This window comes from Phytohabitans maris (genome assembly GCF_031085175.1).
Classification (GTDB): domain Bacteria; phylum Actinomycetota; class Actinomycetes; order Mycobacteriales; family Micromonosporaceae; genus Phytohabitans; species Phytohabitans maris.
Window position 1 is genome coordinate 114763 of sequence record NZ_JAVHUY010000016.1, and the last position, 56911, is coordinate 171673.

51 protein-coding genes and 3 pseudogenes (2 of these 54 running past the window's edge) are annotated in these 56911 nt (G+C 72.5%); 29 read left to right on the forward strand and 25 right to left on the reverse strand.

Annotated elements, in window-relative coordinates; translation table 11 throughout:
* Nucleotides 1-518, reverse strand: the 5' portion of a protein-coding gene (locus RB614_RS18670; RefSeq protein ID WP_308713811.1) for a DUF3000 domain-containing protein. 49 nt of this gene lie to the left of the window's left edge; 518 of the gene's 567 nt are visible here — the first part of the coding sequence; it begins with the start codon at nt 516-518; the stop codon falls past the left edge of the window.
* Between the two features lie 194 nt (nt 519-712).
* On the opposite strand from RB614_RS18670, the gene hemE reads away from it, so the two are divergent.
* Nucleotides 713-1783, forward strand: coding sequence for a uroporphyrinogen decarboxylase (gene hemE / locus RB614_RS18675; RefSeq protein WP_308713812.1), 1071 nt, complete (start codon nt 713-715; stop codon nt 1781-1783).
* Here hemE and RB614_RS18680 read toward each other — a convergent pair.
* Nucleotides 1757-2518, reverse strand: a complete 762-nt coding sequence (locus RB614_RS18680) for an SDR family NAD(P)-dependent oxidoreductase (RefSeq protein ID WP_308713813.1) — start codon at nt 2516-2518, stop codon at nt 1757-1759. The genes hemE and RB614_RS18680 overlap by 27 nt on opposite strands.
* Between RB614_RS18680 and hemG the strand changes: the two genes are divergently transcribed.
* A complete protein-coding gene (hemG, locus tag RB614_RS18685) occupies nt 2517-3887 on the forward strand; it encodes a protoporphyrinogen oxidase (protein ID WP_428983044.1) in 1371 nt (456 codons plus the stop codon). The genes RB614_RS18680 and hemG overlap by 2 nt on opposite strands.
* Nucleotides 3884-4591, forward strand: coding sequence for a hydrogen peroxide-dependent heme synthase (hemQ, locus tag RB614_RS18690; protein ID WP_308713815.1), 708 nt, complete (start codon nt 3884-3886; stop codon nt 4589-4591). Before hemG ends, hemQ begins: the two co-directional genes overlap by 4 nt.
* Nucleotides 4592-4657: 66 nt before the next feature.
* On the opposite strand, the gene RB614_RS18695 is transcribed toward hemQ, so the two are convergent.
* The gene (locus tag RB614_RS18695) at nt 4658-5095 is read right to left on the reverse strand and encodes a GNAT family N-acetyltransferase (RefSeq protein ID WP_308713816.1); all 438 of its coding nucleotides are present in this window, start codon (nt 5093-5095) and stop codon (nt 4658-4660) included.
* 112 nt (nt 5096-5207) lie between these two features.
* Between RB614_RS18695 and RB614_RS18700 the strand changes: the two genes are divergently transcribed.
* From RB614_RS18700 to RB614_RS18755, 16 genes and pseudogenes are all read left to right on the forward strand, one after another.
* The gene (locus tag RB614_RS18700; RefSeq protein ID WP_308713817.1) at nt 5208-5483 is read left to right on the forward strand and encodes an isoamylase early set domain-containing protein; all 276 of its coding nucleotides are present in this window, start codon (nt 5208-5210) and stop codon (nt 5481-5483) included.
* 282 nt (nt 5484-5765) lie between these two features.
* Complete coding sequence (locus RB614_RS18705) at nt 5766-6098, forward strand: WXG100 family type VII secretion target (RefSeq protein WP_308713818.1); 333 nt, start codon at nt 5766-5768, stop codon at nt 6096-6098.
* A 32-nt stretch (nt 6099-6130) separates the two neighbouring features.
* Entirely contained in the window at nt 6131-6424 is a 294-nt protein-coding gene (locus RB614_RS18710; protein WP_308713819.1) for a WXG100 family type VII secretion target, read from the forward strand.
* A 128-nt stretch (nt 6425-6552) separates the two neighbouring features.
* Nucleotides 6553-7656 carry an HNH endonuclease gene (locus RB614_RS18715; RefSeq protein WP_308713820.1) on the forward strand — a complete coding sequence of 368 codons (1104 nt, stop codon included), beginning with the start codon at nt 6553-6555 and terminating at the stop codon, nt 7654-7656.
* On the forward strand, nt 7653-8522 hold the full coding sequence (locus RB614_RS18720) for an SseB family protein (protein WP_308713821.1): 870 nt from the start codon (nt 7653-7655) through the stop codon (nt 8520-8522). Before RB614_RS18715 ends, RB614_RS18720 begins: the two co-directional genes overlap by 4 nt.
* A 68-nt stretch (nt 8523-8590) precedes the next feature.
* Nucleotides 8591-9013, forward strand: coding sequence for a YbaB/EbfC family nucleoid-associated protein (locus RB614_RS18725; RefSeq protein WP_308713822.1), 423 nt, complete (start codon nt 8591-8593; stop codon nt 9011-9013).
* Complete coding sequence (locus RB614_RS18730; protein WP_308713824.1) at nt 8997-9266, forward strand: hypothetical protein; 270 nt, start codon at nt 8997-8999, stop codon at nt 9264-9266. The genes RB614_RS18725 and RB614_RS18730 overlap by 17 nt, the downstream gene beginning before the upstream one ends.
* 62 nt (nt 9267-9328) lie before the next feature.
* Nucleotides 9329-9472 carry a hypothetical protein gene (locus RB614_RS18735; protein ID WP_308713825.1) on the forward strand — a complete coding sequence of 48 codons (144 nt, stop codon included), beginning with the start codon at nt 9329-9331 and terminating at the stop codon, nt 9470-9472.
* Nucleotides 9473-9602: 130 nt separating this feature from the next.
* Nucleotides 9603-13112 (forward strand): annotated as a pseudogene (locus RB614_RS44595) (toxin glutamine deamidase domain-containing protein); the annotation flags it as partial.
* A 175-nt stretch (nt 13113-13287) separates the two neighbouring features.
* Nucleotides 13288-13602 carry a hypothetical protein gene (locus RB614_RS44600; RefSeq protein ID WP_487379829.1) on the forward strand — a complete coding sequence of 105 codons (315 nt, stop codon included), beginning with the start codon at nt 13288-13290 and terminating at the stop codon, nt 13600-13602.
* Nucleotides 13603-15026: 1424 nt separating this feature from the next.
* Nucleotides 15027-15434, forward strand: a pseudogene (locus tag RB614_RS44605) (toxin glutamine deamidase domain-containing protein); the annotation flags it as partial.
* Nucleotides 15435-15561: 127 nt separating this feature from the next.
* Nucleotides 15562-15873 (forward strand): hypothetical protein, encoded by a 312-nt coding sequence (locus RB614_RS44610; protein ID WP_487379830.1) that lies wholly within the window; start codon nt 15562-15564, stop codon nt 15871-15873.
* A 1295-nt stretch (nt 15874-17168) separates the two neighbouring features.
* A pseudogene (locus RB614_RS44615) lies at nt 17169-17633 on the forward strand (ADP-ribosyltransferase); the annotation flags it as partial.
* A 65-nt stretch (nt 17634-17698) separates the two neighbouring features.
* The gene (locus RB614_RS18745; protein WP_308713827.1) at nt 17699-18568 is read left to right on the forward strand and encodes a hypothetical protein; all 870 of its coding nucleotides are present in this window, start codon (nt 17699-17701) and stop codon (nt 18566-18568) included.
* The gene (locus RB614_RS18750; RefSeq protein ID WP_308713828.1) at nt 18565-19542 is read left to right on the forward strand and encodes an ADP-ribosyltransferase; all 978 of its coding nucleotides are present in this window, start codon (nt 18565-18567) and stop codon (nt 19540-19542) included. The genes RB614_RS18745 and RB614_RS18750 overlap by 4 nt, the downstream gene beginning before the upstream one ends.
* Before the next feature lie 116 nt (nt 19543-19658).
* Nucleotides 19659-20897: a S8 family serine peptidase gene (locus RB614_RS18755; protein ID WP_308713829.1), complete on the forward strand. Its 1239-nt coding sequence runs from the start codon at nt 19659-19661 to the stop codon at nt 20895-20897.
* A 12-nt stretch (nt 20898-20909) separates the two neighbouring features.
* Here the strand turns inward: RB614_RS18755 and eccB are convergent, their stop codons facing one another.
* Complete coding sequence (gene eccB / locus RB614_RS18760) at nt 20910-22301, reverse strand: type VII secretion protein EccB (protein WP_308713830.1); 1392 nt, start codon at nt 22299-22301, stop codon at nt 20910-20912.
* Nucleotides 22302-22307: 6 nt separating this feature from the next.
* A complete protein-coding gene (gene eccD / locus RB614_RS18765; protein WP_308713831.1) occupies nt 22308-23714 on the reverse strand; it encodes a type VII secretion integral membrane protein EccD in 1407 nt (468 codons plus the stop codon).
* A 104-nt stretch (nt 23715-23818) separates the two neighbouring features.
* On the opposite strand from eccD, the gene eccCa reads away from it, so the two are divergent.
* Nucleotides 23819-27784: a type VII secretion protein EccCa gene (gene eccCa, locus RB614_RS18770; RefSeq protein ID WP_308713832.1), complete on the forward strand. Its 3966-nt coding sequence runs from the start codon at nt 23819-23821 to the stop codon at nt 27782-27784.
* Nucleotides 27785-28319: 535 nt separating this feature from the next.
* Here eccCa and RB614_RS18775 read toward each other — a convergent pair.
* The 3 genes from RB614_RS18775 to RB614_RS18785 form a co-directional block, all read right to left on the reverse strand.
* On the reverse strand, nt 28320-29498 hold the full coding sequence (locus RB614_RS18775; RefSeq protein WP_308713833.1) for a hypothetical protein: 1179 nt from the start codon (nt 29496-29498) through the stop codon (nt 28320-28322).
* Nucleotides 29495-30769: a type VII secretion protein EccE gene (locus RB614_RS18780; RefSeq protein WP_308713834.1), complete on the reverse strand. Its 1275-nt coding sequence runs from the start codon at nt 30767-30769 to the stop codon at nt 29495-29497. Before RB614_RS18780 ends, RB614_RS18775 begins: the two co-directional genes overlap by 4 nt.
* A 276-nt stretch (nt 30770-31045) precedes the next feature.
* Complete coding sequence (locus RB614_RS18785) at nt 31046-32725, reverse strand: right-handed parallel beta-helix repeat-containing protein (protein WP_308713835.1); 1680 nt, start codon at nt 32723-32725, stop codon at nt 31046-31048.
* 127 nt (nt 32726-32852) lie between these two features.
* On the opposite strand from RB614_RS18785, the gene RB614_RS18790 reads away from it, so the two are divergent.
* Together RB614_RS18790 and RB614_RS18795 are read left to right on the forward strand one after the other, a co-directional pair.
* Entirely contained in the window at nt 32853-33008 is a 156-nt protein-coding gene (locus RB614_RS18790; protein ID WP_308713836.1) for a type II toxin-antitoxin system Phd/YefM family antitoxin, read from the forward strand.
* A gap of 3 nt (nt 33009-33011) precedes the next feature.
* Nucleotides 33012-33278, forward strand: a complete 267-nt coding sequence (locus tag RB614_RS18795; protein ID WP_308713838.1) for a type II toxin-antitoxin system RelE family toxin — start codon at nt 33012-33014, stop codon at nt 33276-33278.
* 8 nt (nt 33279-33286) lie between these two features.
* On the opposite strand, the gene msrB is transcribed toward RB614_RS18795, so the two are convergent.
* Nucleotides 33287-33706 carry a peptide-methionine (R)-S-oxide reductase MsrB gene (gene msrB / locus RB614_RS18800; protein ID WP_308713839.1) on the reverse strand — a complete coding sequence of 140 codons (420 nt, stop codon included), beginning with the start codon at nt 33704-33706 and terminating at the stop codon, nt 33287-33289.
* Between the two features lie 79 nt (nt 33707-33785).
* Here msrB and RB614_RS18805 point away from each other — a divergent pair, with 79 nt between their 5' ends.
* On the forward strand, nt 33786-34247 hold the full coding sequence (locus RB614_RS18805) for a hypothetical protein (protein ID WP_308713840.1): 462 nt from the start codon (nt 33786-33788) through the stop codon (nt 34245-34247).
* 27 nt (nt 34248-34274) lie between these two features.
* Entirely contained in the window at nt 34275-35306 is a 1032-nt protein-coding gene (gene ligD / locus RB614_RS18810) for a non-homologous end-joining DNA ligase (protein WP_308713841.1), read from the forward strand.
* A 77-nt stretch (nt 35307-35383) separates the two neighbouring features.
* On the opposite strand, the gene RB614_RS18815 is transcribed toward ligD, so the two are convergent.
* Nucleotides 35384-35572 (reverse strand): hypothetical protein, encoded by a 189-nt coding sequence (locus RB614_RS18815; RefSeq protein ID WP_308713842.1) that lies wholly within the window; start codon nt 35570-35572, stop codon nt 35384-35386.
* Between the two features lie 95 nt (nt 35573-35667).
* Here RB614_RS18815 and RB614_RS18820 point away from each other — a divergent pair, with 95 nt between their 5' ends.
* Nucleotides 35668-36234 carry a CGNR zinc finger domain-containing protein gene (locus RB614_RS18820; RefSeq protein WP_308713843.1) on the forward strand — a complete coding sequence of 189 codons (567 nt, stop codon included), beginning with the start codon at nt 35668-35670 and terminating at the stop codon, nt 36232-36234.
* A gap of 415 nt (nt 36235-36649) precedes the next feature.
* On the opposite strand, the gene RB614_RS18825 is transcribed toward RB614_RS18820, so the two are convergent.
* Nucleotides 36650-37045, reverse strand: a complete 396-nt coding sequence (locus RB614_RS18825) for a GNAT family N-acetyltransferase (RefSeq protein WP_308713891.1) — start codon at nt 37043-37045, stop codon at nt 36650-36652.
* A gap of 144 nt (nt 37046-37189) precedes the next feature.
* On the opposite strand from RB614_RS18825, the gene RB614_RS18830 reads away from it, so the two are divergent.
* Nucleotides 37190-37624, forward strand: coding sequence for a potassium channel family protein (locus RB614_RS18830; RefSeq protein ID WP_308713844.1), 435 nt, complete (start codon nt 37190-37192; stop codon nt 37622-37624).
* Here RB614_RS18830 and RB614_RS18835 read toward each other — a convergent pair.
* The 9 genes from RB614_RS18835 to RB614_RS18875 all read right to left on the reverse strand — a co-directional run bounded on the left by RB614_RS18835 (nt 37578) and on the right by RB614_RS18875 (nt 47100).
* Nucleotides 37578-39137, reverse strand: a complete 1560-nt coding sequence (locus tag RB614_RS18835; protein WP_308713845.1) for an alpha/beta hydrolase — start codon at nt 39135-39137, stop codon at nt 37578-37580. The two genes, RB614_RS18830 and RB614_RS18835, sit on opposite strands and share 47 nt — an antisense overlap.
* A 78-nt stretch (nt 39138-39215) precedes the next feature.
* Nucleotides 39216-39998: a DUF1775 domain-containing protein gene (locus RB614_RS18840; RefSeq protein ID WP_308713846.1), complete on the reverse strand. Its 783-nt coding sequence runs from the start codon at nt 39996-39998 to the stop codon at nt 39216-39218.
* 98 nt (nt 39999-40096) lie between these two features.
* Nucleotides 40097-40945 carry a Pecanex-like protein 1 gene (locus RB614_RS18845; protein WP_308713847.1) on the reverse strand — a complete coding sequence of 283 codons (849 nt, stop codon included), beginning with the start codon at nt 40943-40945 and terminating at the stop codon, nt 40097-40099.
* A 433-nt stretch (nt 40946-41378) separates the two neighbouring features.
* Nucleotides 41379-42266 (reverse strand): DNA-3-methyladenine glycosylase family protein, encoded by an 888-nt coding sequence (locus RB614_RS18850; protein ID WP_308713892.1) that lies wholly within the window; start codon nt 42264-42266, stop codon nt 41379-41381.
* Between the two features lie 358 nt (nt 42267-42624).
* Nucleotides 42625-43380, reverse strand: coding sequence for a DUF4142 domain-containing protein (locus RB614_RS18855; protein WP_308713848.1), 756 nt, complete (start codon nt 43378-43380; stop codon nt 42625-42627).
* 348 nt (nt 43381-43728) lie between these two features.
* Complete coding sequence (locus RB614_RS18860) at nt 43729-44391, reverse strand: COG4315 family predicted lipoprotein (RefSeq protein ID WP_308713849.1); 663 nt, start codon at nt 44389-44391, stop codon at nt 43729-43731.
* Nucleotides 44392-44665: 274 nt separating this feature from the next.
* Nucleotides 44666-45466, reverse strand: coding sequence for an anti-sigma factor family protein (locus RB614_RS18865; RefSeq protein WP_308713850.1), 801 nt, complete (start codon nt 45464-45466; stop codon nt 44666-44668).
* Nucleotides 45463-46152, reverse strand: coding sequence for a sigma-70 family RNA polymerase sigma factor (locus tag RB614_RS18870; protein WP_308713851.1), 690 nt, complete (start codon nt 46150-46152; stop codon nt 45463-45465). The genes RB614_RS18865 and RB614_RS18870 overlap by 4 nt, the downstream gene beginning before the upstream one ends.
* A gap of 93 nt (nt 46153-46245) precedes the next feature.
* Entirely contained in the window at nt 46246-47100 is an 855-nt protein-coding gene (locus RB614_RS18875; RefSeq protein ID WP_308713852.1) for a spermidine synthase, read from the reverse strand.
* A 216-nt stretch (nt 47101-47316) separates the two neighbouring features.
* Here RB614_RS18875 and RB614_RS18880 point away from each other — a divergent pair, with 216 nt between their 5' ends.
* Nucleotides 47317-48150, forward strand: a complete 834-nt coding sequence (locus RB614_RS18880; RefSeq protein WP_308713853.1) for a transposase family protein — start codon at nt 47317-47319, stop codon at nt 48148-48150.
* 154 nt (nt 48151-48304) lie between these two features.
* Here the strand turns inward: RB614_RS18880 and RB614_RS18885 are convergent, their stop codons facing one another.
* The 5 genes from RB614_RS18885 to RB614_RS18905 all read right to left on the reverse strand — a co-directional run bounded on the left by RB614_RS18885 (nt 48305) and on the right by RB614_RS18905 (nt 55512).
* Nucleotides 48305-49252, reverse strand: a complete 948-nt coding sequence (locus tag RB614_RS18885) for a hypothetical protein (protein ID WP_308713854.1) — start codon at nt 49250-49252, stop codon at nt 48305-48307.
* On the reverse strand, nt 49249-51738 hold the full coding sequence (locus RB614_RS18890; protein ID WP_308713855.1) for an AAA family ATPase: 2490 nt from the start codon (nt 51736-51738) through the stop codon (nt 49249-49251). Before RB614_RS18890 ends, RB614_RS18885 begins: the two co-directional genes overlap by 4 nt.
* 31 nt (nt 51739-51769) lie before the next feature.
* Entirely contained in the window at nt 51770-52915 is a 1146-nt protein-coding gene (locus tag RB614_RS18895; RefSeq protein WP_308713856.1) for an exonuclease SbcCD subunit D, read from the reverse strand.
* A complete protein-coding gene (locus RB614_RS18900; RefSeq protein ID WP_308713893.1) occupies nt 52915-54663 on the reverse strand; it encodes an ATP-binding protein in 1749 nt (582 codons plus the stop codon). Before RB614_RS18900 ends, RB614_RS18895 begins: the two co-directional genes overlap by 1 nt.
* Before the next feature lie 108 nt (nt 54664-54771).
* Nucleotides 54772-55512, reverse strand: coding sequence for a pyrimidine reductase family protein (locus RB614_RS18905; protein ID WP_308713857.1), 741 nt, complete (start codon nt 55510-55512; stop codon nt 54772-54774).
* A gap of 166 nt (nt 55513-55678) precedes the next feature.
* Here RB614_RS18905 and RB614_RS18910 point away from each other — a divergent pair, with 166 nt between their 5' ends.
* Both RB614_RS18910 and RB614_RS18915 read left to right on the forward strand, forming a co-directional pair.
* Nucleotides 55679-56224, forward strand: coding sequence for a plasmid pRiA4b ORF-3 family protein (locus RB614_RS18910; protein WP_308713858.1), 546 nt, complete (start codon nt 55679-55681; stop codon nt 56222-56224).
* A gap of 376 nt (nt 56225-56600) precedes the next feature.
* Nucleotides 56601-56911, forward strand: partial view of an ABC transporter substrate-binding protein gene (locus RB614_RS18915; RefSeq protein ID WP_308713859.1) — the start only. Its footprint extends 988 nt past the window's final position; only the first 311 of its 1299 coding nucleotides appear in the window; the start codon lies at nt 56601-56603; the stop codon falls past the right edge of the window.

Consider the following 56911-nt stretch of genomic DNA (forward strand, 5'->3'; position numbering starts at 1 on the left):
AGGCCGGCGGTCGAGGCCAGCACCGCGCACCAGGCCAGCAGGTGGGCGCCGAGGTCGTCGCCGGTCGGCGTCCACGAGGCGCGGATCTCGATGTCGGCCGCGGCTGGCGGGCCGGCCAGGTCGCCGAAGCGGGTGGAGATCGTCTGGGTCACCGTGCCGGCGACCGCGGTGTGCGTGGCCTCCTCCGCCTCCAGCGCGTCGGTGAGCCAGGTCCAGCCGACCGCGGGCAGCAGCGGGTCGGCCGCGAGGTCCGGCTCCAGCTCGGCCGTCACGTACGTGACCAGGCGCAGCGTGCCGTCCCAGGCCTCGTGACCGTCCGGGTCGTGCAGCAGGATCAGCCGGCCGGTGGCGACCTCCTCGCCGTCCTTCATGACGACGCCGCTCACCGCGTAGGAGTACGGCGCGATCCGCTGCGGCGCGGGCACCTCCTCCAGCTGGATCTCCGCGCGCGGCGTAGCGGCCTTCAGACCGGCCACCGCCCGCGTGAAGATCTCCGGATGCCCGTTCGGAGACACCATGTCCCGCAGCCTAGGCCGCGTTCGGCCACTGCGGGGGACCGCCGCGCCGACAGCGGGTGACGGTGCCAGCTCAGGGCCCCGCGATCCAGGCCGTATCCGCGGTGATAGATCTCCAATCGCCCCCATACGCCCTAGATCGCCACGGGTGAGGGCGCGAGGTGTCGCAGCCGCCGGGCGTGGGAGCATGGGACGCGATGACGACGACCATGGAGGGCAGTGCGGCCCGCCACGAGCGGCCCGCCGCGGACTCCGTTTTCGTGCGGGCCTGCCGCGGGCTGCCGGTTCCGTACACACCCGTGTGGTTCATGCGACAGGCAGGGCGCTCGCTGCCGGAGTACCGGAAGGTGCGCGCCGGGATCCCGATGCTGGAGGCCTGCCGCCGCCCCGACCTGGTGGCGGAGATCACTCTCCAGCCGGTACGGCGCCACGGCGTCGACGCGGCGATCCTGTTCAGCGACATCGTCGTACCGGTCGCGGCGGCCGGGATCGACCTGGACATCGAGCCGGGCACCGGGCCGGTGGTCGCCGAGCCGATCCGCACCGAGGCCGACCTGGACCGGCTGCGGCGGCTCACCCCGGCAGACGTGTCCTATGTGGATGAGGCGGTGCGGCTGCTCGTCCCCGAGATGGGCGCCATCCCGCTGATCGGCTTCGCCGGAGCGCCGTTCACGCTCGCCAGCTACCTCGTCGAGGGCGGGCCGTCGCGGACGCACGCGAAGACCAAGGCGATGATGTGGGGCCAGCCGGAGCTCTGGCACGCGCTCTGCGGCCGCCTCGCCGAGATCACCCTGGAGTTCCTCCGCGTGCAGGTGGCGGCCGGCGTCTCGGCGGTACAGCTCTTCGACTCCTGGGCCGGCACGCTTTCCGACGCCGACTACCGGCGCTTCGTGCTGCCGCACTCGGCGCACGTGCTGAAGGGGCTGCGGGGCGCGGGCGTGCCCCGGATCCACTTCGGCCTGGGCACCGCCCAGCTGCTCACCGCCATGGGCGAGGCCGGCGCGGACGTGGTCGGCGTCGACTGGCGTACCCCGCTGGACACCGCGACCGCCCTGGTCGGGCCGGACCGGGCGGTGCAGGGCAACCTCGACCCGTGCGTGCTCTTCGCGCCGTGGCCGGTGGTCGAGCGCGAGGTGCGCCGCGTGCTGGCCGAGGGGCGGGCCGCCCCCGGCCACGTCTTCAACCTCGGCCACGGCGTGCTGCCGGAGACCGACCCGGAGGTGCTGACCCGGGTGGTCGCGCTAGTGCACGAGGCGAGCGCGCGCTGACAGGCGCAGCGCCTGCCAGGAGCCGTCGGCGTTCCAGCCGCCGTCGACCGAGAGCGCCTCGCCGTTGACGAAGCCGCTCCTGGCCGGGTCGGCCAGGAACGCCACCGCCTGCGCGATGTCGTCGGGCGTGGCGAAGCGCCCCTGCGGTACGTGGTCGGTGATGTCGCCGTCCCCGTACGCCCCCTCGGCCTGGGACGCCTCGTCCATCTCGGTCTTCACCCAGCCGGGGCAGACCGCGTTGACCCGTACGCCGCGCCCGCCCCACTCGGCCGCGAGCGTGCGGGTGAGCCCGACCAGCCCGTGCTTGCTCGCGTTGTAGGCCGCGCGGTCCACCACGCCGCGCAGCCCGGCGACCGAGGCGATGTTGACGATCGTGCCCGCGCCGGCCGCCAGCATCAGCCGCCCGAACTCGCGGCACAGCAGGAACGGTCCGGTCAGGTTGACGTCGATCACCCGCCGCCAGTCGTCGAGCGTGGTCTCCTCCAGCGGCGTGATGAACGCGATACCCGCGTTGTTGACCACCACGTCGACCCGCCCGAACCGCTCGTCCACCGCCGCCGCGAACGCGATCACGTCGGCCTCCGCGCTCACGTCGCCCACCACGGCGAGGTCCGCCGCGACCGGCTGCTGGTCCATCACCGCCAGCGCGTACCCCTCGGCCCCCAACACCTCGGCCACCCGGCGACCGATGCCCTGTGCGGCACCAGTCACCACCGCCACCCGCTCACCCGTCATGGTCGGCAGCTTAGTTACCGTGGGGGCCGTGAGCAGAGCTCCGAACGTCGCGGTCGTGGGCGGTGGGATAGCCGGGTTGGCCGCCGCCCTCCGGCTGCGGGACCGCGCGCCTTCCGGCACGACCATCACGGTGTACGAGCAGTCGGGCTCGGTCGGCGGCAAGCTGAGCACGGGTTCGGCGGCCGGCTCGGCGGTGGAGCAGGGGGCGGAGGCGTTCCTGCTCCGCGACGCCGACGGTGGCGACTCGGCCGCGGTGGCGCTGGCCCGCCGGGTGGGGCTCGGCGACGCGCTGGTGCACCCGGCGGTCGGGCAGGCCGCGCTGGCGCTCCACGGCACGCTCGCGCCGATGCCCGGCGGCACCCTCCTCGGCGTACCCGCTGATCTGGAGAAAGTGGCCGCGGTCGCGCGGCCGGACGCGGAGCGGGACCGCGACGGCGGCCGCCCGCTGCTGGGTCCGGAGGAGGACGTCACGGTCGGCGCGCTGGTCCGGCGGCGGCTGGGTGACGAGGTGGTCGACCGGCTCGTCGATCCGCTGCTCGGCGGGGTGTACGCGGGGCGGGCCGACGGGCTGTCGCTGGTCGCCACGATGCCCGGGCTGGCCCGGGCGGCGCGGGTGGAGCACACGCTGACCGGCGCGGTGCGAGCCGCGATGGCCGCCGCGCCCCGGCCGGCGGGCGGGCCGGTCTTCGCCACGGTCGCCGGGGGCGTGAGCCGGCTCGCGGCGGCGGTGGCCGAGGCGTCCGGCGCGGAGATCCGGCTGGGCACGCCGGTGCGCGAGCTGGCCCGGGTGCCCGGCGGGTGGCGGGTCGGGCCGGACACGGTGGACGCGGTGGTGCTGGCGCTGCCGGCCCGGCGGGCGGCGCGGCTGCTCGGTGTGGAGCCACTGCTCGACTACGCGAGCGTGGCGCTGGTGACGCTCGCCCTGCCCGCCCCGGAGCTGCCCACCCTCTCCGGATTCCTGGTGCCGGCGGGCGAGGGCACGCTGGTCAAGGCTGCCACGTTCTTCTCCACCAAGTGGGCCCACCTGCGCCGCGACGACGGGGTGGCGCTGGTGCGCGCGTCGGTCGGGCGGTACGGCGAGGAGCACCAGCTGCACACCGGCGATCCCGAGCTGGTCCGCACCGTCCACACCGAACTGTCCACATTGATCGGTGCCCGGCTGCCCGAGCCGGTGGACGCGCGGGTACGGCGGTGGGGCGGCGCGCTGCCGCAGTACCCGGTGGGGCACGTGGAGCGGGTGGCCGCCCTGCGCGCGACCCTGCCCCCGACGGTGGCTCTCGCCGGCGCCGGATACGACGGCGTCGGCATTCCGATCTGCGTGCGATCCGGCGAGACGGCGGCCGACGAGGTATTGAAAGGACTGTCATGACCTCGGAACCACAGAGCAACGCGGCGCGTATCAAGGAGCTCAACGCCACGATCCGGTACACGATGTGGTCGGTCTTCCGGGCGACCGGGCCGCTGCCGGCGCTGCGCGACCCGCTCTCCGGCGAGGTGGAGTCGCTCTTCGAGCAGCTGGCCGCGAAGGACGTCGTCGTGCGCGGCACCTATGACGTGTCCGGGCTGCGTGCCGACGCCGACCTGATGGTGTGGTGGCACGCGGCGTCGGCGGACGCGCTGCAGGAGGCGTACGGCCTGCTGCGCCGCACCGCCCTCGGCCGCCACCTCGCCCCGGTGTGGTCGCAGATGGCGCTGCACCGGCCGGCGGAGTTCAACAAGAGTCACCTCCCGGCGTTCCTGGCCGGCGAGGAGCCGAAGGCGTATGTGTGCGTGTATCCGTTCGTGCGTTCCTACGAGTGGTACCTGCTGCCCGACGAGGAGCGCCGCGAGATGCTCGCCGAGCACGGGCGGCAGGCGCGCGGCTTCCCGGACGTACGTGCGAACACGGTGGCTTCGTTCGCGCTCGGCGACTACGAGTGGATGCTGGCTTTCGAGGCGGACGAGCTGTATCGCATCGTCGACCTGATGCGCGAGCTGCGCGCGTCGCGGGCCCGCCGCCACGTCCGCGAGGAGGTCCCCTTCTACACCGGCCGGCGCCGCTCGGTGCCCGAGCTCGTCGCCGCCCTGCCCTGACCCCGCTCCGGTGGCCGTGATCGAAGCTCCCTTCACGTCGTTCTAGCGACCTGGAGGGAGCTTCGATCACGGGGTGGCGGTACGTGCCATCGGCACGTGCGGGATGCCGTCGTCCAGAAACTCCGCACCGGTGACCGCGTAGCCGTACCGCTCGTAGAAGCGCACCAGGTGTGCCTGCGCGTCGAGCACGCTCGGCCGCCCGCCGATCTCGTCGAGGGCCGCGGCCATGAGGCGGCTGGCCGCACCGGTGCCGCGCTCGGCCGCGGTCACCACGACCCGGCCGATCCGCGCGACGCCACCGGGGTCGCCGAGGATCCGCAGATACGCCACCGGCGCGCCGTCGCGGGAAAGCCACACGTGGCGGGTCGCCGGCTCGGTGTCCCGCCCGTCGAGCTCCGGGTAGGCGCATTTCTGCTCCACCACGAACACGTCGACGCGGAGCCGGAGCAGCTCGTACAGCGTGCGGGCGTCGAGGTCGGCGAAGGGTGCGACGTGCAGCTCCATGCCGCGATCCTCGCACGTCAGCGGGAAAAGACGGTGTGTCGCTTCCACCCGGCGGCCGGGGCTCGGGCAAAGCTCGATGGAGCCCCAACATCTCGTGCCTCGGAGGAGCAAGGTGATCAAGAGAAACAAACTCTTCGGTACCAAGACGCGGGTGACGTTCTGCCTGCCGAAGGACGCACCTGTCGGTACGGTCAGCGTGGTCGGCTGCTTCAACGAGTGGGAGCCGGGCCGGCACGAGCTGGTGCCGCGCAAGGACGGCACCCGCACCGTCACCGTCAAGCTGGAGCCCGGCCGCTACCGCTTCCGCTACCTCGCCACGGGTGGCGTCTGGCTCGACGACGAGGAAGCCGACCGGATCGACCACGAAGGTGGGGAGCTCGTCCTCTGATTTTTCCTGAACCGGACCGGAGCGTCCCTCGTATTGGTTGAGTCATCCCCATGTCCGGGCTGGCAACGTGAGGGACGCTCTGATCACGGTTGGGATCAATGGCGGCAAAACCGGCGCATGTCGGCCCCGGGGTGGTCCGAGTGGACAAATGGCGTTACCTTCGGGTCGCGAGTATTCGGCGTATGGGCATCCATGCGTCCCAAGGGGAGGCTCCCCTGGGCGGGGGGCACGACAGAGGAGCGGGGTGAGTCTGCCTTGACAGGAACTCCAGGGGTCGGCAATGTGCACGCGACCCAGGCGCAGCTGAACCAGATGGCTACGCGCTGCCAGGACGTGCGTGAGCGCTTGGCGACGGGCATGGCGCAGTTGCTCGACCGGGTGACGGATCTCGGCGGCAGCGGCATGAGCGGTTCGGCCAACTCCGCGTTGCAGAACGTGTCGGCCGACCTCAACAACGGCCTGACGAAGATTCTGAACGCGCTGGACGAGCTGTCCGGCAAGATCAGCGACGCCTCGACGAAGTTCGGTGTGCAGGACGACGACGCGGCCTCCACCATCCGCAACGCGGCCGGTGCGACCGGCGACGGCGCCGTCATCTCGGCCCTTCGCGGCTGACGTCCACCCCTAGTTCGAGAGGCGAAAATCCAATGGGTGACCTTCCAATCACTTACAACTTCGGCGCCATCGCCGACGTGGCGACCGCGATCGGCACCTACTCCGGCAACATGGACGTCGAGCTCGGCGACCTGTACAACGACTTCAAGAAGCTCTTCGCCGCCGACTGGCAGGGCGCCGCGGGCCAGGCGTGCGACGCCGCCCAGCAGCAGTGGAACCAGGGCGCCGACGAGATCAAGGGCGCGCTGCTCCGGCTCGGCCAGGCACTGGGCGCTTCTTCGGAGCGGATGCAGGAAGTCGACAACTCGATCTCTGCCGGCTTCTGACCCCGTCCGGCTCGGACGCCGATGGGTCCCGGCGGTGGCCTTGCCTCCGCCGGGACCGGTGTCTGAGCCCCGTGCCGGGGCAGCGCGGGCTGCTGGATACCCCGCAGGGTTGATTCGGGGAAGGCGCGATGGTGAGTCCGGCGGACGGTGAACTGGCGCCCGGGGCGCGCTTCGCGATGAGCGTGATCCATCCGGGCTCGCCGACCTTGCAGGTGCGCTTCCGGCAGGGCGTGCTCGTGACGCCGTACGGCTTTCCGGACTGGCCGCTCTGCGCCCGCGCGGTGGTGCGGATGCCGCCGCCCGATCCGGCGCTGACGCTGGAGGAGCAGCGGGTCCTCGACGTGCTGGCGGCCAACGCGGCGATGGCCCGGGTGGCCGGCGACCCGGACGGCGATCCACTGTGGCCGGTCACCGCGGCGGCGGGCACGGTCGGCGGTGGCCGGGAGGGTGCGGTGCCGACGCCGTCCGGCTGGTGCTGGGCGCACGTGGGCACGCCGGACGCCGCCCGGCTGCTGGCGCTGGTGCCGATCGAGCTGCACGGCTCCTACCGCCACGCGGGTGGGATGCGCCTGCTGCCGGCGACCGGTCGCGGGTTGCGCGCCGACCCGGAGCCGCTGCCCGTGGGGCCGGCGGCCGGCGAGGAGGTACCCGGTGAACTGCTCGACCTGCTGGAGAGCGCGCTCGGGTGGCCGCTGCCGCCGGCGTACCGGCGCTTTGTCGGCGAGACGAACGGTGCCGGCCCGGCGGCGCCCGCGGTGCTCCCGCCTTACGGCCTCGTGGCCGACCAGCCGCTCTTCGGCCTCGCCCGGGAAGACCGGCACCAGGACCTGTCCTATGTGGGCGAGTGGGTGCGCGACCGGCTGACCGTCGACTTCCTGCCGATCGGGTACGTGCAGGGCGGCCTGCTGGCGGTCAAGGTCTCCGGCGACGACCTCGACTCGATCTGGTACCTGGACGACGACGACCCGCGCGACCGCGAGGCGTACGGGCCGGAGGAGATCCGCGCCCACCTGCTGCACCGCTGCGCGGACAGCGTCGACGATCTCTGGACCCGGCTGGTGCGGCCGCCCGCGGCGCTGGTCGACCTGGCCGCGCGGTCCGTGGGCCAGGTGGCCCAGGTGCGCGACGAGATGGTCGGCGCCGGGCTGCCGGCGCGGCTGAAAGCGCCCTGGCAACCGCCGGCCAAGGGCGGCAGCGACCCGGTCGCCACGATGTTCGAGGCGAGCTCGTGACCGACGAGACGGGCGGCTGGGCGCCGGCGAACGACGTGGAACGGGATCTCCAGCGGGCGACCGGCGACGGCGACATCGACGCGGTAATGAGCATCCTCGCCGTGGCGCCGCTCGTGGTGCCCGGCTACCGGGACGAGCCGGAGGCCCAGCCGGGCCGGCAGCGGCTGCTCACCCGCGAGCGCGACGGCGTGCCGTACTTGCTGGTCTTCACCTCGCCGGAGGCGATGCACCGGGCGGTGCCGGCCGACGGCTGGCGGGCGACGACCCTGACCGAGGTGGTCTGCGGTACGCCCGACGGGTGGGGGCTGGCGGTCAACCCGGTCACCCCGATCGGGGTTCTGGTCAAGCCCGAAGACGTGCCCGAGCTCGTGCCCACCGAGCGGACGATGCGCGGCTTCACCCCGGCCGGCGAGGTGGAGCGGCTGCTGCGCGACGCGCTCGTCGCCCCGGACGCCGAGGTGCTGCTCGACGTGCTGGTCACCGCCCAGGTGATCGTGCCGACCCAGGCGCTGGAGATGGATGGCGTGCTGGCGGTGCCGGTCTTCACGTCGGCCGAGCGCCACGAGGAGTGTCTCGGCGGGCGTGATCTGGACGTTCCGGTGGTGACGATCGATTTCATCTCGGTGCTGCGGCAGTGGCCGGGCGACGAGTACCGGCTCGCGGTCAACCCCGGTTCGCCGATCGGCGTCACGCTGCCGGGGGAGCGGGTGCGGCACCTGGTGGCGTACGCGGAGCAGTTGGTGCGGCGGCGCCTCGGCGACGGGCCTCCGCCACCACCGCCGGTCGCGCCCTTCACCGGCCGCGAACCACCGCCGATCCACCTGCCGCCGAACGGTATCGGTGGGGCGCTGCGCGGTGAGGGCTGATACCCGATCTATGCGAGGATCATCTATTGTCGGAGCAGGCCCGATGGGCATAGGGGGAGGTGGGAGGCATGGAGCGACCGCAATGGTCGGCAATTCGCGGCGTGATTGACGACCTCCAGCAGACCATCGAAAACGCGGCGCAGACGCGGCAGCAGATCATGGAGATCACCGGCACGGCGTGGTCCGACGACCGGCTGGTCAAGGCGGTGGTCGGCCCGCGCGGGCAGCTCATCGAGCTGGAGATCGACCCCCGCGTCTACCGCACGCCAAACTCCAAAGCGCTGGCCGCGTCGATCATGTCGACCGTGCGCGCGGCGGTCGAAGACGCCAACAAGCAGACGAAGGAAATCGTTGACAAGGTCATGCCCAAGGATCGTGGACTTGGTCTGATCGGAAAAACTGATTTCGACGTATTGATGGAAAGTCACGACGCCGATCTGCCAAAGGCGCTGAAGAAGAACGAGGAGGACGGCCATGGGGTCCTACCTTGACATCCAGGACGACCCCAACGAGGTGAGCGGCACCGGCGCGATCCTGCGCGCGATCGGGACCTCCTTCCAGGGGCAGGCGCGGGGCATCCTCGCCGACATCAACGCGGTCAACGCCGAGCGCCCGTGGGGCAGCGGGCTCGACCGCGCCGGCGAGGGCCTGATCAGGCCCGCCGACAAGACGGTCCTGGCCATGACCGAGTACCAGGGCGTCGACGCCGAAAGCCGCACCAAGATCAACCAGACAAACGTCTAGTGCGGTGGCCACTGACCTTTGCCGGCTTACCCGGTGAACGTCGGTGGCCACCGCACTGGTCGGTGGCCGCCGCGCTCGGCACCACCGACCGGCCCGGGCGTACTCCGGGCGCGCGTGCCGGCGTGACGGTGGAGGGGGCGGGGCGAGTGGACTGGGACCGCCGCTACCCGGCCCGTGGCGTCGAGCGCCCGTACCGGGTGGGCTGAGCCGGCCGGGGGGAGGGGCCAGGTGAGCGGTAACGTCGCGGAAGACGCCGCCGATGCCGCCCTGGAGTCGGTGCGGCAGTGCTTCATCCAGATCAACGAGTGGATCCCGGTCCTCGGCGACTTCCTCGAAATGATCGCGCAGTGGCCGGAAGCCCGCCACGACCGCCTCTTCGACCTCGCCGACTCGTACCAGTCAGCCGCCGAGCTCTACGCCTCGCACCTGGAGGAGATCCGCGACTACATCCGCGACCTCTCGGTGTGGCAGGGCGACGGTGCCGCCCAGGCCGTCCAGCAGAGCATCCAGGGCTACCTGGACGAGACCGCGAGCCTGGGCGAGGCGCTCGGCTCGATGCAGCAACTCGTACACGGCAAGGCGCTCGAGATCGAGAGCATGAAGTGGATGGCCGTCATCACGCTCGTGATGATGGTGATCGCGCTGATCCAGGCGATCATCACGATCTGGACCGGCATCGGCGCCGCCGCGGGTGCGGCCGCGATCGCGGCCGGCCGCGCGACCATCTACACCATCGCCCGGGAGCTGCTGCGCAAGCTGTGGCAGGAGACCGTCAAGGCGGGCATCCGGCGTTTCGTCCAGAGTGGAGTCCGCGGCGTCGGAGCGGCGGCGCTGCGCGGCGGCCTCGCGTACGCCGGCTTCATGGGCGCAATGAAGGGCGGGATCATGCTGATCCAGGCCCTGGAGGGACACGACCCGTTCACCGAGGGCTGGGCCGGCCGGTTCGGCATGGAGCTCGTCGACAGCTTCATCGCGGGCTCGATCGGCGGCCCGCTGATGTTCGGCATCCACAGCCGGGTCACCGAGGCCGCGGCGTTCGGCCTCGGCCAGGTCGGCGACAACTTCCTCCAGATCGGCCGGGACCGGCTGATCGACCAGCTGGGCCTGACCGACTGGGCCCAGCGCAACGGCGTCTACAGTGGAATGACCCTGGACGACGTCTGGGACTCGGTCACCCCGGCCGCGCTCCTCGGCGAGATCCTGAGCGAGCCAGGCGGGCGCCACCGGCCGAACGTGGTGACGCCGGCGCTCCACCAGGGCGTGGGCAACCTCTTCGGCGGCAACCAGGCTGATCTGGCCGGCCAGACGGGATTGCCGAGCCCGACTGGTCTGGCGGGGCAGACGGGCTCTCAGGGCTCGTCTTCGAGTTCGTCTTCCGGCGCTTCGTCTGGTTCCTCTTCCAGTCCTTCGTCCGGTTCTTCGTCTTCTTCGTCCGGTTCTTCGTCCGGCTCTGGGCGGGGTGGGTCTTCTTCTTCGTCCTCTGGTGGGTCTTCCTCGTCGGGTGGGCAGCGCTCGGGCGGCTCGTCGTCAACGAACGCGGAGGGGACTCCCCAGACCGGCACGCAGGTGCCGGCGACTCCCGACCCGGCGTCCCCTGGTGATGGGGCGTCCGCAACCCCGGACGGTGGGACGCCGGCTCCGCCGGATGCCGGCACGCCTTCCCCGCCGGATGGTGGGGCTCCGCCCTCTCCGGACGGCGGGACGTCATCCCCGGACAATGGGACGCGCTCTCCGGACAGCGGGACGCCCGCGAGGCTGGATGGTGGTTCGCCTGCCTTGCCGGATGGTGGCACGCCGGCGTCGCGTGACGCCGGCGCGCCTTCCTCGGCGGACGGCGGGAGGAGGGCGACGCCGGACGCCGGGACGCCTGACGCTGGACGTACCGTCACGCCCGGCGGTGGGACGCCGGCGCCGACCACGGGGGACGGCACGACGCAGACCGCGAGCGGCGAGGGTGGGCAGTCGTCCGCCACCCCCACCCCGGCGGCCGACAGCTCCATGGCCTCAGACGGCTCCACGCCAGACAGCTCCACTTCGGACGGTGCCGAGCCCGATGGCACGGCTCCGCCCGATGGCGGCCGTGACGGCACGGCCGTCACTCCGCCCGACACCTCCTCGATCGGGCGCTCGGACGGCGCGCTGGGTCGCTCGGACGGCGCGCAGGGCCGCGCCGATGGTGCCCAGAGTCGGTCCGATGCTGCCCAGAGTCGCTCCGACGGCGCGGGCCGCCCGGACGACGGGCAACCCGCCGGCGACGGTGCGGGGGAAGAGCCCAAGTGGTACCACTGGCGCAAGCGGATCGAGCAGCAGGTTACCGCCGACTACGCGCGGGGCGTGGGTGAGATGCTCGGCCCGCCTGTGGATACGAACGGCCCCGACGGCCAAGCCCCGCTGCTGACGCCCGACATGGTGCGGCACGCGCTGGCCACCGACCCGGACAGCCTCGACGACTACGGCAAGCGGCTGCAAGGGTTCCTGGCGCAAAACTTCACGAACGTCGACAGCAGCGGCAACCGCGTCCCGATGAGCCGGGCCGACATCGCCACGCGGCTCGGCGAACTGCGCGCGGGCACGATGACCCCGCCGCTCACCCCGACCCCCGGTTCGCCGCCGCCCGGGTCCGCGCCGCGCTCGCCCACACCGGGCACTCCGACGCCAGGCTCGCCGGTGCCCGCGTCCCCAGAGCCGACGCCCGCCTCGCCGCCCGCCTCGCCGCATGCCTCCCCGGAGCCGACGCCCGCCGGGGTCGGACCGCGGACGCCTTCGGGGGCGCGGGCGCCGGAATCCACGCCGGCACCCCCCAGCCCGGACGCCCCCACACCGGTCGACCCGAAGCTGGTCCCGGCCGACCCGACCGTGCCGGAGAAGGACAAGCTCGATGAGCGAACGCTTCACCTACTACGTTCTCTACCGCCGGGACCGGACCACACCGGTGGGCCTGCTGGCGGAGGGACAGACGGTCCCGGCTCTGCCCAACCGGGTGGTGGGGTGGGACTACCAGGACGAGACCTGGACGGAGGCGGAGGCCTCCCTGGGCGCGATCCAGATCAACCCGGACTACGAGGACCGGCTCCGGGCAGTCGAACGGGCGACGGCGGAGCGGACCGCCCGGCAGGTCCTGGGAGCGGAGCTGCCGACCGAGGAGGAGCTGCAGGCGATCGGGGACCGGGCGGAGGAGGAGTACACCCGGAAGTGGGGTCCGGCGGGCAGCTAGGCCCGCTGGCCGACCCCGGCGCGCTGGCGCCGGGCGTCCCGCCGCTCGACACGACGCGCACCACCGGCCCGGACCACCTCGCGCCGATCGAGGATCCGCGGTACCAGGCCGACCTCGCGCAGTCCCTGGACACCGGCGCCGGCTACCAGGTGGGCGCCGACCCGTCCACCCACCCGTACGGCCGGCTGGTCAACGACGGCGGACCGACGATGCCGGGCCGGGGCAACAACTGCCTCGACACCTCGCTGGCCGCCCTCTCCAGCTTCTACGGCGACCCGCAGGTCTCCGCGCCGCGCTGGCCGGACGGCTCGACCGACCTCCGCGGCGAGTCGAACGGGATCGGCCGCGCGGTCAACTGGCTCGGCGGCACCTGGAACGGCCCGTCCAGCCCGCTGCCCGGCGACCCGACCGCCCGGGCCACGGCGGTGGCTGGCCAGTACGCCGATCTGCATGCCCAGATCGCGGCGGCCGGCCCGGGCTCCTCGGCCCTGGTCGTCGTGGACTGGCTCGACTTCGACCAGGCGACCGGCCAGGTCCGCACCGACGCGAACGGCGACGTCGCCGCCTCGCCCTCGTCCCACGCGTTCGTCGTCGTCTACCCGCGGGGCGCGAGCGGGCCGGTCTGGTGGGACCCGCAGCACGGCCAGACCTGGACGTCACCGCCGACGCACTACATGGCCGACACGCACACGCTGTGGTCGATGCGCGGCGACGGCCTGGCCGCACCGCCGGCGCCGGCCACGCCGGCCACGACCACCACCCCGCCGTCACCGCCCGCGACCACCACCAACACCGAGGGAACGCCCGATGACGCAACAGGAACCGGAGATCACGGAGGACGAGGCCCGGGAACTGATCACCCGGCTGATCGGGGCGGGCCGGGAGGTGACCCTGTACCGGTTCGAGAGCGGCTGGCTGGCGAGAGCGGTCCTGACGGACGAGGAGCGCGGCCGGGGGATGCAGGTGGGTCAGGGGAGCTACATCATCGACCTGAACGGGACGGTGACGGCCCAGTCCAGCCTGTCGACCCGGATCCTGACGGCGCAGTACAGCGAGGCGAGGCGGGAGGGGCGGCTGACCGGCCGGCAGATCTGGCCCGAGCCGACGACGCCCCCGCGGTAGTCCCCGACACGCACTCGGTCGAGCAGGCGTACCTCGACGCGCTCGACCCCGCCGAGACGGCCGCCCTGCGGGACGCCCTCGCCGCCGCCGAGCCGGTGGCCGCGCGGATGCGCGCCGACCTCACCGAGGTGGCGGACGCGCTGCGCCGCGACTTCGACACCGTCGACGTCGAGGTCATGGGCGACGGCACGTACGACGTCAAGGAGCTGCCGTCACTGGCGCGCAGGTGCGTCATCGAGGGCGACATCGCCGGCGTCGACACGTTCCTGGACCAGGCCAACGACCTGGCGCGGTTTTCGCTGCGAGCCCCGGACGGCCCCGCCTACGACGACGTCGTGCGGGCGGCGCTGGACCGGTTGCGGCAGGCGCCGTACCACTATCGGTACGACCCCGCCGACGACAAGAGCTTCTGGCGGCCGGGCAACCGGTTCTACGGCCGCGAGGTCACGCTGTACACGCCGGACGGGCACCCGATCGAGGTGCGGTTCCCCACGCAGGCGTCCTGGGACGCGGGGAAGCTGACCGACGGCGCGTACGAGAAGGTGCGGCTGGACGGGCCCGACCCGGTCACCGACGAGGGCTACCCGTCGCACGAACGGGTGCGCGCGTTCCTGGAGACGCTGAAGGTCAACCGGGACGCCGGGCTGGCCGGCCGGCTCCCCGGCGGGACGGATCCGACCTCGGCCAAGGACACGAGCTTCGCGAAATGGACATCGTCCAGGCGGGAGCTCTGGGCCGACTACCGGTCCTGGCTCGCCGACCGGGGTCGGACGTTCGCGGACGAGGTACGGGCGTACGGGCTCGGTCCGGAAGACTTCCCGGCCGACCCGCGCCTGGTGCAGGAAGGCAAGATCGATGACCGCATCGTTCACGTACTACGCGCTGTACCGCCGGGCGGACCGGGTGGAACCACCGGTGGGCCTGCTGGCGGAGGGGCGGTCGGCGCCGGACCGGCCGCTCGTGGTCATGGGTTGGAGCCACCGCCACAAGACCTGGATGCCGGCGTCGGCCTCGCTGAACTGGGTCACGGCGAGCCCGGACTGGATCGACCGGTTCGAGATCGTGGACCGGGCGGCGGCGGAGCGGACGGCCCGGGAGAGCCTGGGAGCGGAGCTGCCGACCGAGGAGGAGCTGCAGGCGATCGGCGAGGGCCCGTCGGTGACGTTCCAGCGGCCGACCCAGCGGCCCTAGGCCCGCGGGATCCCGCCGGGCTGGCGCCGGGTGTGCCGCCGCTGGACACCACCCGCCTGGTCGGCCCGACCAACCTGGCACCGATCGAGAGCCCGCGGTACCAGGCCGATCTCCAGCGGGTGCTGGACACCGGCTGGGGGTACGCGACGCTCGCCGACCCGTCCACCCATCCGTACGGCCAGCTGGTCAACGACGGCGGTCCCACGGTCCCCGGCCGGTCCAACAACTGCCTCGACGGCTCGCTGGCGGCCCTTTCCACCTTCTACGGCGAGCCCCAGGTCGCCGCGCCGCGCTGGGCGGACGTCAACCCCGACGGCAGCCCGGACCACCGTTCCGGCGAGGCCGACGGCCTGCGGCGCGCGCAGGCGTGGCTCGGCGACACCTGGACCGGACCACCGGCCGGCATGCCCGGCGACCCCATCGGGCGTGCGGCCGCAGTGGCCGGCCAGTACGCCGACCTGCACGCCCAGATCGCGGCGGCCGGCCCCGGCGCCTCCGCGCTCGTCGTCGCCGACTGGCTCTCCGTCGACCCTGCGACCGGCCAGCCCCGCATCGACGCCAACGGCCATGTCGTGCGCGAGGACGCGCACGCCTTCGTCATCGTGTACCCGCGGGGCGCGAGCGGCCCGGTCTGGTGGGACCCGCAGAGCGGGCGCACCTGGAACTCGCCGCCGGCCGGGTTCATGGCCGCGACCGACACGCTCTGGCACATCCGGGCGGACCATCTGGCCGGCAGCCCGGCACCAACCACCAGCGAGGGAACGCCGAATGTCACAGGAACCGCAGCTGACGGAGGAACAGGCACGGGAGCTGATCCAGAGCCTGGTCGGGCGCGGCACGGAGGTGACCCTGTATCCGTTCGAGTTCGGCTGGCTGGTGAAGCAGGCACTGACGGAGGAGCAGCTCAGCAAGGGGATGCACGTGGGTCACGGTTCGTACATAGTGGACCGGACGGGCGTGGTCACGGTGCATTCGAGCCTGCCCATTCCGATGGTGATGGAGGACTACAGCGAGGCCAGGAGGGCGGGACGCCTGAGTGGGCGCCAGATCTGGCCCGAGCCGACACCGCCCACGGCGTAACCACCGAGCCAGTCACCCACGAGCTGGTCACCCGCGATCAGGTGAGGAACGCGGCCGCCTGGCTGGCGCCGGGCGACCCGCACGTCATCCGGATCGACGGCGGCGCCCCGCACCACCTCAACCAGGTGCTGGCGAACGAGATCGCGGACGCGATCCAGCAGCGGACCGCCGCCGACCGTGCCGCCCGGGGCTTCGGCCGGCGGCTGCTCGACCGGCTCGGCCGCCTTTTCGGCCTCGACCCGCGGCCGCTGAAGGCCGGTGACGAGAGCCCGGTCCGCCTCGGCCTCGATCCCGACGCCCGCACTGGTGCGTCCCGTCGGCCGCGAGACGAGTCCCCGGCGCGGGACTGGGTCGTAGGTGACGCGCCTGTTCCACGGCGAGGCGAGCTGGCCGGAGCGGGGAGCGTACGCGGCGTAGGCGGCCCGGCGGCGCCGAGCGGGCGGACACACCCGGCGAGCCCGATCGCGCGCGCCGGCACGCCGCGGGACCCGCACGCCACCGTGGCCAACCACCGGGCCGCGCCGGAGCAGCGCACCCGGGCCTGGGCGCCCGAGATCACCGAGACCGTCCACATGCGAGGGGCGCTCGACCAGCACCGGCCGCAGGGTGTGGTGCGGCGGCTGGTCGGCGCGATCCTGCGCGCGTTCGGCCGGGAGGCGCCGGCACCGCACACGGCGACGGCGGCGGGACGGCACACGGCGCCGCCGCCGGGACGGCACACGGCGCCGCCGCCGGGACGGCACACGGCGCCGCCGCCGGGACGGCACACGGCGCCGCCGCCGGGACGGCACACGGCGCCGCCGCCGGCCCCGCCGCTCACCGGGCCCGATCCGGCGAACTACGGGCAGCTCAACGCGAACGGCGTCTGGACGTTCGACAGCGACGCGGCCGGCGAGGCGTTCGGCGAAAACCTGCTCGGCGACGACTTCCACCGCCTCCCGCCGGACCAGCAGATGGCCATCCGGGAGTACACCCGGCACTCGTGGCCGTACAACATGATCGCCCGGACCGACCAGGCGCAGGATCTGTTGCAGCGGTGGTGGGACGACGCGGGCACCGCCGACGCGGTGCGTGCCCTCTTCGGCGGCCGGGTGCCGACGCTCTCGGACGTCTACGCCCGGGCCCCGCGCAACGCCCCACCGGGCACGCTCGAACGCTGGCTCGTCGACCAGGTGCTCAGCGAGCCGCCGTCGCGGCAGCCGGCGGTCCTGCGGCGGATCGTCAGCGACGACGGCGTACGCGGCATGCTGATCCGCTCGTTCGGCGGGCGCTTCCCGACCGAGGCCGACATCCGCGCCCGGATGGCGCTCATCGACGAGGCCATGCGGGTAACCCCGTTGCGGCACGGCGTGCAGGCCCTCCGCGGCCTCCAGGAGATCAACTTCATGCGCGACCCGGTCGGCAACCCGATGAACTTCCGGCAGGACGCGAGCGGCCGGTGGCTCGACGACCGAAGCCAGCCGCTGACCGTGGACGAGATCCGGCGCCGGCTGGTCGGCACGACCCAGGAGGCCAACGGGTACATGTCGACGTCGCTCGGCGCCTCCGCCGCGTTCTCCGGCACCAGCCACCCGTTCCGCCTCGTGCTGGACGTGCCGCGGGGCAACCCGGCGATGTGGATGGGCACCAACAGCGTCTACCCCGAGCAGCGCGAGCTTGTCCTGCCCCGGGACGCGGAGTACACCATCGTGGCGGTGCGCCCCGGGCCGGGCGGCACGGTCGAGATCGTCGCGACCGTCGAGCGCGCGGGCGTGCCGTAGGGTTTTCCGCGTACGAGGCGGCTTCGCGTGCGAGGCTTCGCATTCGAGCCGAAGGAGGGTGACGGATGAACGGGGACGGCCGGCCCGGCGATGGGTATGTCCCGCCGTGGGACGCGCCGCCACCGCCGCTGCCCCCGAACTCCGATCCGTACCCGCACGGTGGCTACAAGGCCTCCACCGAGGGCCCGATCAGCTACCTGCCCGTGCTGGTCGACGGTGACGTCGTCGGCTACGTGTGGGCCTCGGTCGCGGACGACGCGGCCAGCTTCCTGCGCGTGCTGGCACATCCGGTGGGGCGCTCGCTCGACGCCGCGGTGGCCTGGAGCGAGCGGCTGCGCCAGGCCGAGGCCGACGGGCTCACCCCGTCGCAGGCGCTGACCCGCTGGGTCGGCGCGCCGGCCGACCCGCAGGCGGGCGCCATCCCGGCGGACGCGGTGCCGCGCGAGGCGGCGAGCAAGCGGGAGCTTCGGGAGCTCGCCAATCCCGGTGCGCCGCCGGACATCAGCGAGCTGCCGCCCGCGCCGTTCGGCTACCTGCCGGACGGTACCCCGCTCGACCGTTCCCAGGGCTGGGAGCCGAAGATCGCGACGTCGAGCCCGCGCGGGCGGCCCCGCTACCTGGCGGTCACCGAGGGGCCGGTGCACTACATCACGGTGGTCAAGGACGGCCGCACGATGGGCTACCTGTGGGCGTCCACTTCGGACAACGCCGCGTCGTACGAGCGCCGCGGCTTCGACGTCGAAGACAACGACGTGTGGGGCAGGTGGCTCGCCCGGCTCGACGAGGCGGCCGCCGAGGGGGTAGCGCCGCTGGAGGCGGTCCGCCGGCTGGCCGGCAGCACCGTGGACGAGGCCGGCGCGGCCGAGGCGCGGGAGCGGGAGGCGCCGAGCCTGGCGGCGCTGAAGGAGATAGCCCGCGCCCCCGAGGACTCGTGAACCGGTGGGGTGACCCGCGGTTTCGCCCGGTGCGGCTGCCCGAGCGCTACGCGGAGGCCGCTTCCGGCGCCGTGGCGTACCGCCCGGTGGCGCGCGGCGGCGAGCCGCTCGGCTTCCTCTGGGCCTCCGATGTGGACGGTGCGGCGGGCTGGGTGGAGTGCGGCGCGGCGGGTCCGGACGGCTGGAACGCCGGCACGCCCTGGCTGCGCCGCCTGGCCTCGGCGAAGGCGGCCGGCCGCACACCCGGCGAGGCCCTGCGCCACCTGGCGGACCTTCCCGAGGACGAGCGGGCCGGCGTCGTGAGTGGGCCGGAGGCCGGGGCGGCCAGCCTGGCGGAGCTGACCGAGCGGGCGGGGCCGCTGGAGCTGCCGGGGCCACCGCAGCTGGCGGAGCCCGCGCCGCCACCCGGCCCGCCGCCCGCGGGGCTCAACTCCTTGCAGCGGGCCGCGTACGACTACACCCGCGCGCCCGACGTCCACAACGCACTGTCGCAAGCGGACGATCCACCGGCCCGCCTCGCCGAGCTCCTCGCCGACCCGGCGCGAGCCGCCGCGCTCGCGGCCATCTTCGGGCGCGCGCCGCTCTACGGCGACTTCGTCGAGCGCTTCCGCCTGCTCGACCAGGCGGTCCGGGCGCCATTGCCGCAGTCGCTGGAGACGCTGCGCGGCGTGGACGACGTGGCGCACCTGACCGGCGGTGTCGCCGACCTGCGGGCGGCCGCCGGCGGCACGTACACCGAGCCCGGCTATCTCTCCGTGTCGCTGGGGGCCACACCGGCGTACCGCACCGGATGCTGGCTGCGGCTGGTCGCGCCGAAGGGCACGCCGGCGCTCTGGATGGGGCGGCGGAGCCACCACCCGGACGAGCGCGAGCTGATCCTGCCACGCGCCCTGACGATCCGGATCGACGACGTCTACCTGCGCGACGGCCACCTGGAGGTAGCCGCCACGATCGTGACGGCTCGCCACGCGTAGCCCAGCGCGACCGGGGCCAGCTCGCGGTCGCCCCCGGCGGCGGCGCGGCGCAGCTCCACGGCGGGACGCTAGCATCGACTAGATTTACGAGCGCTGGTCTGCCACGGGGAGGTGCAATGGCGCTGGCCCGTACCACGGCGGTGGTCTGCGTCGCGGCCGCGATGTGCGCGGTGGGTGCCGCGCCGGCGGCGGCCGCCCCGCGTGCCCCGGCCCCGACCAACCAGCGCTGCGTCGAGCCCGGCCCGACCATCGCGGAGGTCCCGTGGGCCCAGCGGATGCTCGGGCCGGAGCGGGTGCGGCCGTTCACGCGCGGCGGCGGGCAGATCATCGCGGTGCTCGACTCGGGGGTCGACGCCGGCCATCCGGAGCTGGGTGGGCGGGTGCTCGCCGGGTTCGACGCGGTGGCGGGCAGCGGGCCGGCCAACGACGACTGCCTGGGAACGGGCACGCAGGTGGCCGGCGTGATCGGGGCGAAGCAGGAGCAGTCGGTCGGGTTCGTCGGGCTGGCCCCGGACGTGACGATCCTGCCGATCCGCGTGATCGCCGAGCGGCCCGGCAGCGGAAACGCGGCCGATCCGCAGGTGCTGGCCCGCGGCATCGACGAGGCGGTCAGGCGGGGCGCCAGCGTCGTCGCGGTCACCACCATCACGTACCAGGACAGCCCGCTCCTGCAGGGCGCGGTGGCCAACGCGATCTCCAAGGGCGTGCCGGTGGTGGCCGCGGTGGGCGATCTGGGCGACCAGCGCGGCGTGATCCCCACGCCCTACCCCGCCGCGTACGACGATGTGGTCGGCGTCGGCGCGATCCGCGAGTCCGGCGTGCTGTGGGGCAAGTCCCAGCAGGGTGAGTACGTCGATGTGGTGGCACCGGGCGAAAAAGTGCTGACGCTCAGCCGCGCGGGCGGGATGACGGTCGCCGACGGTACGGCCCTGGCCACCGGGTTCGCGGCCGCGACGGCGGTGCTGGTCCGCTCCCGGCGCGGCATGATGCAGGCGCAGGGCGGTATCGGGCGCCAGATCGAGCGCACCGCCGTGCCCGCACCGGGCGGCGCCGGATACGGCAGTGGCGTGGTCGACCCGTACGCGGCGGTCACCGCCCGGCTGGCGGCGACCTCACCCGAGCCCCTTCCCGGCCTGCCGCCCCTCTCGACGGAAGAGTCGCCGGCCTGGGCGCGCGCCCGCGACCTGGCGATGATCGGCACCGGTGTCGCGGTGGCGGCGGTGCTGGTCGTGCTCGCGTTCGCGGTGGTGATGCCGCGCGGGCGGCGGCGCTTCTGGCGGCCGGCGATGGCGCCGAAGCCCCACCAGGAGACCGAGCCGGACGAGCCGGGCCCGCCGGTGCAGCTCTTCCCCTGAGCGGGTTGGCCCTCAGGTGGCGGCCTTTATCGCCTCGCTCGGGTTCAAGGTCGGGCCGGTGGGGAGGCGGAGCATCAGCGCGGTGGGCACCTCGATCGCTTCGGCCGCCGGGTAGCCGAGCAGCTCCAGCACCTCGGCGCTCGGCACCGCGTACTTGATGCCCGTGTCGGTCACGACGAAGTAGCCGCCGGCCTCGGCGGTCGGCGACGCCAGCACACGCACGGTGGCGACCCAGCCGGACGGCACCAGTACGCCGTCGGCGAGCAACGCGCCGTCGCCGGAGGCGGAGGCGGTGGGCGCGACCGTGTCGAGGCCCTCGACGGTGCCACCTACCACCAGGGACGGCAGCGCACGGCCGTCCGAGGTGACCGCGCAGACCTGCTCGCTGGCCGGTACCAGCGTCGGCGCGGACTCGGGCGCCGCGCCGGCGTCGCTGGCCGGCGGGCGCAGCCGGGCGCTCTTGGGTGCGCTGTTGACCACCGAGACCGCCACGTCCTCGCGTTCGAGATCGGCGGCGGCACCGAGGATCGCGAGCTGGAGCGGGGTGATGGCGGCGACACCGTCGTCGAAGACCAGATAGTGCTGCTCGCCGGAGCCGGTCTCGGTGGTGAGCACCTCGCCGATCGTCCGCCCGGACACCTGCGAGGAGGGCGAGCCGCGGTCCGGGATCGTGATGGTCTGGATCTCGTTGCCGGCGGGCAGCGAGTTGATCCAGGCGGAGCCGACCCGTGCCGCGCGCACCTCACCGAAGATGGCCGGCACGAGGTTGGTCGCGTCGTTGACCAGATGCCGGCGGCCGCGCCAGATCAGGTACGTCGTGTCCGCACCGCTGTCGCGCACCAGCAGGCCTTCGCTGTCGGTCAGCCCGTGCCCGCCCGTGGTGCCCCGCCCCACCGCGAGGCGGACCCGGGTGATCTGGGTGCCGGCGTCGTCGGTACCCGGCGCGCTGCAGATCGTCCACGGTAGACCGATGCGCTTTTTGAAGCCGGGCAACGAGTCGGGCGCCCCGGGTATGCCGATCGTGTTGCCCCGCGGCACCTCGCCGAGCGAGTTGCTGGAGATCCGGAAGACCTGCGCGCCGGGGCGGCCGGCGGCCAGCTTGGCGGAGGCGAAGTTGAGCGTCGGGTGCAGCGCGCCGCCGACGTAGACGAAGCTGGCGCCGGTCTCCTTTTCGATGACCACGGCGCCCTCGGTCTTCCAGCCGTCGCTGCCGACCTTGGTGAGGATGCCGTAGATGCCGAAGCCGGCGGCCACGAGGATCGCCACCATCACGCCGCCGAAGACCGCGCCGACGCCGCGGCGCAGCGGCGACTGCTGCGGGTCGGTCTCGCGCATCACGAACGCGGAGATCACCCGCTGGGTCAGGAACTGGTACGAGTGGAGCTGGTCCCGCCGCGTCGCCATCGGAGCTCACCCACCGATCGAGGCGAAGAGGCCCTGGATCGCGCCGAACAGGCCGATCACCGCGCAGGCCAGCGGGACCAGCGCCATGATGGCGAGCACGTCGACGATGTCGGCGGCCCGGCCGAGGTAGGGCGAGGGGGTGCGGCGGCTGTACACCAGGCTGGACGCGAGCACCGCGCCGGCGGCGGCGATGGCCACCACGAGGACCAGCAGGCGCCCGCCCGTGCTCGCGTCGACCGTGAAGCTGAAGAGCAGGAAGGCCATGCTGAGGATGCCGCTCACCAGCAGCGGCACGCGCTGCTGCGGCAGGGCGAAGAGCCGGGCGCGGAGCAGGAGCGCGGCCGCCGCCGAGAACGTCAGCAGGTTGGCCGCGGTGCCGCCGTCTTCGAGCACCAGGTAGGTGACCGCCACCGTCGAGCTGATCGCGGCGGCCAGGTTGAGGCCGCTGAGCAGCTCGGTCGCGCGGGCCACCGCGGAGAAGACGTCGGCGCGCTTGGGCACCGGCCGGTCTTCGAGGATCGCCTCCGGCCGGTCGGGCAGCTCGGGCACCGGCAGGCGTCCCAGCCAGCTCGCGATCAGCGGGTAGCTGGGCAGCAGGCCGATCACCGTGGTGAGCGTGACCGCCGCGGAGCCCTGCGGGGTGGCGCCGGCCAGGCAGATCAGCGCGCCGAGCAGGCCGGCGAGGCTGGTCGCCAGCCCGGCCATGAAGAGGCGCTGCACGGCCGCCACGCCGGTGTATCCGATGACGCTGAAGACCAGCAGCGCGCCGGCGCCGAGCAGCATGCTTGGCGAGCCGAGGCCGGACAGCGGGGTGTCGCTCGGCGCGCCGAGGACCGCGCCGCCCACGAACGCGTACGGCAGGCCGGAGGCGGCCACCACCGCGCCGGCGGTCGCGTCGGCCATCGCCCGGGCCAGCAGGATGCCCAGGACCGCGAGGACCGCCGCGACGCCGATCGCGACGCCGCCGGGCAGGCCCCACGACGGGCCGGACATCCCGAGTACGACCAGACCGGCGAGCAGGATCGCGCCGGTGACCGCCAAGCCGCAGGCACGGGTGGCGGGACCGCCCCACGAGCGGCCGGCCCGGCGGGCGCCACTCGCGATGACCTCGACCACGTCGTCGTACGCCAGCTCGGGCCAGTCGTCGCGGCGGGGCGCGAGGTGCAGCAGCTCGCCGTCGCGCACACCCTGGACGGAGAGGTTGCGGGTGGGTTCGAGTACGGCGCCCGTGGCGCGGCGCAGCACCCAGCCGCCGTGCCGTTCACCGGTGTCGCCGAGGTCGTCGCCGGCATGCCGCAGCAAATGAGGTAGCAGCTCGGCGACGATGAGGTTGTCGGGCAGCGCGACGTCCATCCGTCGTTTGGGCGCCGCGACCGTTACCCTGGCCAGACTGAGGCCGCCCGGGGCCGTCACGCTGGTCACCTCCCCGTTACCGTGCAGACAGCGCTCAACCTAGCATGTTGGCGCGGTGGTCCTTGTCTATAGGATTGATGGACGACTTCGGGGGAGGACGACCGGTGACATCGGTGATCGTGAAGCGCCCGCCGCGCCGCGCCGCGCCGCTGCTTCCGAGCGGTGAGGTCGTCCTCGACCCGCCTCCCGAGGTGCCACCGGCGTCCGGCAAGGCGTGGACCCGGATGCTCATGATCCTGCCCATGGCGGCCGGCGGTGCCGCGATGGGTCTGATGATGGCCGGTCAGCGCGGCGGTGGCGGCCCGTTGACGTATGTGGCCGGTGGCATGTTCGGCATCTCCATCCTCGGCATGATGGGGATGATGATGATGAATCAGTCGGGTCCGGGCAAAAAGGAAATGATCGAGGCCCGCCGGCAGTACATGCGCCGTCTCGCCCAGCTCCGCGCGCAGATCCGCGCCACGATCCGCCAGCAGCGCGAGGCGATCCACTACCGCCACCCTGACCCCGACGCCCTCTGGTCCTCCGCCACCGGCGGGCGGCTCTGGGAGCGGCGCCGGGCCGACGCCGACTTCAGCGTCGTCCGCATCGGACTCGGCGCACAGGAGGTGGCCACCCCGCTGGTGCCGCCCTCCACCCGCCCGGTCGACGAGCTGGAGCCCTTGTGCGCCATGGCGTTGCGCAAGTTCGTCGCGACGTACTCGATCGTGCCGGACCTCCCGGTCGCGATCGCGCTGCGCGACTTCTCCCGGGTCTACCTGCGCGGCGGCGACGCCGCGGTGCACGACCTGGTGCGCGCGACCCTGGCCCAGGTGGCCACCTTCCACGCCCCCGACGACCTGCTCGTCGGCGTGTGCGCGCAGGACACCCAGCGGCCGCACTGGGAGTGGGCCAAGTGGCTGCCGCACACGCAGCACCCGACCAAGACCGACGCGATCGGCCAGATCCGGCTCTTCGCCCCCTCGGTCACCGCGCTCGAGGCGATGCTCGACGACGTGCTGGCCAACCGGCCCCGCTTCGACCCCGCCGTCTCCAACGCGGTGGGCGGGCCGCACGTGGTCGTGGTCATCGACGGTGGCTCGACCGCCGGCTCCGACCACCTGATGACGGAGGGCGGCGTCGCCGGGGTCACGATCCTCGACCTGTCCAACCCGCCGCCGCGCCTGCTCGACGACACCTCAGTCGTGCTCGACGTCGCCGACGACGGCACGATCTCCGGCACCACGATGGACGGCACCACCCAGGTCGGCCGGGCCGACTCGCTCGACGTGGCGCAGTCCGAGGTGCTCGCCCGCCAGCTCTCGCCGCTGCGCCTTTCCGCTACGTCGTACGCGGACCAGGGCGCCGGCGCCTCCATCGACCTCGGCCTCGCCGACCTGCTCGACCTGGGCAGCCCGAGAGACTTCGACCTGGCGGCCACCTGGGCCAGCCGGCCCAACCGCGACCGGCTGCGCGTGCCGCTCGGCGTCGGGCCCGACGGGCGGCCGATCGAGCTCGACCTCAAGGAGTCCGCGCAGGACGGCATGGGCCCGCACGGCCTGCTGGTCGGCGCCACCGGTTCCGGCAAGAGCGAGCTGCTGCGCACGCTGGTGCTCGCGCTCGCGGTCACGCACAGCTCGGAGATCCTCAACTTCGTCCTCGTCGACTTCAAGGGCGGCGCGACGTTCACCGCGCTCGACCGGCTGCCGCACACCAGCGCCGTCATCACCAACCTCTCCGAGGAGCTGTCCCTTGTGGACCGCATGCTCGGCGCCATCCAGGGCGAGCTGGTGCGGCGGCAGGAGCTGTTGCGCAAGGCGGGCAACTACGCGTCGCAGCGCGACTACGAGCGGGCCCGCGCCGCCGGCGTACCGCTGGCGCCGCTGCCCAGCCTGCTGGTCATCGTCGACGAGTTCAGCGAGCTGCTGACCGCGCGCCCCGACTTCATCGACATGTTCGTCCAGATCGGACGGTTGGGCCGGTCGCTCGGCATCCACCTGCTGCTCGCCTCGCAGCGGCTGGAGGAGGGCCGGCTGCGCGGCCTGGAGACCCACCTGTCCTACCGGCTGGGCCTGCGGACGTTCTCCTCGATGGAGAGCCGCGCGGTGCTCGGCGTGCCCGACGCGTACGAGCTGCCCCGCTCGCCCGGCCACGGCTACCTGCGCACCGGCACCGAGGGCCTGATCCGCTTCCGCGCGGCGTACGTCTCGGGCATCGTGCGCGACGACGGCTACCGCCCCACCTCGCGCGGCCGCCAGGTCGACCCGGTGCGCGACTTCACCACGTACTACGTGGCCCCGCCGCGAGAGGACAAGCCGGCCACGCCCGAGGCGGTCGAGCCCGAGGAGTCCGCGGTCGGCGAGACGCTGCTCGACGTGCTCGTGGCGCGCATGGAGGGGCAGGGCCCGCCGGCCCACCAGGTGTGGCTGCCCCCGCTGGACGAGTCGCCGACGCTGGGCCAGATGCTCGCCCCGATCGTGCACTCGCCCGAGCGCGGCCTCACCACCCAGGCGCTGAGCCCGGAGCGGGCGCTGTACGGCCTCGTCGGCATCATCGACAAGCCGTTCGAGCAGCTGCGCGAGCCGATGTGGCTCGACCTGTCCGGCGCGGCCGGCAACGTGATGGTGGTCGGCGGCCCGCAGAGCGGCAAGAGCACGTTCCTGCGTACCCTCATCGGCAGCCTCGCCCTCCGCCACACCCCGCGCGAGGTGCAGTTCTACGGCCTCGACTTCGGCGGTGGCGGCCTCTCGGCGCTCGCCCGCCTCCCGCACATGGGCGGCGTGGCCAACCGGCGCGAGGTCGACAAGGTGCGCCGCACCATCGCCGAGATGCACGGCCTGATGCAGGTGCGCGAGGCCACGTTCGCCCAGCACGGCGTGGAGGGCATCGCGGCGTACCGGCGGGCCAAGCAGCAGGGCCGCTTCGCGGACGACACGTTCGGCGACGTGTTCCTGGTCATCGACGGCTGGAGCACGCTGCGCGCCGAGTTCGAAGACCTCGAACCCCTCATCAACGAGCTGGCCAGTCGCGGCCTCGGCCACGGCATCCACCTGCTGGCCGCCACCAACCGCTGGATGGACGTGCGGGCGGCCGCGCGCGACATGTTCGGCACCAAGCTGGAGCTGCGCCTCGGCGACCCCAGCGACTCGGCGATCAACCGGCGGGCCGCCGTCAACGTGCCCGAGGGCGCGCCCGGCCGCGGCCTCACCCCGGACGGCTTCCACTTCCTGGCCGGCCTGCCCCGGATCGACGGCGAGATGCGCGTCGACGACCTGGCCGACGCGGTGGCCGAGTTCGTCAAGCTCGCCCAGGACTACTGGACCGGGGCGCCCGCGCCGGCGGTCCGCCTGCTCCCGGCCGAGCTGCCGTTCGCCTCGCTGCCCATGCCCTCCGGCGGCCGCCTGCCGATCGGCATCGCCGAGGCCGACCTCCAGCCGGTACACCTCGACTTCGACGCCGAGCCGCACGTCATCCTGTTCGGCGACATCGAGAGCGGCAAGAGCTCGTTCCTGCGCAGCCTGGCCAAGATGGTCACCACCAGCTACGACCCGAGCCAGGCCCGGCTGATGCTGGTCGACTTCCGCCGCAGCCTGCTCGGCACGGTCGACGGCCAGCACCTGATCGGGTACGGCACGTCCCAGCAGACCACCACCGACCTGATCAAGCAGGTCGCCACGGTCATGCGCGAGCGCCTGCCCGGCCCCGACGTGACGCCCGAGCAGCTGCGCAGCCGGAGCTGGTGGAAGGGCCCCGAGCTGTACCTGCTGATCGACGACTACGACCTGGTCGCCAGCTCCACGGCCAACCCGCTCACCCCGCTGCTGGAGTTCCTCCCGCAGGCCCGCGACATCGGCCTGCACGTGGTGCTCACCCGCCGCATCGGCGGCGCCAACCGTGCCATGTTCGACCCGGTCATCGCGCGGATCCGCGAGCTCGCCTCGCCCGGCATCATGATGTCCGGGCCGCGCGAAGAGGGCGCCCTCTTCGGCAACATGAAGCCCCAGATCCTCCCGCCGGGCCGCGCCTGGCTCTTCACCCGCCGCCACGGCGCCCGCCTGATCCAGCTCGCCTGGACCCCACCCGCCGCCTGACCTTCGAAGAGACAAGCGCCGAGCCACCGCGACGCCCGCCGTGCTCCGACCTGGCGCCACTCAGCCCCGGTGGTCGACCCACCGAGAGGGGCGTGCACGGATCCACGTCGGGTGGCCCAGGACGGGCCTGGCTCCGTGATCGACTTAAGCTGGGTGGGCATTGGGTCCGGACCGTTGCTCCCGCGGCCCTACCCTCCACTTTGGGTATTTGTCCCGCTCTGTCGGCCGAAGCCACCGGTCTCGGCTGGATCCAAGTAGATCGTGGTATCCAGATGCCCCTCCAGGGGCAGCCAAGTACCACGATCCTGTTCCTGGGGCTGATTTCAGGCGCCGATCAAGGGAAAGGGGCGGCCGAGCGCGGTGGTGGCGCGCGGCTTTGATTGTGAAGCGCGGAGGGTGAGGCCGCGGGAACGCACCCCAAGAAAACTCTCCGCTGCGCTCCACGTTTCCCCGGGGACCCCGCGCAACGGTCTGGACCACCGCGGGCGTCGCGGTAGCTCGGAATTTCTTCTCTTGTGGGGTCAGGGGTGAGGGGTCAGCGGCGCGGGGCGCCGGCGTACTGGCGCTCGACGTCGGTCTGGGAGAACCAGATGTAGCGGTCGCTGCCGTCGCCCACCAGGGCGATCATGTCGTCGGCCATCACCTGGAGGAACTGGGTGCTCGACGCGGGCAGGCGCAGCGCGCCGCCGATCAGGGCGGCCTCGGCGCTCCCCAGGCGCTGCAGCATGACCAGGTCGCAGTCCTGAACGGACGGTACGCCGCTCTGGTCGAGCTGGCGTAGCACGGTCATCTGGGTCTGCCAGGGGCCTAGCTGCTGTGGCGCGTTGGGGCCGACCAGGCCGAGGTCGTAGAGGAGCAGGACCGGCTGCTGGGCGCTGGCGGCGAGGGCGAGCGGCTGCTCGGTCGGGAAGACGGCCACGCGGTCGCCGCGACCGGTGGCCCGCTCGCCGAAGCCGTGCCAGGTGCGGGGGTCGGCGGTGATGACGGCGACGCGAGCGCCCAGCGCGAGCGCCCGGAACGCGACCAGCATGCCCGCCCACGCGCCACCCACCAGGGCGATGCGGGTGGGCTCGGGCCGGAAGAAGCGCACCGACACCGGGCGCTGCTGGCGGTCGGCGCCGAGGATCAGGCCGGTGCCGGGTGCGGAGAGGCGCAGCTTGGCCAGCGCCGGGCGGGAGACCGTGTGCGAGCCGATCCGCAGCCGCGCCAACTTGCCGAGCAGTGGCTGGCGGCCGCCGCCGTTCGGGGGGCGGCGGCTGTCGTACACGGTCCCGGGCGGGCCCTCCTGACCGGTGTCCGCTATCGCGCGGGCGCCGGCCTGGGCGGCGGTGGCGGCCGCGGCCTGGGCGGCGGTCGCCGCGGCGGCGGCCTGGCGGGCGACCGTGCTGCTCTGCGGGCCGGCCGTGGACGGCGGCGGCACCTGCACCACCGGCGCGGAGAGCGTCGGGTCGCGGCCGATCACCATGCCGCCGGTGGGCGGGTTGGCGACCGGCACCTGTGGCGCCTGGGGCGGTGGCGGCGCAGTGCGCGGTGGGGGCGGCGGCGCGGCCTGCTGCGCGTACGCCGCGCCGTACTGCGCGGGCACCGCGGGGCGGGCGACGGCGGGTGGCGGGCCGACGGCGGCCCGCCCCACGGAGCCCTGGCCGGCGGCCGGCTGCTGCGGGACGGCCGGCTGCTGCTGCCGCTCGTCTTCGTGCGACCTGGGATCGGTCATCGCGCGCCACCCCCGGTCGGGGCCGAGGCGTAGACCGCCGGCCCCTGCTCGCCGTCGAGCGGGAAGAGATCGGCCTTGGCCTGCTCGGCGCCGCGCCGGATCGCCTGGCTGACCTGGGCCAGCTGCTCGGCGGGCGCGGCCACGCGGACCAGGCCGCGCAGGTCCATCAGCCGCTTGTCGTCGTCCGGCGCCATGATCAGCGACAGGCTGGTCATCGACGCGGGCGCGGTCGTGAGCCAGTCGAGCAGGGCCGCGGCCTGGTCGACCGGCGGCCAGCCACGGATCCAGTACGACCGGTGGGCCAGGCGCGACGAGTGCCACTCCGACCAGTCTTCGCGCGGCTGCACCGGCTCGGCGCTCTGCGTGGTGGGCGCCAGGTCGCAGGAGCGCAGCAGCACCTCGAGCAGCTCGTCGGCGTCGAGGAGGCGGTGGCTCACGCCCACCCGCCGCAGGCTCTTGGCCACCCGCCGGATCAGCGCGGCCACCACCGCCGGCGCGATGTCGAGATCGGCGTCACCGTCGGCGACGGCCTCCGCGAGGGTGCGGGCATCGAGGCGCACCGCGACCCAGGTGCTCCGGTCAGCCGGCACGGGTACGGCGCCGAAGCGGGCCAGCAGCTGACGGTAGGACTGGCCGGCCGCCGACGACGGGTGCATGTCGAGGCTCGGCGCCGGAACGGTCTGCGTGACCACCTGCAGCACCGCCCCCGGCTGGTCGGCCTCGCCGAGCGCGGCGGCCAGCGCCTCCAGTGGGATCGGCCCGGGCTCGTCGCGCATCGGGGCGCTGGAGGTGACGGCGGCGACCGCGTACCACCCGGCGTCGTCGCGGGCCACGCCCACGTGCGCGCCGTCGGCCACGGACACGTCTTCCACGACGAGGTCGGGGGCGAGGCGGCGCAGGGCACCGAGGCGGGGATCGTCACCGTACGGCGAGGCGGTGGAGCTGAGCCGCCGGCGCCGGTAGCTGCGGGTCATCATCCGCCGCTCCAGCCACCACCGGCCGTTGCGGCGGCCGAGCGTGACGAGCAGCAGCATGATGCCGGCGAGGGCGACGCCGGCGATCAGCGTGACGATCTCGCTGGTGACGCTGGCCAGGATGCCGACCACCACCACCTCGGCGAGCAGCAGCTGGGTGATGTGCACCGGGCCGAGGTGTCCGGGTCTGCGGCGGGGGATCAGGATCGCGGGGCCGGACGAATCCGGCGACTCGCTGGCGACCCGCGCGACGGCGCGAACCTGGTGTGGCGACATGGTCTGCGGCGACACCGTCATGCCGTCAACTACCCCCGTCCTCGCGCTCCGCCCACTCCGGCGGCGCGGCATTGTCCGCCGTGCGTCACACCATCATAGAAACCGATGCTTACCGCGTCGCTCCCAGCGAGTGCTTACCGTGTCCCTCCTCGCGCGTTGCTTGCCGTGCCCGCTCCTTTGCGGTGCCCCTCCTGGCGTTGCCTCGCCGTGTCGCTCCTGGCGTTTGCCTCGCCGTGTCGCTTCCTGCGCGTGCTTGCGGTGTCGCTTGTTGTGCGCGCTGTCGCTGCTCGCGGGTGCTTACCGGGTCGCTCCCAGCAGGTCGTCGAGGACCAGAGTGCGCAGGTCGTCGCGGCTGGGCATGCGGCCGAGCGCGCGCAGCCGGCCGGACTGCACCTTGCGCATGCCCTCCAGCAGCTTGCGCGCCTCGCGCGCGTTGCCGAAGTTTTGGTCGCGCTCGATCTGCCCGAACCACTCCAGCAGCGCCTCGTCGAGCCCGGTGCCCAGCAGGTAGTCGTCGTTGCGGGCGATCCGCCGCACGATCAGCACCAGCTCGTCGGGCGAGTAGTTTTCGAACTCCAGCGTCTTGGCGAAGCGGGAGGCCAGGCCGGCGTTCGCGTCGAGGAAGTTGGCCATGTCGTCGGTGTATCCCGCGACGATCACGGCCACCTGGTCGCGGTGGTCCTCCATCAGCTTCACCAGCGTGTCGATGGCCTCCTGGCCGAAGTCGGCGCTGGTGCCGGCGGAGCGGGACAGCGTGTACGCCTCGTCGATGAAGAGGACGCCGCCCAGCGCCTGCTCGAAGACCGAGGTGGTCTTTTCCGCGGTGTGACCGATGTACTGCCCGACGAGGTCGCGGCGGGACACTTCCTTGAACTCGCCGCCCGGCAGCACCCCCAGCGCCTTGAGCAGCTGGCCGTAGATGCGCGCGACCGTGGTCTTGCCGGTGCCGGGCGCGCCGGTGAAGACGAGGTGGTTGCTCGCGCCGCCGACCGCGAGCCCGGCGCTGCGCCGCCACTCGTTGACCTGGATCTCGTCGATGAGCGCGCGGACCTCGGCCTTGACGCCCCCGAGGCCGATCATCGAGTCGAGCTCGGTGAGGAGCTTGTCGACCTTTTCCGTGTCCTGCTGCGCGAGGCCATCGGTGACGCCCGCGCCGACCTTGAGCTTGCCGGCGGTGTCGTCGGCCAGCCGGATCGTCGGCGTCGCGCCGTCCTCGACGTCGATGCCGGGCGAGGCGGTGCCCTCCACCCGGGTGCCTTCGACCAGGCCGCCGCACCCGCGCCCGAACGCGATGCCGACGCCCGACGTGTCGTGCACCCAGCTGTCGGTGATCGTGGGGGAGCTCTGGTGGGCCACGGAGATGCCCGCGTCGCCGGTGCCGGAGATGTCGCACCGCTCGATCGTGGGGCGGCCCGCCTGGTACACGTAGATGCCCCGGTATCCGCACCCGGCGACCGTGGTGTTGCGGATCGTGGGGTTGGCGCCCAGCCGCACGATGATGCCGTCGTCCGCGATGCCGCGGACCTCGCACTTGTCGAGCACGCCGCCGGAATCCTCGACCACGAAGCCGTACTGCCCGCCGGTCACCTTGACATCGGTGGCGGTCACCTGCCCGCCGTCGGTGACCGAGATGGCCCCCGCGTATCCGGCGCTTGCCTCGCACTTGCTGACCGTCAGGCGGGTGTTGGACGCGGTGACGGCCGGGTAGTCGGCCGCCTTGAGCACCAGGCCCTCCAGCGTGACCTCGGCGCGGGAGGCGGCGACCGCCGGGCCGTGCGCCTCGCTCGCGTCGATGGTGACCGAGCCGGGCTCCTTGGCGGCGTTGATGGTGAGGCGGCGCCCCATCACCCGGATCGCCTCGGCGTAGGTGCCGGGCTCGACCGAGATGACCGCACCGTCGGGAGCGACCTCTAGCGCGTCCTGGATTGTCGGATATGCCCCCGCTCGTTGCGAGGAAACCGTCAGTATGCGCGCCATGCTGTCCTCCCCGTGCCCCTTGGATGGGGATCGTAGCGACTGCGCCGCTCCCGCTGTAGGTGAGGCTCGGCGTGCGCGGCCCAGTCCGCCTTTGCCGGGACGGCGACCCAAGGGCATAACTCTGTGCATGACCACGACTTTGCCGCTGGCCGATGTGCGAGATCGTCTCTCACCGATCGTCAACTCGGTCGAGACAACGCACGAGCGCGTTGTCATCACGAAGGATGGCCGTCCGTCGGCGGTGCTGATCTCCTGCGAGGACCTCGAATCGCTTGAGCCCTGAGGCGTGACCTACCGGGTGGAGTTCACCGGCGCTGCGCGCCGTGACATCGCGAAGCTTCCCGAACGCGTCGCCTGCGCGGTCCTGGAGTTTTGCGCAGGACCTTTGGCTAGGAATCCACACCGGGTCGGCAGGCCACTGATCGGCGATCTGACCGGACTTCATTCGGCGCGACGTGGGGAGTACCGCGTCATCTACGCCATCCATGACGACACAGTCCTGGTCGAGGTGGCCTACCTCCAACGTCGCTCGGACCTCCGCCGACCGCGCTGACGAGCTGGCTACCGCTCGCCGGTGGGCTCCAGCGTCAGGGAGATGCTGTTGATGCAGAACCGCTGGTCGGTGGGCGTCGGGTAGCCCTCGCCCTCGAAGACGTGGCCAAGGTGGGAGTCGCAGCGCGCGCACCGCACCTCGGTGCGGACCATGCCGAGCGAACGGTCGACGATGTATCGCACGCGGTCTTCGGCCAGCGGGGTGAAGAACGACGGCCAGCCACAGTGCGAGTCGAACTTCGTGTCGCTGGAGAAGAGCTCCGCCCCGCAGGCGCGGCAGCGGTAGACACCCGTGGTCTTGGTGTCGACGTACTCCCCGGTCCAGGGCGCCTCGGTGCCGGCCTGGCGGAGTACGCGGTACTCGTCGGGCGACAGGCGCACCCGCCACTCGTCGTCGGTGGTGGGCACGGTCATCTCGTGAGCAGCCATGGCACCAACGGTACGACCGCATGGGGGTGAGTGGCCTCGCCCGTTGATTACCAACCGCTGACGGCATCGTTGACCAGGCGTGGGGGACGGATACGCCACGGTCAGCTTTCGGCCGACCTGGCGCCAGGCGATCGGGCACGGGCTGCGCGCCGGCGTGGTCTGTGCGCCTGTCGCCCTCCTCGTCGCGTTTGTCATGCCGGCGGAGGTCCGGGCCGCCGTGCTGGTCGTGCTGCCGCTCGCGGCCGGGCTGGCCGGCATCGTCGCCGGTCGCCGGGGCGGGACCGAGATCGACGAATACGGCATCCGGCGCACGGTGCCCGCGCTGCCCGGCGTGGCCTCGTGGCGCCAGGTGGTGGACATCCGCCCCGAGCGGCGCCGCCGCCGCACGGTCGTCGCCGTGTATCTCGACACCGGCGAGACGCTCCGGCTGCCCGCACCCTACGACGGGCTGTGGCTGGCGCGGGACCCGTTTTTCGAGCGCCGGCTCTTTATGCTCGTGCACCTCTGGGAGACCCATCGCGACTGGAGCGTGCACAGCTGACCTGCGCAAAAGCAGTATGGTCGCGGCATGAGTCCGAAGGCGAGCGCCGTCGAGGTCGAGGTCGCCGGCCACAAGGTGCGACTGAGCAGCCCTGACAAGGTCTACTTTCCGCAGCGCGGCTACACCAAGCACGACCTGTTCTCGTACTACCTCGCGGTGGGCGACGGCATCACCCGGGCCCTGCGCGACCGGCCCACGACCCTCCAGCGCTTTCCCGAGGGCATCGAGGGGGAGATGTTTTACCAGAAGCGGATCCCCACTCGCGGCGTGCCGCCGTGGGTGCAGACCGCGCGGATCACGTTTCCCAGCGGGCGGCCGGCCGACGAGCTCTGCCCGGCCGACCTGGCGCACGTGGCGTGGGCGGCCCAGCTCGGCACCGTGGTCTTTCACCCCTGGCCGGTGCGCAGGGCCGACCCGGACCACCCCGACGAGCTGCGGATCGACTTCGACCCCTCGCCGGGCACCGACTTCGGCCACGCGGTGAAGGCCGCCGGCGTGCTGCGCGAGGTGCTGGACGAGCTGGGCATCACCGGCTTTCCCAAGACGTCGGGCGGCCGGGGTGTGCACGTCTACGTGCGCATCCGGCCGGAGTGGGACTTCGTCGCCGTACGCCGGGGGGTGATCGCGCTGGCCCGCGAGGTGGAGCGCCGCCGCCCCGACCTGGTGACCACCTCGTGGTGGAAGGAGGAGCGGGGCGAGCGCGTCTTCGTCGACTTCAACCAGATGGCCCGCGACCGCACCATCGCCTGCGCCTACTCCCTGCGGGCCAACGCCCGCGCCACCGTCTCCACCCCGGTCACCTGGGACGAACTGGGCGAGGTCGAGCCGGACGACTTCGACATCCGGACGATGCCCGAGCGCTTCGCGAAGATCGGCGACCCGCACGCGGCGATCGACGACGAGGCCTTTGACATCTCGCCGCTGCTGGAGTGGTCGGAACGCGACGAGCGTGACGGCCAGGGCGACATGCCATATCCACCGGACCATCCGAAGATGCCCGGCGAGCCGCCCCGCGTCCAGCCCAGCCGCAAGAACGCCGCGAACTGGGAAACCGAATAGCGCGGTTACCGGGCTCCGGCCCCGCGTGCGAGCTCCCCGGCTCCCACGGTCTGACCCGGCGGGAGGTGGCGGCCCGGTCATGCCGGGCGCGGGTGACGTGCGGCCTCGCCGGCCACGCGCTGGCCCAGCCGGATGAGGCCGTGGCCCGCGCGAGCGCGAAGTGAGCCGCTGCCGGCGAACACCGCGGCCCGGCGCGCATGTCGGGCCTGGTCCTGCAGGTCTCGGTCGTATGCCGTGATCCACATCGACGCGATCAGCGGATGCATGGTGGCCGCCCTCCGACACTTGTGAAGACTCTTTGGTGGTGTCGCCCTGACGGTAGTAGGATGTGGGTTACCGGTCAAGGCGGTTTGGGGGTGTCGTGGACGGCGGGGTTCCGGAGCAGCTGGTGTTGGTGGAGGCGTTCGCCAACACGCTCGACGTCGAGGAGGGCACCGACGAGCTGACCACGACCGAGCGGTTCCAGCGGTGGCTCTCCGCGCAGGGTCGGGAGGGGCCGGTGGCGCCGGCCGACCTCGACCTCGCGTGGCAGCTGCGCGCGGCGCTCCGGCTGGAGCTGTCCGCGCACGACACCGAGGCGCCGGCGGACGATGCCGTCGAGGCGCCGGCGGGAGATCCCCGGGCGGAGCTCGACCGGCTCGCCGCCGGGCTGCCGCTGCGGGCCCGCTTCACCGAGGGCGGCATGGGGCTGGTGCCCACCGCCGATGGCGTGCCCGGCCTGCTCGCCGAGATCGTGGCCGCGATGGTGCTCGCCGAGCGCGACGGCATCTGGTCGCGCCTCAAGATCTGCCGGGAGGGCACCTGCCAGTGGGCGTATTACGATCGCTCGAAAAACTCCTCGAAGTGCTGGTGCGGCGCCTCCTGCGGTAATCGCAACAAGACCCGCGCCTACCGCCAGCGCCGCGTCGTCGGCAGCGCCCGCGCCTGACCCGCACGCTCCGGCGGCCGACCTCGGCCACCAACGGGCCGCCCCAACGCGGGGGCAAGGTTCTGGCGTTGGATCTGGAGACTTCGTGCGACCTGATCAGATCCAAAATCGCGATCCGAGCTACCGCGACGTCCGCGGTGGTCCGGACCGTTGCGCGGGGTCCCCGGGGAGACGTGGAGCGCAGCGGAGCGTTTTCTTGGGGGTGCGTTCCCGCGGCCTCACCCTCCGCGGTCCAAAACGCGTCACCAAGCCGCAATGCAGTGGGGCGATCGTGGCATCTGAGTGCCCCTCTGGAGGCACCTACGTACCACGATCTGATTCCTCGACCCGATGTCGATCAACTGCCCGGGCCGCCAAGCCGGGTGCGCGCGTATCCGCAAGCAGCCCGTCGAGGATCCACCGATCGAAACAAGCCTCAAGAGAGCGCCAACTTCATCCCCTCGTGCGACGCGGCGAAGCCGAGCGAGGCGTAGAAGCGGTGCGCGTCCACGCGGCGCTTGTCGGTCGTGAGCTGGACCAGCCGGCAGCCTCGCGCGCGGGCCTGGTCGACCGCCCACTGGATCATCCGGCGTCCCAGCCCGCGGCCGCGTTGGTCGGCGCGGATGCGCACCGCTTCGATCTGGAGGCGCTCGCCGCCCCGCTGGCTGAGCGACGGGATGTACGTGAGCTGCATCGTGCCGACCACCTCGCCGGCCCGGTCGGCCACCACCAGCGTGTTGCGCGGGTCGGCGTCGATCTGGTCGAAGGCCGCCGTGTAATCCGGATCGCCGGCCGACTCCCGCGCCGCGCCGAGCGGGTCGTCGGCGAGCATCGCCAGGATGGCGGGCAGGTCGGCACGGGTGGCGGTGCGGAAAGCCAGTTCACCCGCGCCGGATGCGAGATCAACCACGCGACCCACCCTACGGCCGAACCGCCGATGGCTGGGAGCGATCAACAGCCGGCATCATGATGCGCCATGAAGCTGCTGCTGTGGCCGTTTCGCCTGCTCTACCGTTTTCTGGTGTGGCTGGCCAACTCGCCGCCGACACTCATGCTCGCCTATCTGGGCCTCATCGTCGTCAGCGGTGCCATCTACAGCGTCACCGAAGACAAGAGCGCGGGCGACTCGGTCTGGTGGGCGGTCGTGACGGCGTCGACGGTGGGCTACGGCGACACGTACCCGACGACGTGGGCCGGACGCGTGCTCGCCGGCCTGCTGATCTCCACGATGGTGCTGCTGGTGATCCCGCTGATCACGGCGCACTTCGCGAGCAAGCTCATCGTGGACGCGGACGCGTTTCGCCACGAGGAGCAGGAGGAGATCAAGCAAAACCTCCGGGCGATCCGGGCGATGCTGGACGACATCACCGCGGGCAGCGCAGCCCCGCCTGCGGCGCCTCCAGATCGATGAGGTACCGGTCGACCGCCCGGGTCACGCACTCGGTCTGCGGGTACGCGGTGTGGCCCTCGCCCTCCCAGGTCAGCACCACGCCCACCCCGAGCATGTCGGCGAGCTTGGCGGTCTGCTCGTACGGCGTGGCCGGGTCGCCGGTGGTCCCCACGACCACGATCGGCGGCGCGCCCTTCGCCTCGCCGGTCGGGTAGGGGTCGCGCTCGCCCGGCCAGTACGCGCACGGGAGCATGCCCACCGCCAGCGCCGCCCCGAAGAGCGGGTACTTCGCGCGCCACTGCGACTGGTACGAGCGGACCTGCTTGAGCGTCGGCTTGGCGGTGGAGTCGGCGCAGTTGACCGCGAGGTTGGCGTCGAAGAGGTTGGAGTAGTGGCCGCCGCTGTCCCGCTCGGCGTACGAGTCGGCCAGCTCGAAGACCGCCGCCGCGTCGCCGCGCCGCAGGTCGTCGACCGCGGTGGCCAGCTCCTGCCAGCCCTGCTCGGTGTAGAGCGACGAGATCACCGCGTAGAAGACCCAGCCCGCCGTGGCCTCGCGGCCGTCGCTGCCGCGTACCGGAGAGACCCTTGCCTTTTCGATCGCGTCCGTGACGGCGCCGCGGGCATCCGGCCCGATCGGACAGCGCCCGCGGGTCTGCTCGCACCAGTTGGTGAAGTTGGTGAACGCCCGCTCGAAGCCCTTGGCCTGGCTCTCCGAGCCGGCGACCATGTCCTGCCCGGGGTCGACCGCGCCGTCGAGCACGAGCGCGCGGATCTTGCTGGGGAAGAGCTGGGCGTAGGTCGCGCCGAGCAGCGTGCCGTACGAGTACCCGAGGTAGGTCAGTTTTTCGTCGCCCACCGCCGCGCGGACCGCGTCCATGTCGCGGGCGGCCTGCTCGGTGGAGAAGAGGGTGAGCCGGTCGCCGTACTTCGCGCCGCACCCGTCGCCGACCCGCTTGTTGATCGCCACGACCTCGTCGAACTCGCCCTGGGTGTCCGGGTCGGGGTCGGCGCCGAACGTCGCGTCGAGGTCGGCGTCGGAGATGCACTCGACCGGCGACGAGCGGGCCACGCCGCGCGGGTCGAAGCCGACGATGTCGAAGCGCTCGGTGATCTCGTCGGGCAGCCCGCCGAACGCGGCGCCGAACGACAGGTACACGGCGGTGTCGATGCCCGACCCGCCCGGGCCGCCGGGGTTGACCACCAGCGAGCCGATCCGGTCCTGCTGGCGGTTGGAGCGGGCCCGCAGCAGCGCGATCTCGAACGTGCCGCTGCCGCCCGGGTCGGCCCAGTCCTGCGGGACGGCGACGCTGGCGCACTCGTACCGCATGCCGGGCGCGCTGCGCCCCACCAGGTCCTCCGGCACGTCCGGGCAGGGCCGCCAGATCGCGGCCTCACCCGAGGCGGCGGGGCCGGGCGACGGGTCTCCCTCGGCCGCGCCGTCCGTGTTCGGCGCGTACACCGGGAGCGTGCAGCCGGCGGCCAGGAGGGCACCTGCGACAAGACCGGTCAAAACCCGGCGTTGGGTGCGAGCCACCCGGCTAGGCTACCCGTCCGCTGGCCGGTACCTCGTCCACGTCGAAGCGGACGGGCCGGTCGAGTTGCTCGTAAATACTCACTGGCTGGTGGCGCCGACCTTCTCACGCACGGGCGCCTCGGCGGTCTCGGCCGGGGTCGTGCTGCGGCGGCTGCGCAGGATCAACCAGCCGCCCACCACGCCGAGGCCGAGGCCGGCGAGCAGGCCGGCGGCGAGGATGCCGTACGAGCCGCTGCCCTCGGCGGGCGTCTGCGCGCTGGCCGCGGGCGGGGCCGCCTGCTGCTGCCCGCCGCCGTGGTGGCCGTTGCCACCCGGGACCGCCTGGCCGACCAGCTTGACGACCACGGCCGGGTGGGCGCCGCCGGCCGGGTCGGCCCAGCGGACCACGGTGCCGTCCGAATACGTCTGCACGACCGCGAACGAGAGCTCGTCACCCTCGGTCGGCATCGGCCCCATCGAGACGATCAGCTCGATCGGCGCTGCCGACTTCGGTGCCGGGTCGACGCGGCTCCACGTGATCGAGGCGGTGGTCTCGGTGACCGGCATGCCGTGCAGGCCGGCTACCGCCTGGTCCAGCGTGCGGGTCTCGGTGGCCGGCGCCCAGTCGTTCTGGGACATCGGGTAGATCTCGCCGATCGGGTTGTCCACCGGCGCGATCACCTGGACCTTGGTGGTGTGCGCCCCGGGGCGGTCCTCGGTCAGCCGAAAAGTCACCTTGGCGCCGTCACCGCGGGTGGCCTCCGACGGGTTCGCGGTCACGTCGGCCGAGGCCGGCGACGCGAGCGCGAGGGCACCGAAGACGGCGGCACCGAGCGCCACGACTGCCGTACGCCGGTTGCGGAACATTGACGGCTCTCCCATCTGTCGCTTCATCGCGTGAGCCCATCTGTCGCTTCAATGCGTGAGGGGGCACGGCCCGTCTGGCCCGTGCCCCCTCAGGTCTCGCATGTGGATCGTCGTTACCGGACGGTCACTCGGACCGCGTCGAAGGCGGGGATCTGGTTGGCGCGCTGCATCATCGGGATGCGGTGTGAGGCGTCGCCGGCCCAGGAGGCGCACTGGAAGGTGCCCCGGTTGGGCAGGCCCGGTACCCGGATCTCGATGACGTCCGGTGCGGCGCCGCCGCCGTTGTCCTCGGTGGCCACGAAGAACGCCGGGGCCGGTTCCGGGTTCGGAGCCGCGTTGGTGTTGTTGAGCTCGCGGCAGGCGCTGTGGAAGTGTCCGCGGACCAGGTTCTGGTCGTTGAGGATGGACATGTCCACGTAGTAGCCGCCCTGGCCGGCCGGGAGGAAGCGGTCGCGGATCAGGTTGCGGGTGCTGACCCGGATCGTGAACGGCTGGTTGACGCCGACGCTGCGGGGGGCGCTGGTGATCAGCAGGGTCGGGTTCTGGTCGGCGTTGGCTACCTCGCCCATCTGGGTGTCGACGCAGCGGTTGCCGTTCTGGAAGCCGTCGTGGATGTCCAGGCCGTTGCCCTCGGAGCACTCGTCCGGACCGAAGTCCAGCGGCGGGGGAGCAGTCGTGGACGACGTGCCGGGCGCCGGCTGGTTGGGTTCGCCCTCGTTCGTGCTGGGCGACGGGCTCGCCGGCGTCGTGGTGCACGCCTGGCCGTCACCCCAGTAGTTGCGGACCGTACGGCCGTTCTGCCGGGTCTCGGTCACGTTCTGCTGGCCGGACGGCGCGGTGCCGTCCGGAGCGGGGCGACACTGGGTCGCCGGGGGACGCCCGCCACGGTTGCGCCGGTCCCCCGCGTTGGAGATCTGCGTCACGGTGATGACGCCGCCGAACACCACAAGCGTCGCAAGCACGGCAATGATGCGCTTGTTTCGCCCGCTGGTCGATCTGCGCCGTTGTGCCGACCTGTACATGTGGGGATACCTTCTCCTTCTCCTTGAGGGCGGCGCGGTGGGCAGGCGTCGTCCCGTGAGGGGTTTCCTCTAGCACGTTCGCACGGTGCGGGTGCTGAATACACGTCCGAACTTCCATACGCGACGAGTTCGCACCACGTCTATCCGCTTAGCCAACCTAAAAGCGGCCGTCGATTAGTGTCAAGCGACGAAGAAGGAATTAAGATTTCCCGGTCTTCCTTAATTGAGATTTATGGTAGGCGCCTGAACGCGCGCGTATCCCCCGTTCGGCCGATGTAGCCGGTTCAACGATCTTGAGGGTTTTTTAAAGTCGCAGGTCAGGGCCGTGAGCTGCGGTGAAGCCCGCCCGTCGTCAGGTGCTGACGGAGCGTGGTCAAAACCGTGCGAAAGAACGGATCGGCATCCGCGGACCAAATCGCGGGGCCGCAATTCCAGCGCTTTCCAAGAGTACGCACACACGGCCCCGATGTCCCGCGAACGGCGCCAGCAGTTCGAGCATCCGGGCGTCGTCGGCACGCGCTTCTCCGGCCAGCGCCCAGGCCACCGTGTTGGGAATGTGGTAATCGCCGACGCTAACCGCGTCGGGATCGCCGAAGACCGTGCGGACCACCTCGGCGGCGGTCCACGGCCCGATGCCCGGGATGGCGGTCATCCGCCGGGTCGCCTCGGCGCTGGTGGCGCACCGCTCCAGCCGGCTGGCCTCGGCGGCGGCCCGGCGCAGCGTGTCGGCCCGCCGCTGCTCGACGCCGAACGGGTGGAACACCCAGTACGGCGCGGCCGCGATCGCCTCGGCCTCCGGCGGCAGGAAGAGCCGCTCGACCGGGCCGGGTGCGAGCTCGCCGAAGTGGCGGGCCGTCGCCGCGTACCCCCGGTATGCCTCCTTGCCAGTGACCTTCTGCTCGAAGATCGCGCGGAGCAGGCGCGGGAAGAGCCGCCGGGTGGCCGGCAGCCGCAGGCCGCGGTGCACCCGGGCCAGCTCGGCGACCACGGGGTGGGCGGCGGCGAGCTCGGCGAACCCGCTGACGTCGTCGTCGAGGCCGGCGATCGCGGGCGCCCGGTCGACCAGCCAACCGGCGCCCGGGCCGTGACCGGTCGCCACGACGTGCGCGCCGTCGCGCTCGAGGGCGAGGGATCCGGGGCCGTCCGGGGTGCGGCTCGCGAACCAGAACGTACCGCCGACGAAGCGGGCGCACGGGTCGTGGCGACCCATGGCGAGCGCCCCGACCGAACCGGCGAGGTGGTACCCCTCCGGCGGCGTCATGACCCGATGCACGATCCACACTCTAGGGTTCAGCGGTTAGTGTGTTGAAGACGGCGAGCGCCGGGACACGGACGGGGTGTCCCGGCGCTGCCCTTTCCGGCTTCGCTGCGCAGGCCCGGTGGTCGTACCCTGACCACTCCCTTCGCGCTGGGTTTGTCCGGGCCTTTCCCTTGGGGCGCCAGTTTGGGGGAACTGATCGCCACCGCCCTTGGCTGGTTGCGCGACCTGCGTGGATGTCGTGGGCTCTCCGACACGACATCCACGGGCCGGGGCGGGTGCGCTGCGCTCCGGAAAGCTTCTCTCCTACCTTTCCGAACGGACCTGCCTTTCCGAACGGACCTAACCCTCCTGGACGGACCTACCTTCCTGAACGGAACAGTCGGAACGTCGTCGCGCCGCCGGCTATCAGCGCCGCGAGCAGGACCACCCAGATGACCGCGGGGTCGACGCCGCCGATCTGGGCGCGGGCCTCCGCGCCGTTCAGGATGCCGCTGCTGCCGGCGGCGGCACCGTTGGCCGGCGCCGGGTCGGGCGGCAGGGGCAGCTCCGAGTACTTCACCAGGCCCGTGCTCTCCAGCAGGGTCAGGTGATTGAGCACGAAGTCGTTGGCGTCCGCGGCGAGCTTGCGCACGACGTCGTTGCGGGTGCCGGAGCGGACGCCGGCGATGACCGGGAAGACCTTGCCGTGCGCGGCCCGAAGCCGGTCGACGAAGACCTGGTCGAAGTCGGCGCCGGCCCGCGCCTCCTCCATCTCGGCCAGCCACTTCTGCTGGTCCGAGTTGGGCTCGTCGGGAAGCCGGTAGTTCAGCTTGTTGGCCGCGTCGACCACCAGGCGGTCAAGCTCGGCGTGCTGCTTGGCGATCTCAGCACCCACCTGGCGAACGCGGACCCGGCCGCCCTTCTCGGCGGCCATGTTGCCGGCGGGCATCTCCCAGAGACCGGCGAGTCGCACGGCCGACAACAGGTTTTTGTCGGCGGCGGTGAGGGGCGTGTCCGGAGCGGCCTGGGCGGCGGCCATCGGCATCGCGAATGTGGCGAGCGTGCCGATGGCGAGGCCGGCGAGGACGGCTGCCGCCCGGCGCGATCCGGGTGCCGCAAGTCGTCCCGAGAACATCTTCAACCTCCCACGTAGAAGCTAAGAGAAACGCTATGGCGAGCTCAAGGAAACGTCAATCTGGGACGAGTGGAAATAGGGAATTCTTACGTGACATTTAAAGCGAACTTATGCCGTTCCCGCTCATCGTCGCGACATCGTACTTTCGGACGATGCTGGCGGTTCAAACCCCGCCCCGAAACGCCCGTGACAGCCGCCCCGGAACCCCGCGGAGCGCCGCCCCGGAACCCCGCGGAGCGCCGCCCCGGAACCCCGCGAGCGGGCGTTGGGAAAGCCGTGGAAACGCCGGCGGCCGGCCACGCCGCAAAGGGCTGTGACCGGCCGCCGGGTTCGTGCGGGTCGGGTACGTCAGTAGCTGTAGCCTCCGGAGTCGCCGCCGCTCTCCTTGTCGTCGCCGCCGGCGGCCGCGTCGTCGGACGGGGGCTCGACCGCCTTCGGGGTGCCGGTCGGCAGGCAGGTGACGTTGCGCTGGCCGGCCGGGGTGACCACGAACCAGGTACCGCCGACGGCCTGGCCCTTCCACTGGCCCGGCTTCTTGTCGCCGATGTACCGGTAAACCGCCCAGTTGCCGATCGTCAGCTGCTTGGTGCCGTCGGCCCGGGTGATCACGCCGACCTTGCTCTCGTCGACACCGGAGAGCTCGGGCTTGCCGTCCTCGGTGTACGCCGGCGGCCAGACCTGCTCGCACTTGCCTTCGCAGTTGCTGGCCGGCGGGTTCGCCGTGTCCTTGTCGAAGCGGTAGAGCACCCAGCCGTCCTGGTCGACGACGACCTGACCCATCCGGGGCAGCGTCTTCGCGGTCAGCTTGGTGGTGATCGGAACGTCCTTCTTGGGCGCGTCGCCCGTGTCCTCGGCGGCCTCTTCGCTGGCGTCGGGCGCGGGCGTGGGGGTCGCCTCCGCCGCCGCAGCCGCCGCTTCGTTGGCCACCGAGACCTGGTCGTCGTCCTGGTTGTAACCAGCCGGAGCACAACCTTGCAGGGCGAGCGCGACCCCTGCCAGAGCGCCTGCCAAGAGAGCGGTTCGCTTTCCCGGTATCACTTGCCCTCCCTGTACATGTCCACTTGGGCCTTGTCGCCGGTTAGTACGCAGGGGCGGGCAGAAAAGATGAACTATCGACCGTAAACAATTTCACAGCCGGGGCTTGAACCAGAGGTCGGGCGGGTGCGTGTGCAGGTATGCAAGTGGTGTGCACCCAACAGATCTTTAAGAAAAGCTAAAGGGGGTGCCGCCATTTGGAGCGGGCACCCCCGACGTTCTTAGCTCTTTCTTAAATCCCAGCTCCTTCTTAAACCGGCACTTCGACGAGTGACTCGACGACGCCGTCCTTGGTCACCTGCTGCACCTGGACGCGGTCGATCGCGTTACGCGGCGTCGCCGTGCTGGTCTGCAGCAGCAACGGCTCCGGCTCCTCCTTGGTGCCGTAGCCGGCCGGCGGGACCGACCAGCTGTTGAGCACCTCCTTGGTGCCGTCTTCGCGGAGCACCGTCAGCCGGCACTGGCGCGGGCCGGAGAGCTTGGCCAGCTGGAACGAGATCTGGGTGCCCCAGGTCTTCGTCTCCAGCACCAGCTTGGCCTCGACGCCGGTCTGCACGTCCGTGGCGGAGAACTCCTCGCCGTCTTCACTCGCGCCCAGGTCGGGGCCGCCGATGCCGGGCCCGTTCGGGTTGCCGGGGTCGGGCGCCGGTGAGAGCGGTGCGCTGCTGCCGCCGCCCGCGACCACGTCGGGCGGGGTGCCGCCGTCGCCGAACAGGCGACCGCCGGCCACCAGCGAGACGCCGGTGGTGGTCGCGAGCACCACGACCGCCGCCGCGGCGGCCAGCCACTGGCGGCTGCGCACCTTGCGGCGGTGCGCGCCGACCTCGACGATCATGCGGTCGAGCAGCCGCCCGTCGGAGCGGGACTGCTCGGCGGTGATGAGGCTCTCGCCGTCCACTTCGGACAGCAGGTTGACCACGGGCAGCATGGTCTCGAGCTCGCCCGCGCAGGCCCAGCAGCCGGCCAGGTGCTCCTCGAACCGCTCCGACTCCTGCGGGTCGAGCACGCCCAGCGCGTACGCGGCGACGTCCCAGTGTGCTGCCCTGCTCATCCGGTCACGCCCCGCTGCTGAAGCGCACTACGCAATGCACGCAGCGCATAGTAGACCCGTGACTTGGCCGTCCCCAACGGCAGGCCCAGCGTCTCCGCCGCCTCCGGCACTGTCTTCCCCCGAAAGTACGTCTCCAGGATGATCTCCCGGTGTGGCTGGCTCAGCGTACGCAGTGCGTCGGTGACCGTCATCAGCCGGAGGACCCGTTCGGTCTCGTCCGGCTCGGAGAAGTTTTCCAGGTCACGGCCGTAGGTCTCCGGCGGGCGCGCGTTCTCACTGCGGTGGTCGTCGATCGCGATCCGGCGGGCCACGGTGACCAGCCAGGGACGCAGGGACGACTGCCCCTGCGCGCCGAGGCGGTGCGCGTTGCGCCAGGCACGCAGCAGCGTCTCCTGCACGATGTCTTCGGCGCGCTGCCGGTCACCACCGGTGAGCCGCAGCACGAACATCAGCAGCGGGCCGGCGTGCTCCTCGTACAGCTCCCGGACCAGAGCGTCGTCCGGGTTGGGAGCCGTGGACCCGGCTTGGTGGCGCCCGGGGGCGGGTCGTGGCGTCACGCGCTCATCATGGCGTGCGGCCGAGCCGCCGTCGACAGCCTGCCACCGATTCGCCGACCGCTGGGCCGGCACCGCCGACACCCGATCCCTCGGGCGACCACCGCGCCACTCCGCGGCTACCGCATACATAGGCTGTCCAGCGGCGTCAGCATCCTGACCTCCATACACAGGGCCTGAGACTCTCGGACCATGCTTGAGTACGGGGCGGGCCCGGTGTTCGGATCAATGACGCCAGAAACTCGCCGGCGGTGGGGTCGAGGGCCGCGCTGACGCGTCGTCGACCACCTTGGCACCGTGCGTGAAGCGGTCGAGCTCTCCGCCGTAGACGACCCGGCCCGGAAACCAGTCGCCGGCCACCCGCCGGGACAGCGCCGGGATCGGCGGCTCGGCGTGCCCGGCGACGACGACCAGGTTGCCGTACCGCCGGCCGCGCAGCACCGTCGAGTCGGCCACCAGGCACGCGTGCGGCAGCGCCGCCCGGATCGTGGTGACCTGTCCCTTCGCGTACGCCAGGGGTGGCCCGTCGGCGAGGTTGACCAGGTATGTCCCGTCCGGCGCGAGCACCCGGGCCACCTGCCGGGCGAACTCCACCGACGCCAGGTGGGCCGGCGTGCGGGCACCGGCGAAGACGTCGCTCACCACCAGGTCGTACGCCCCGTCACGGCTGGACTCCAGCGCCGCGCGAGCGTCGGCCACCCGCACCCGCAGCAGCGGGTCCTTCGGCCACGGCAGCTCCCGCCGCACGAACTCCACCAACGCCCCGTCGACCTCCACGACCCGCTGCGCCGACCCGGGCCGGGTGCTCGCCAGGTACCGCGGCAGGCTCAGCGCCCCGCCGCCCAGGTGCAGCGCGCGCAGCGGCCGCTTGGGCGGGGCGGCCAGGTCGACCGCGATCGCCATCCGCCGGATGTACTCGAAGTCGAGGTAGGTGGGCTCGTCCAGGTCCACGTACGACTGCGGTGCCCCGTCGAGCACCAGCGTGAACGCCCGCGCCCGGTCGGGGTCGGGCACGAGTTCGGCGGTGCCGGAGTCGACCCGCGCGGACACCCGATCCGCCGCCCGCCGCCCGCCCGCCATCAGAGCAGTATGCGGCAGGCGCCCAGTCACGGTGATCAAAGAGCTTGTTTCATCTTGATTTTGCAGGTCATCGGGGGTTGCGGGATCGGGATGGGCGATGCTCGCGCTGGTCACCGGGTGTGGATCTTGTGGTTTGATCATTTGCCCGGACCGTGATCATCTGCCGCGGCGTGCCCGTCCGGCACAGCAACGGGCTGCCGGCATCCTGCTTCGTTCATGACAACAAACCCAGACCCCGACAGCCCGGAGCTTGTCTACCAGGTGCGGCTACCACTGTCCACACAGACCGTGCAGCAGGTCCGGCAGGCCATCACCACCTACCGCAAACAGGTCCGATCCCGGTGGCGCAAGCTGCCCGACGGCCAAGCCGCGTTGCTGGTGTTGGCCTACCTACGCCACGACCAACGCCTACGCGACCTGGCCGGCGGCAACAGTATCTCCGCCTCCACCCTGCACCGCTGGGCCCAGCAAGCCCTGACCGTCCTGGCCGCCCAAGCCCCCCGCCTACCCCGAGCGTTGGCCGCCGCGGTCCGCGCCGGCCACGAATACGTCCTGCTGGACGCCACCCTGATCCGCACCCGCCGCCGCAACGGCCGCCGCAAACGAGCCGATTTCAACGGCAAACACCGCCACCACGGACTCCTGTTCACCGCCCTGGTCGACCCGGTCGGCAACCTGCTATGGATCTCCGCCGCCAAAGCCGGCCGCACCAACGACGCCACCGCCGCCCGCCACCAACACATCACCGCCGCCCTACGCCAAGCCGGCCTAGGCTGCATCGCGGACATGGCCTACAGCGCGTTGGACGACAACCCCAACCAGCCGACCATCATCACCGGCCGCCGCCCACACCCCCGACGCCTACTCACCCGCACACAAACCCAGATCAACGCCATGATCGCCCGGGACCGGGCAGTCAACGAACACCCGTTCGCCTACCTCAAGAACTGGCGCATCCTCACCAAACTCCGCATCAAACCCGACCCCGCCCGGGCCACCACCCTGCTACGCGCCCTGCTCGTCCTAACCCAGATCGAAAACCCCCGATAGCCGCGGCAGACGATCACGGCACAAGATCCACAACCGCCCAGCAGCACAAGCAACCCCCACCCCAAAATCGCAACCCCCACCGACCAGGCAAATCAAGATGAAACAAGCTCAAAGCTCCCCTCATGTCGTTAGAACGACTTCAGAGGAGCTTCGATCACAGGCGGACGGCGGCCAGGGTTAGTGCGCGGTGCAACAGGCGGGGGTCGCCTAGGAGGGCGCGCAGGCGGCGCTCCAGGCCGGCGATCGGGATGAGGTTTTGCGGGGCGCGCGGGTCCTTGTACGACGTCGAGGCGAAGCGGGGCAGCGTGACCAGTGACAGGTTGGCCAGCTCGACCGCCTGCTCGATGCTCAGGTCGGGGGAGCACTCCACCCGCACGATGCCCGACCAGGGAGCACCGCTGGCGCCGGGCAGCCGCAGGTACCACGACCAGCAGCCCCACGCGGTGCCCTGCTTGAAGATCGGCGACCGCTGCCCGGGGATCAGCGCGGTGACGACGAGCGTGAGGGCGGGCGGCAGGTACTGCTTGTCCTGCTTCTTGATGTAGCCGATCGTCCGCGGGAGGTGCCGCCGGCCGCGCAGTGGGCCGTCGACCACCAGCAGGTCACCGTCGGTGCGGGCGGTACCGGAGATCTCGACCTCGAGCGCGGTGAGCGGCCCCTGCACCGAGGCGTGGAGCTTGCTCAGCTCGCCCGAACCGTCCACTTTGTGCACGGCGTACCGGACCTGCCCGGCGGTCACGTCCCCGACCGACGGGCTGGCGGTGAAGAGCGCCCGGGCCACCTGCGCGCCGGCCAGCTCGGCGGCGCCGCGGGCCAGGTCACACCGCACCACGCCGGCCGCGTAGGAGGCGGCCAGGCCGGGGAACGAGGTGCCGTCGTCCTCCTCGGTGGAGAGCGTGCCGTCGACCCGCTGCACGCCGTCGACCAGCAGTACCAGGTCGGGCGTGTGGACCCCGGCCGGCGCGACGATCGGATGCCAGTCGCCGGCGGGCACCTCCGGGTCGGTCTCGACCTTGGCGGTGCTCGGCGACGTCGGCCCGTCTCCGCCCTCGAACGAGGCGCCGTAGGACGCCGCCCAGGTGTCGACGAAGAGCCGGGTCACAGCCCCATCCGTTCCACCCGCGCGGTACGGGCGTCCTTGCGCACCTCGAACCGCACCGGTACGCGTTCGGCGAGCGACGGCACGTGGGTCACCACCCCGACCATCCGGTCGCCCCTGGCGGCCAGCCCTTCCAGGGTGACCGCGACCGTGTCGAGCGTGGCCGCGTCGAGCGTGCCGAAGCCCTCGTCCAGGACGATCGACTCCAGGCTCGCCGAGGTGGTGGAGAGGCCGGCGAGCTGCTCGGACAGGGCCAGCGCCAGGGCCAGCGAGGCCTGAAACGTCTCGCCGCCGGAGAGCGTGCGCACGCCCCGCCGCAGCCCGGCGTCGTGGTGGTCGACCACGTAGAACTCGCCCTTGTCGTGCACCAGCTCGTACTGCCCGGCGGAAAGCTCGCGCAGGATCCGCGAGGCGCCGTCGACCAGCAGGTCGAGCGCCTCCTCCAGCAGCCACCGCTCGAAGTTGTTGGCCCGCAGGTGGCCGGCGAGCGCCTTGGCCACGCTGCCCTCGCGCTCGTGGATGACGCGCTGCTCGCGGAGGCGCTCGGCCTGCTCGCGGCGCTCCACGACGCGCTCGTGGGCGGCCTCCGCCTGGGCCACCGCCACGGCCACCGCGCGGCTGGCGCCGGCGCCGTCGAGACCGGCCCCGGAAACGGGGAGCCCGCCCGCGGTGAAGAGGGCCGCCAGCCGCTGCTGGATCTCGCCGACCGCCGCGCGGGCCGCCTCCAGCGCGGCGACCGCGTCCGCGCGCCGTCCGGCCCGTTCGGCCGCCTGGTCGGCGGCCCAGCCGGCGAGGGTGCTCCAGGCGGCGACCAGGTCGTCACGGTCGGCGGCCGGCGGGCCGAGCCGGCCGACCGCGTCGCGCGCCTTGTCGAACCGCCGCCACGCCGCCTTGAGCCGCTCGCCGGCCGCGTCGGCCCCGCCCCGCGCCCGGCGCTGCGCCTCCCGCGCGGCGCGCACGGCACCGGCGGCGTCGTCCAACCGCGCCTGCAGCGCCGCCCGTGCCTCCAGCTCGCGGCCGAGCGCGGCCGGGCCGGGGGAGTCGGCGAGCCGCTCGGTCAGCTCGGCGAGCCGGGCGGTGAGCTGGTCGTGCTGCGCCCGCGCCCGCTCCAGGGCCCGGTCGAGTTCGCGCAGCGCCTTGTCGCGCTCGGCCACGAGCTGGTTGGCCTTGTCGGCCGCCTTGCGCGCGGCCTTGCCGGCCGCCTCCGCGGCGGCGACGGCCGACTCCGCCACGTCGGGCACCGCCGTCACGGTCTGCGCGCAGACCGGGCAGGGCTCACCGGCCACCAGGTGAACGCGGAGCGCGGCGGCCCGGTCGGCGGCCTGCGCGTCCTGGTACGCCCGGCGCGCCTCCTCCAGCTTTTCGGCCGCGTGGGCGGCGTCCGCGGTGGCCTTGTCGAGCGCCTTGGCCGCGGTGCCGTGCTCCTTCTTGGCGGCCTTGACCGCCCCGGCGAGCGACCCCACCTGGCCGGTCAGCTTGTCGTGCTCGGCGTGCGCTTCCAGCAGCAGGCGGAGGGCGGCGACGTCGGGCGCGCCGGCGAGCTGGCCGCGTACCTTCTCCTCGCGCTCCTCGGCTACGGCGACGGCGTCGGCGGCCTCGGTGGCGGCCGCCCGGGCGGTGGCGACCGCCTCGGCCACCGCGGCGTGGTCGTCCGGCGGGCGGATCGCGGCGAGCGCGTCGATCTCGCCGCCCAGCTCCTTCAGCGCGGCCGCGGCGCTCTCCGCACCCCGCTCGGCGTCGCGCAGCGCGGGTACGTCCGCCTCGACCGCCGTGGCCAGCTCGCGCATCGCGGTGACCCGGGCGGCCGCCGCGGCGAGCGACTCGTCGTCGGCGTCGGCGAGGTCGTCCAGCAGCTTGTCGACGGCGCCGAGCTGGGCGTCCGCCTGGATCGCGCGGGCCGACGCCTTCTTCTGGATCGCCTCGTAGACGTGCAGTCCGAGCAGGTTGACCAGGATCTCCTGGCGGGCGGCCGGCTTGGCGTGCAGGAAGTCGGCGAACTGCCCCTGCGGCAGCACCACGCAGCTGGTGAACTGCTCGTACGGCAGGCCGACCGCCTCCAGCACCGCGGCGTCCATCTCGCCCGGGGTACCGGCCAGCACCTCGCCGAGGTCTTCCGGCGTGAGCCCGGCGTCGAGCTTGGCCGGGTCGAAGCCGCGCGGCATCAGCTGCAGCCCGGCACCGCCGGTGGAGACCCGGCCCTTGCCGTCGCGGCGCACCACCCGGGTGGCCACGTACCGCGCGCCGGCCGACTCGAAGACCAGCCGCACCCGCGCCTCGGTGGCGGACGGGGCGAGCGCGTTGACGATCCCCCGGCTGCTCGCCCAGCGTGGCACCTGCCCGTACAGGGCGAAGCAGATCGCGTCGAGCACGGTGGACTTACCCGAGCCGGTAGGGCCGACGAGCGCGAAGAAGTCGGCGTCGGTGAAGTCGATCGTGGTCTCCTCGCGGAAGACCGTGAACCCGGCCATGTCCAGCCGCAACGGCCTCATGGGTGCTCTGCCCGCTGGTTCGCTCGCTCGCTCACGCAGACACCTCCTCGTACAGCGTGTCGAACAGCTCCTGCACGCCCTCGTCGGCGTGGCCCCGGCTCTCCAGGTAGTCGGCGAACAGGTCGCGCGGGGAGCGGCCGGCGCGCTCGGCCCGGCCGCTGACGGTGGTGTCCGGCAGCATCTCCGGGTCGATCCGCACCTCGATCGCCCGGGGCAGCAGCGCCTGCACCTCCTCGCGCAGGCCGGCCCGGGGCGCCTCGCGCACGTACACCCGGAGCCAGCCGGGCTGGTCGCCGTCCATCATGGACAGCTCGGCGAGCGTGCCGCGGACGGTGCGCAGCGGCACCGCGGCGGTGATCGGCACGTCCCGTACCTTGGCCGTGCTCTCCGCCGTCACCTCGACGATCGCGACGGACGGCGTGTTTTCCCCCTCGCCGAAGTCGATGGCGAGCGGGCTGCCGCAGTAGCGGACCGGCGCCGGTCCGGGCACCTGCTGGGCCCGGTGCAGGTGGCCGAGGGCGACGTAGTGCGCGCTGCCCGGGAAGACGGTGGCGGGCACCGCGTACCCCATCACGGAGTGCGCCTCCCGCTCGCCGCCGCCCATCGTCGCGCCCACGACGGTGAGGTGCGCGGTGACCAGGTTGACCGCGTCCGACCCGAAGCCCTGGCAGAGCACGCCCAGCAACCGTCCGATGTGGTCGGCGTAGGTCTGGCTCGCCTCGGCGGCGGTGAGCTCGTACATCTCGGCGGCGCGCACCGCGAACCGCTGGGAGAGGAACGGCAGTGCGACCAGCCGCCACCGCTCGCCGCCCGCGGTCTCGCCCGCCAGCACGTGGTCGGCGGCCGACTCGCGGACGGTGCCGCGCAGGCAGACGCCGGCCGCTTCGGCCCAGGGGCGGAGCGCGTCGAGGGCGGCGCCGTTGTCGTGGTTGCCGCCGATCGCCACCACCTCGGCGCCGGTGCCGCGCAGCGCGGAGAGCGCCCGGGTGACCAGGCGGGTCGCCTCGGGCGTCGGCGCCGCCGTGTCGTACATGTCGCCGGCCACGATCACCAGGTCGGGGCGCTCGGCCCGGGCGATCTCCACCACCTGGGCGAGCACCGCGATGTGCTCCTCGTTCCGGGACTGTCCCTTGAGGACCTTCCCGACGTGCCAGTCAGATGTGTGCAGCAGCTTCATCAGAACGGGATTTCGTCTTCGGTGCGGCCGCCGACGACCGCGAACGGGTCGGCGGACTGGACGATCGAGCGGAGGGTCGCGGACGGCGCCGGTCCCGCCTCGGACGGGCGGGTGGCCCAGGCCGGAAACGGGAACTCGACGCAGAGCGGCACCGGGATGTCGGGCTGGCTGACGAACATCGTGCCCGGCTTGGCGAGCAGCACCCGCTGGCGCTGGGCGGGCGGGAGGAAACCGTACTCCGGGCGGGACGCCTCGGCCGGGTCGAGCCGCCCGACGACGCGGATCGCCGAGTTGGTGACGATGCGCCGCTCCACCTCGCTGGCGGTCTGCTGCGCGCCGATCAGGATCACGCCGAGCGAGCGGCCCCGCTCGGCGATGTCGAGCAGCACCTCCTTGATCGGCGACGACCCCTCGCGCGGGGCGTACTTGTTGAGCTCGTCGAGCACCACGAAGAGCAGCGGCTTGGCCGAGCCCGCCTTCTCCTTGCGCTCGAACTCGGTCTTGAGCGTCACGCCGACCACGAAGCGCTGCGCGCGGTCCGGCAGGTTGTGCAGGTCGACGACGGTGACCTGGGCGCTTTCCGCCGTGTTGATCGCGTGCGGCCGGCGCGCGGCCAGGTCGCCGCGGATCAGCCGCGCCAGGTCCTTCTTGCTGGCGATCAGCCGCCGGGCGAACGCGTTGACCGTGCCGGTGTTGACCGCGCTGCCGGCCCAGGTGCCCCGGGTCTCCTCGTCGGTGAGCCGGGCCACCACGAAGTCGACCAGGTCGGGGTAGGACCCCAGGCGGGTGCCGTCGATGCTGATCCCGCCGTCGGCGGCCTGGGCGTGGCGGGCCAGGTGGGCGGTGACCGCGTGGACCACCATCGTGTACTGCTGGCGCTCGTCGTCGGCGTCCGCGAAGACGTACGGCAGGAGCCGGGCCTCGCAGAACTCGGCGAGCGTCCAGTAGAAGCTGTCGACGCCGGCGAGGCGGCTGCTCACGTCGGGCGCGCCGGAGGAGTCGTTGGCCCGGGGCGGCGCGTAGACCCGCACGTCCGGGAAGGGCGTGGCGGGCAGCCCGAGCTCGGCGTAGCGGCGGGTGGTCTCGTCGTCGAGCCGCGCGTTGGGGTGGTCGAGGAAGAGCAGGTCTTCGCCCTTGACGTTGAAGATGAGCGCCTTGGCGTTGATCGCGTCGCCGCCGAGCACGCCGGAGCGGAACACCGAGTACAGCAGGAAGGTGGCGAAGCTGGTCTTGGTCGCCACGCCGGAGATGCCCGAGATGGAGACGTGCGCGCCGCGGCTGCCGTCGAGGAAGTCGGCGTTGAGGAACGCGGGCAGCCCGTCGCGGCCGGTCCCCATCGGCACCCGCTTTTCCATCCGGTCGAAGTGGAGCGCCGCGGCCCGGAGGTCGCCGGTGGCCCGGCGGACGATCGCGCCCGGGGCGGGCGGCACGTACAGCTCCGGGTCGACCCGGGTGGTGGTGATCTCGGCGGCCTCCTGCACCAGCGCGGGGAGCGTGCCGTCGGCGATGGCGAAGACGTCGGAGTCGAACTGGGCGCCCTCGTGCCGCGCCCGCACCTGGGTCACGACACCGGCGATCGTCACCGGACCGCGGTCGGGCAGCTCGCGCCGGGTCACCACCACGTCGTCGAGCTGGAGGTAGCTGCCGGGGGCCACGGCCGTCCAGAACTGCAGCGGCGTGGCGTCGGCCGTGCCGAGGACCCGCCCCACCGCCTCACCGGTCTCATCTGCCACGGCCTCATCGTGCACCACCAGACCGACATCAGTGCGAGCGACTCACCGACTTTCCACGAGAACTCGTCGAAATAACCACAAGAGGTTGTGGTCATCCACAGATTCATCCACAAGAACGTGTGGTCACTGCGTGTGATGAGCGCGGGCGTACCGGAGGAAGAGCGACCCCTCCGACTCCAGTACGTGCCGCAGCGCCATGCCCTTCGGCGGGCTCGGCGGGCCGGCGGTGATCCGGCCGGCGCCCGGGCCGGTGACCAGCGGCGAGACGGTCAGGCAGACCTCGTCGACCAGGTCGGCCGCGACCAGCGAGCCGAACAGGTGCGGCCCGCCCTCGCAGAGCAGATGCGCTAGGCCGCGCTCACGGAGGCGTACCAGCGCGGTTTCTAGGTCGACGGTGTCGTCGCCGGCGGTCAAGACCTCGGCCACCGCGGAGAGTGCCGCCCGCCGGTCGGCGGGCGCCCGGCCGTGGGTGAGCACGATCGGACGGACCGGGGCCTCCGCGAACGCCGCCTGCCCCGGGTTGAGGTCGAGCGCGCCGGAGACGACCACGAGCGTCGGGTACTCGGCGAGCCCGTGCTCCCGCCGCCAGGCCCGGCGTCCCTCGTCCAGCCGCACCGCCCGGTAGCCCTCGTGACGGAGCGTGCCGGCGCCCACCATCAGCCCGTCGCAGAGCATGCGGAGCAGGCCGAAGACCCTCTTGTCGGGTCCGCCGGACAGCCCTTCCGAGAAGCCGTCGAGCTCGACCGCACCGTCCACACTGGTGACGAAGTTGACCCGGAGGGTCGGGCCGTCCGCGCGGTACAGGTCGGCGAGCGCGCCGTCGTCGAGCGCCGGGCCGGGCTGGAGGCGGATCAATCGACTCATTCGCCGGCCGGACCGGTGACCGGGGGAGTCGGCGCCGGGGTACGGTGCTGACAATCGCACCAACTGCCACCGCGGCAGTCGGCGTGTCGCTTCGACCGGCACGCCTGGCAGATCATGTGAAGACCCTACGGCAGCACCACGTCACGAACGGGGGACAGTGCCCACCATGCCGCGCCAGATCTTCCAGCTCAGGGTTTCGCTGGCGGACGTCGTCCCGCCGGTGTGGCGGCGGGTGCTCGTGCCGGGCGGGTACACGCTCGACCGGCTGCACCGCGTCGTCCAGCTCGCGATGGGTTGGCAGGACTGTCACCTGCACTCGTTCGACGTCGACGGCGTGCAGTACGGCGAGCCCGATCCGGACGGCGAGCTGGCCCTCCGCGACGAGCTCGACGTGCGGCTGGACGCGGTGGCGGCCAAGGGCGGCCGGTTCCTCTACACGTACGACTTCGGCGACTGGTGGGAGCACGAAATCACGGTCGAAGACGTCTTCGGCGCCGAGCCCGACGAGCGGTACCCCGCCTGCATCGGCGGTGAGCGGGCGTGCCCGCCGGAGGACGTGGGCGGCGCGTTCGGCTACACCCGCTTCCTCTCCGCGATCAGCGATCCCGGCCACCCCGAGCACGAGGCGATGACCGCCTGGGTGGGGCGCCCGTTCGACCCCACCGACTTCGCGATGGACCGGGCGACGACGCTGCTGCGCCGCCTCGCGTAGCCGCCGCTCCCGCGGCCTTCCCCTTTCGCGGTCCGCGCCCGATCGCCGGAACGTCCGTGGCACCCGCCCGCCGGGGATGGATCGGCCGCGGATCTGCGGTAGCTGAACCCGTTCCGCGCGGCTGGTGGTAGTTCGCCCCACTGCGGTCAGTAACGAAATGGGAACGCTCCCACTTGGGTCTTGACACCCTAGAAACGTCCCGGCAATCTCATGGGAGCGCTCCCGGCGGGGTGTGGTGAGAGCCACACACCGGGCACCGTGTGGCGCCAGGCACGCCTTCGCGGCGTTCGTGGGCAGCGGTTTTCGTGCGTCCGCCGACGTGGCGTGCACCGGGCACACCCCCACCACAGACATCACGACCTGAGAGGGGTCAGGGATGAGCGTTTCGACGCGCCGCCGGCGGTACGCGGCGGTCGCGCTCGCCACGGTCGCGGCTCTCGCCACGACCACGGCGTGCGGAGATGACAACGAGGGCGGAAGCTCAGACGGCGCGAAGCCGGAGAAGCTGGTGGTCGACACCTTTGGCGAGGCCGGATACGAGGACCTCGTCAAGCAGTACGAGCAGCAGACCGGCATCAAGATCGAGCTGCGCAAGGTCGCCCAGCTGAACGAGTTCCGGCCGCGGGTCGTCCGCTCGCTCGCCACCGGCAAGGGTGCGGCCGACGTGATCATGCTCGAAGAGGGCAT

Excerpts from the sequence above, each read along its gene's own strand:
- hemE (WP_308713812.1), top strand. The coding sequence starts at position 713 with ATGACGACGACCATGGAGGGCAGTGCGGCCCGCCACGAGCGGCCCGCC.
- hemG (WP_428983044.1), top strand. The coding sequence starts at position 2,517 with ATGGTCGGCAGCTTAGTTACCGTGGGGGCCGTGAGCAGAGCTCCGAAC.
- RB614_RS18680 (WP_308713813.1), bottom strand. The coding sequence starts at position 2,518 with ATGACGGGTGAGCGGGTGGCGGTGGTGACTGGTGCCGCACAGGGCATC.
- hemQ (WP_308713815.1), top strand. The coding sequence starts at position 3,884 with ATGACCTCGGAACCACAGAGCAACGCGGCGCGTATCAAGGAGCTCAAC.
- RB614_RS18695 (WP_308713816.1), bottom strand. The coding sequence starts at position 5,095 with ATGGAGCTGCACGTCGCACCCTTCGCCGACCTCGACGCCCGCACGCTG.
- RB614_RS18710 (WP_308713819.1), top strand. The coding sequence starts at position 6,131 with ATGGGTGACCTTCCAATCACTTACAACTTCGGCGCCATCGCCGACGTG.
- RB614_RS18715 (WP_308713820.1), top strand. The coding sequence starts at position 6,553 with ATGGTGAGTCCGGCGGACGGTGAACTGGCGCCCGGGGCGCGCTTCGCG.
- RB614_RS18725 (WP_308713822.1), top strand. The coding sequence starts at position 8,591 with ATGGAGCGACCGCAATGGTCGGCAATTCGCGGCGTGATTGACGACCTC.
- RB614_RS18730 (WP_308713824.1), top strand. The coding sequence starts at position 8,997 with ATGGGGTCCTACCTTGACATCCAGGACGACCCCAACGAGGTGAGCGGC.
- RB614_RS44600 (WP_487379829.1), top strand. The coding sequence starts at position 13,288 with ATGACGCAACAGGAACCGGAGATCACGGAGGACGAGGCCCGGGAACTG.
- RB614_RS44610 (WP_487379830.1), top strand. The coding sequence starts at position 15,562 with ATGTCACAGGAACCGCAGCTGACGGAGGAACAGGCACGGGAGCTGATC.
- RB614_RS18745 (WP_308713827.1), top strand. The coding sequence starts at position 17,699 with ATGAACGGGGACGGCCGGCCCGGCGATGGGTATGTCCCGCCGTGGGAC.
- RB614_RS18755 (WP_308713829.1), top strand. The coding sequence starts at position 19,659 with ATGGCGCTGGCCCGTACCACGGCGGTGGTCTGCGTCGCGGCCGCGATG.
- eccB (WP_308713830.1), bottom strand. The coding sequence starts at position 22,301 with ATGGCGACGCGGCGGGACCAGCTCCACTCGTACCAGTTCCTGACCCAG.
- RB614_RS18775 (WP_308713833.1), bottom strand. The coding sequence starts at position 29,498 with ATGACCGATCCCAGGTCGCACGAAGACGAGCGGCAGCAGCAGCCGGCC.
- RB614_RS18780 (WP_308713834.1), bottom strand. The coding sequence starts at position 30,769 with ATGACGGTGTCGCCGCAGACCATGTCGCCACACCAGGTTCGCGCCGTC.
- RB614_RS18785 (WP_308713835.1), bottom strand. The coding sequence starts at position 32,725 with ATGGCGCGCATACTGACGGTTTCCTCGCAACGAGCGGGGGCATATCCG.
- RB614_RS18790 (WP_308713836.1), top strand. The coding sequence starts at position 32,853 with ATGACCACGACTTTGCCGCTGGCCGATGTGCGAGATCGTCTCTCACCG.
- msrB (WP_308713839.1), bottom strand. The coding sequence starts at position 33,706 with ATGGCTGCTCACGAGATGACCGTGCCCACCACCGACGACGAGTGGCGG.
- ligD (WP_308713841.1), top strand. The coding sequence starts at position 34,275 with ATGAGTCCGAAGGCGAGCGCCGTCGAGGTCGAGGTCGCCGGCCACAAG.
- RB614_RS18815 (WP_308713842.1), bottom strand. The coding sequence starts at position 35,572 with ATGCATCCGCTGATCGCGTCGATGTGGATCACGGCATACGACCGAGAC.
- RB614_RS18825 (WP_308713891.1), bottom strand. The coding sequence starts at position 37,045 with ATGCTCGCCGACGACCCGCTCGGCGCGGCGCGGGAGTCGGCCGGCGAT.
- RB614_RS18830 (WP_308713844.1), top strand. The coding sequence starts at position 37,190 with ATGAAGCTGCTGCTGTGGCCGTTTCGCCTGCTCTACCGTTTTCTGGTG.
- RB614_RS18840 (WP_308713846.1), bottom strand. The coding sequence starts at position 39,998 with ATGGGAGAGCCGTCAATGTTCCGCAACCGGCGTACGGCAGTCGTGGCG.
- RB614_RS18850 (WP_308713892.1), bottom strand. The coding sequence starts at position 42,266 with ATGACGCCGCCGGAGGGGTACCACCTCGCCGGTTCGGTCGGGGCGCTC.
- RB614_RS18855 (WP_308713848.1), bottom strand. The coding sequence starts at position 43,380 with ATGTTCTCGGGACGACTTGCGGCACCCGGATCGCGCCGGGCGGCAGCC.
- RB614_RS18865 (WP_308713850.1), bottom strand. The coding sequence starts at position 45,466 with ATGAGCAGGGCAGCACACTGGGACGTCGCCGCGTACGCGCTGGGCGTG.
- RB614_RS18870 (WP_308713851.1), bottom strand. The coding sequence starts at position 46,152 with ATGTATGCGGTAGCCGCGGAGTGGCGCGGTGGTCGCCCGAGGGATCGG.
- RB614_RS18875 (WP_308713852.1), bottom strand. The coding sequence starts at position 47,100 with ATGGCGGGCGGGCGGCGGGCGGCGGATCGGGTGTCCGCGCGGGTCGAC.
- RB614_RS18880 (WP_308713853.1), top strand. The coding sequence starts at position 47,317 with ATGACAACAAACCCAGACCCCGACAGCCCGGAGCTTGTCTACCAGGTG.
- RB614_RS18890 (WP_308713855.1), bottom strand. The coding sequence starts at position 51,738 with ATGAGGCCGTTGCGGCTGGACATGGCCGGGTTCACGGTCTTCCGCGAG.
- RB614_RS18895 (WP_308713856.1), bottom strand. The coding sequence starts at position 52,915 with ATGAAGCTGCTGCACACATCTGACTGGCACGTCGGGAAGGTCCTCAAG.
- RB614_RS18905 (WP_308713857.1), bottom strand. The coding sequence starts at position 55,512 with ATGAGTCGATTGATCCGCCTCCAGCCCGGCCCGGCGCTCGACGACGGC.
- RB614_RS18910 (WP_308713858.1), top strand. The coding sequence starts at position 55,679 with ATGCCGCGCCAGATCTTCCAGCTCAGGGTTTCGCTGGCGGACGTCGTC.